This window comes from Streptomyces sp. NPDC050211 (assembly GCF_040656035.1).
GTDB lineage: Bacteria > Actinomycetota > Actinomycetes > Streptomycetales > Streptomycetaceae > Streptomyces.
In genome coordinates, this window is the sequence record NZ_JBFALC010000005.1 from 227955 (window position 1) to 269426 (window position 41472).

General features: G+C 70.8%; 37 protein-coding genes (1 of these 37 cut by a window edge). 21 read left to right on the forward strand and 16 right to left on the reverse strand.

Going from position 1 to position 41472, the window contains the following annotated elements; all coding sequences use genetic code 11:
- On the forward strand, positions 1-30 hold the end of the coding sequence (gene treZ, locus AB0I98_RS08200) for a malto-oligosyltrehalose trehalohydrolase (RefSeq protein WP_362937041.1). The gene continues 1716 nt to the left of window position 1, outside the view; the window shows 30 of its 1746 coding nt (coding positions 1717-1746); its start codon lies beyond the left edge, outside the window; the stop codon is at positions 28-30.
- A gap of 47 nt (positions 31-77) precedes the next feature.
- Here treZ and AB0I98_RS08205 read toward each other — a convergent pair whose 3' ends face one another.
- The 4 genes from AB0I98_RS08205 to cyc2 form a co-directional block, all read right to left on the reverse strand.
- Complete coding sequence (locus tag AB0I98_RS08205; protein WP_362937044.1) at positions 78-1019, reverse strand: aminoglycoside phosphotransferase family protein; 942 nt, start codon at positions 1017-1019, stop codon at positions 78-80.
- A gap of 46 nt (positions 1020-1065) precedes the next feature.
- Positions 1066-2193 (reverse strand): aminopeptidase P family protein, encoded by a 1128-nt coding sequence (locus tag AB0I98_RS08210; protein WP_362937047.1) that lies wholly within the window; start codon positions 2191-2193, stop codon positions 1066-1068.
- A 238-nt stretch (positions 2194-2431) separates the two neighbouring features.
- Positions 2432-3040 carry a PDZ domain-containing protein gene (locus AB0I98_RS08215; protein ID WP_362937050.1) on the reverse strand — a complete coding sequence of 203 codons (609 nt, stop codon included), beginning with the start codon at positions 3038-3040 and terminating at the stop codon, positions 2432-2434.
- A 232-nt stretch (positions 3041-3272) separates the two neighbouring features.
- Positions 3273-5429, reverse strand: a complete 2157-nt coding sequence (gene cyc2, locus AB0I98_RS08220) for a germacradienol/geosmin synthase Cyc2 (protein WP_362937053.1) — start codon at positions 5427-5429, stop codon at positions 3273-3275.
- 166 nt (positions 5430-5595) lie between these two features.
- Between cyc2 and AB0I98_RS08225 the strand changes: the two genes are divergently transcribed.
- On the forward strand, positions 5596-6834 hold the full coding sequence (locus AB0I98_RS08225; RefSeq protein WP_362937056.1) for an endonuclease/exonuclease/phosphatase family protein: 1239 nt from the start codon (positions 5596-5598) through the stop codon (positions 6832-6834).
- Between the two features lie 9 nt (positions 6835-6843).
- On the opposite strand, the gene AB0I98_RS08230 is transcribed toward AB0I98_RS08225, so the two are convergent.
- Genes AB0I98_RS08230 through AB0I98_RS08250 form a run of 5 tightly spaced genes read right to left on the reverse strand, consistent with a single transcriptional unit; the run spans position 6844 to position 11828 of the window.
- Positions 6844-7593 (reverse strand): ABC transporter ATP-binding protein, encoded by a 750-nt coding sequence (locus AB0I98_RS08230; protein ID WP_362937059.1) that lies wholly within the window; start codon positions 7591-7593, stop codon positions 6844-6846.
- Between the two features lie 9 nt (positions 7594-7602).
- Positions 7603-9207, reverse strand: a complete 1605-nt coding sequence (gene mdlC, locus AB0I98_RS08235) for a benzoylformate decarboxylase (RefSeq protein WP_362937062.1) — start codon at positions 9205-9207, stop codon at positions 7603-7605.
- 19 nt (positions 9208-9226) lie between these two features.
- Complete coding sequence (locus tag AB0I98_RS08240; RefSeq protein WP_362937065.1) at positions 9227-10063, reverse strand: ABC transporter permease; 837 nt, start codon at positions 10061-10063, stop codon at positions 9227-9229.
- Positions 10060-10860 (reverse strand): ABC transporter permease, encoded by an 801-nt coding sequence (locus AB0I98_RS08245; RefSeq protein WP_362937068.1) that lies wholly within the window; start codon positions 10858-10860, stop codon positions 10060-10062. The genes AB0I98_RS08240 and AB0I98_RS08245 overlap by 4 nt, the downstream gene beginning before the upstream one ends.
- Positions 10857-11828: an ABC transporter substrate-binding protein gene (locus AB0I98_RS08250; protein ID WP_362937070.1), complete on the reverse strand. Its 972-nt coding sequence runs from the start codon at positions 11826-11828 to the stop codon at positions 10857-10859. Before AB0I98_RS08250 ends, AB0I98_RS08245 begins: the two co-directional genes overlap by 4 nt.
- 155 nt (positions 11829-11983) lie before the next feature.
- Between AB0I98_RS08250 and AB0I98_RS08255 the strand changes: the two genes are divergently transcribed.
- The gene (locus AB0I98_RS08255; RefSeq protein ID WP_362937073.1) at positions 11984-13243 is read left to right on the forward strand and encodes a cytochrome P450; all 1260 of its coding nucleotides are present in this window, start codon (positions 11984-11986) and stop codon (positions 13241-13243) included.
- On the opposite strand, the gene AB0I98_RS08260 is transcribed toward AB0I98_RS08255, so the two are convergent.
- The 3 genes from AB0I98_RS08260 to AB0I98_RS08270 form a co-directional block, all read right to left on the reverse strand.
- Entirely contained in the window at positions 13244-14422 is a 1179-nt protein-coding gene (locus AB0I98_RS08260; protein WP_362937076.1) for a damage-control phosphatase ARMT1 family protein, read from the reverse strand. It abuts the gene before it with no gap.
- Positions 14423-14556: 134 nt separating this feature from the next.
- Positions 14557-15204, reverse strand: coding sequence for a ScbR family autoregulator-binding transcription factor (locus tag AB0I98_RS08265; protein WP_362937079.1), 648 nt, complete (start codon positions 15202-15204; stop codon positions 14557-14559).
- Between the two features lie 315 nt (positions 15205-15519).
- Positions 15520-17328: a S8 family serine peptidase gene (locus tag AB0I98_RS08270; protein WP_362937082.1), complete on the reverse strand. Its 1809-nt coding sequence runs from the start codon at positions 17326-17328 to the stop codon at positions 15520-15522.
- Positions 17329-17700: 372 nt separating this feature from the next.
- On the opposite strand from AB0I98_RS08270, the gene AB0I98_RS08275 reads away from it, so the two are divergent.
- Positions 17701-18633, forward strand: a complete 933-nt coding sequence (locus AB0I98_RS08275) for a lytic polysaccharide monooxygenase (protein ID WP_362937085.1) — start codon at positions 17701-17703, stop codon at positions 18631-18633.
- Positions 18634-18651: 18 nt separating this feature from the next.
- Here the strand turns inward: AB0I98_RS08275 and AB0I98_RS08280 are convergent, their stop codons facing one another.
- On the reverse strand, positions 18652-19305 hold the full coding sequence (locus tag AB0I98_RS08280; RefSeq protein ID WP_362937088.1) for a Tat pathway signal sequence domain protein: 654 nt from the start codon (positions 19303-19305) through the stop codon (positions 18652-18654).
- Between the two features lie 553 nt (positions 19306-19858).
- On the opposite strand from AB0I98_RS08280, the gene AB0I98_RS08285 reads away from it, so the two are divergent.
- The 8 genes from AB0I98_RS08285 to AB0I98_RS08320 all read left to right on the forward strand — a co-directional run bounded on the left by AB0I98_RS08285 (position 19859) and on the right by AB0I98_RS08320 (position 27042).
- On the forward strand, positions 19859-20536 hold the full coding sequence (locus AB0I98_RS08285; protein WP_362937091.1) for a DUF6230 family protein: 678 nt from the start codon (positions 19859-19861) through the stop codon (positions 20534-20536).
- On the forward strand, positions 20536-20940 hold the full coding sequence (locus AB0I98_RS08290) for a DUF6114 domain-containing protein (RefSeq protein ID WP_362937094.1): 405 nt from the start codon (positions 20536-20538) through the stop codon (positions 20938-20940). Before AB0I98_RS08285 ends, AB0I98_RS08290 begins: the two co-directional genes overlap by 1 nt.
- 102 nt (positions 20941-21042) lie before the next feature.
- Positions 21043-21846, forward strand: a complete 804-nt coding sequence (locus AB0I98_RS08295) for an SAM-dependent methyltransferase (protein ID WP_362937097.1) — start codon at positions 21043-21045, stop codon at positions 21844-21846.
- A 227-nt stretch (positions 21847-22073) separates the two neighbouring features.
- Complete coding sequence (locus tag AB0I98_RS08300) at positions 22074-23078, forward strand: substrate-binding domain-containing protein (RefSeq protein ID WP_362937100.1); 1005 nt, start codon at positions 22074-22076, stop codon at positions 23076-23078.
- Between the two features lie 129 nt (positions 23079-23207).
- Entirely contained in the window at positions 23208-25676 is a 2469-nt protein-coding gene (locus AB0I98_RS08305; protein WP_362937103.1) for a nitrate- and nitrite sensing domain-containing protein, read from the forward strand.
- A gap of 11 nt (positions 25677-25687) precedes the next feature.
- Positions 25688-26107: a roadblock/LC7 domain-containing protein gene (locus AB0I98_RS08310; protein ID WP_210579565.1), complete on the forward strand. Its 420-nt coding sequence runs from the start codon at positions 25688-25690 to the stop codon at positions 26105-26107.
- Between the two features lies 1 nt (position 26108).
- Positions 26109-26468, forward strand: a complete 360-nt coding sequence (locus AB0I98_RS08315; protein ID WP_362937106.1) for a DUF742 domain-containing protein — start codon at positions 26109-26111, stop codon at positions 26466-26468.
- Positions 26455-27042 carry an ATP/GTP-binding protein gene (locus AB0I98_RS08320; protein ID WP_362937108.1) on the forward strand — a complete coding sequence of 196 codons (588 nt, stop codon included), beginning with the start codon at positions 26455-26457 and terminating at the stop codon, positions 27040-27042. Before AB0I98_RS08315 ends, AB0I98_RS08320 begins: the two co-directional genes overlap by 14 nt.
- Positions 27043-27052: 10 nt before the next feature.
- Here AB0I98_RS08320 and AB0I98_RS08325 read toward each other — a convergent pair whose 3' ends face one another.
- Together AB0I98_RS08325 and AB0I98_RS08330 are read right to left on the reverse strand one after the other, a co-directional pair.
- The gene (locus AB0I98_RS08325; protein WP_362937111.1) at positions 27053-28576 is read right to left on the reverse strand and encodes a M81 family metallopeptidase; all 1524 of its coding nucleotides are present in this window, start codon (positions 28574-28576) and stop codon (positions 27053-27055) included.
- 85 nt (positions 28577-28661) lie between these two features.
- Positions 28662-29858 carry an ROK family transcriptional regulator gene (locus AB0I98_RS08330; RefSeq protein WP_362937114.1) on the reverse strand — a complete coding sequence of 399 codons (1197 nt, stop codon included), beginning with the start codon at positions 29856-29858 and terminating at the stop codon, positions 28662-28664.
- A 184-nt stretch (positions 29859-30042) separates the two neighbouring features.
- Between AB0I98_RS08330 and AB0I98_RS08335 the strand changes: the two genes are divergently transcribed.
- From AB0I98_RS08335 to AB0I98_RS08355, 5 genes are read left to right on the forward strand one after another with little or no spacing between them, the layout of a single operon-like run.
- The gene (locus AB0I98_RS08335) at positions 30043-31785 is read left to right on the forward strand and encodes a peptide ABC transporter substrate-binding protein (protein ID WP_362937117.1); all 1743 of its coding nucleotides are present in this window, start codon (positions 30043-30045) and stop codon (positions 31783-31785) included.
- 4 nt (positions 31786-31789) lie between these two features.
- Positions 31790-32749, forward strand: a complete 960-nt coding sequence (locus tag AB0I98_RS08340) for an ABC transporter permease (protein ID WP_362937120.1) — start codon at positions 31790-31792, stop codon at positions 32747-32749.
- Between the two features lie 35 nt (positions 32750-32784).
- Entirely contained in the window at positions 32785-33636 is an 852-nt protein-coding gene (locus tag AB0I98_RS08345; protein ID WP_362937172.1) for an ABC transporter permease, read from the forward strand.
- Positions 33633-35270 (forward strand): ABC transporter ATP-binding protein, encoded by a 1638-nt coding sequence (locus AB0I98_RS08350; protein WP_362937123.1) that lies wholly within the window; start codon positions 33633-33635, stop codon positions 35268-35270. Before AB0I98_RS08345 ends, AB0I98_RS08350 begins: the two co-directional genes overlap by 4 nt.
- Positions 35267-36172: an ROK family protein gene (locus AB0I98_RS08355; RefSeq protein ID WP_362937125.1), complete on the forward strand. Its 906-nt coding sequence runs from the start codon at positions 35267-35269 to the stop codon at positions 36170-36172. The genes AB0I98_RS08350 and AB0I98_RS08355 overlap by 4 nt, the downstream gene beginning before the upstream one ends.
- Before the next feature lie 58 nt (positions 36173-36230).
- Here AB0I98_RS08355 and AB0I98_RS08360 read toward each other — a convergent pair whose 3' ends face one another.
- Positions 36231-37157, reverse strand: a complete 927-nt coding sequence (locus AB0I98_RS08360) for an ABC transporter substrate-binding protein (RefSeq protein WP_362937127.1) — start codon at positions 37155-37157, stop codon at positions 36231-36233.
- A gap of 371 nt (positions 37158-37528) precedes the next feature.
- On the opposite strand from AB0I98_RS08360, the gene AB0I98_RS08365 reads away from it, so the two are divergent.
- From AB0I98_RS08365 to AB0I98_RS08380, 4 genes are read left to right on the forward strand one after another with little or no spacing between them, the layout of a single operon-like run.
- Positions 37529-39886 (forward strand): ATP-binding protein, encoded by a 2358-nt coding sequence (locus AB0I98_RS08365; protein ID WP_362937130.1) that lies wholly within the window; start codon positions 37529-37531, stop codon positions 39884-39886.
- A complete protein-coding gene (locus tag AB0I98_RS08370) occupies positions 39883-40359 on the forward strand; it encodes a roadblock/LC7 domain-containing protein (protein WP_362937133.1) in 477 nt (158 codons plus the stop codon). The genes AB0I98_RS08365 and AB0I98_RS08370 overlap by 4 nt, the downstream gene beginning before the upstream one ends.
- Positions 40360-40399: 40 nt before the next feature.
- Positions 40400-40834, forward strand: coding sequence for a DUF742 domain-containing protein (locus AB0I98_RS08375; protein WP_128376930.1), 435 nt, complete (start codon positions 40400-40402; stop codon positions 40832-40834).
- Complete coding sequence (locus tag AB0I98_RS08380; RefSeq protein WP_362937136.1) at positions 40821-41420, forward strand: ATP/GTP-binding protein; 600 nt, start codon at positions 40821-40823, stop codon at positions 41418-41420. Before AB0I98_RS08375 ends, AB0I98_RS08380 begins: the two co-directional genes overlap by 14 nt.
- The last annotated feature ends 52 nt before the right edge of the window (positions 41421-41472 follow it).

A 41472-nucleotide genomic window follows, 5' to 3' on the forward strand; every position in this document is an offset into this window, starting at 1 on the left:
GAGTCGTGCGTGGTGCTGTTGCAGGACTGAGCGGTGGTCCCGTGAACCCTTGAGCGTCGGCCAGGACCGGCCCCGCTCTATGACTCCTCGTCCCGCAACTCCGTCACCCGTTCCAGCAGGATCGCCTCCCAGGCCCGCTCCAGTTGCTCCCGCAGCAGGTGCAGGGGGCTGCCGCCCCGGCCTTCGAGGCGTTCGGCGAGGCGGATCAGGGTGTCGCAGCGGGCGAGCCAGAGGCCGCGCAGGCAGGGGCGGGCGCCGTAGCCGGCGAGGGTGGCGGCGCGGACGGCGGCGGGGGATCCGACGGCGAGCGCGAGGCCGGCGATGTCCTCGGCGGGGTCGCCGAGGACCGCGTCGGCCCAGCCGAGGACGCCGCGTACCCGGCCGTCGGCGCTGACCACGAGGTGCTCGCCGGTGAGTGCGTGGTGGACGAGGACCGCGGTGCCGGGCTGGGCGGCGAGCTGGACCGCTGCGGGTGCGGTGAGCTGGTGGAGGCGTACGGCGTCGAACTCGTCGGCGGCGGCGAGGCGCCCTGCGGCGTGTTCGGCGGACCGTCGCAGGGCCTCAAGGGAACGGGGTGCGGCGCGCGGGACGCCGAGGGTCTCGGCCTGCCGTACGGGCACCTCGCGCAGCCCGGTGAGCACCCCGGCCAGGTCGGCCTCCCCGACGGCGGACACGTCGTGCTCCTCGGCCGAGCCGCCGGGCACCTTGGTGTCCAGCGTGTAGGTCAGCCCGGGAGCCCACTCGCCGTGCGCCACGCTCGTCGGCACGGCGACCGGGAGGTGCGGGCGGACGAGGTCGCGCAGGCGCAGTTCGCGGCGCTGGCGGACGGTGGCGTCGCGGTCGGGGGCGAGACGCAGGACATGGCGGGTGCCGACCCACCAGGTGGCCTGCCCGCCGCCCTCCGCGACCGGCCGGACGTCCGGTCCTGCGGCGCTCTTCCCTGCGTAGGCGCCGTCCTTGAGCAGGGAACGGACCAGTCGGCGGACGGTGTCCGCGGTGGGTGTCGGTGCCTGGGTCATGGTCGCGCCGTCGCTCGAAGTCGTCGTGGGAGGCTCCTGATCTCGGTCAGTTCACTATGACCAGCTCTCGGGTGGTGTCGTTGAGGCGGCGGGCGCCGTCCTCGGTGACCGTGACGATGTCCTCGATGCGGACGCCGAAGCGGCCGGGCAGATAGACGCCGGGCTCGACGGAGAAGCACATGCCGGGTACGAGGGGCTGCTGCTCGCCCTCGATCATGTACGGCGGCTCGTGCGTGGTGACGCCGATGCCGTGTCCGGTGCGGTGGATGAAGTACTCGCCGTATCCGGCGTCGGCGATGACCGCGCGGGCGGCCCGGTCCACCTCCTGGCAGGCCACCCCGGGCCGTACGGCTCTGAAGCCCGCCTCCTGGGCCTCGCGGACGAGGTCGTGGACCCGGCGCTCCTCGTCGGTCGGTTCGCCGACGTGGACCGTGCGGGAGGTGTCGGAGCCGTAGCCGTCCTTCAGGCCGCCGAAGTCGAGGACGACCATGTCGCCGTGCTCGATGACCCTGTCGCCGACTTCGTGGTGCGGATTGGCCCCGTTCGGGCCGGAGGCGACGATGGTGAAGTCGACCTGGGAGTGCCCGAAGCGGCGCAGCAGATGGGCGAGGTCGGCGGCGACGTCGGACTCCTTGCGGTCGGCGAAGGGAACCTTCCGGATCTCCTCGAACGTTGCGTCTGCGGCCGCGCCGGCGGCCGCCAAGAGTCTCAGTTCCGCGGCGTCCTTGACGGCACGGAGCATCGGCAGGGCGTCGGTGAGGGAGGCGTAGGAGGTGCTGGGCAGCGCCTTCTGCAGGCCCAGCAGATGCATGGCCCAGGCGTTGTCGCTGATGCCGAACCGCCCGGTGGAGTCGAGGAGCGCGGCGGTGGCGGCGTAGGGGTCCTTGCCGTCGGTCCAGTCGCGCAGCGTCAGCGCGGGCGCGCCGGCCGCCTTGGCCGCGTCCGGGGCCTCCAGGGTGGGCACGACGAGTACGGGGTCGTGTCCGGGGGTGAGCACCAGCAGGGTGAGCCGTTCGGTGACCGCGGGGGGTGCGTAACCGGTCAGCCACACGAGGTCCGGCCCCGGAGCCACGAGCAGTCCGGCGAGCCCCGCGTCGGCGGCCGCCCGTGCCGCGCGCTCCATCCGGGCCCGGTAGTCGTCGGCGCCGAAGGGCGCGGGCGCGGTGCCGGTCATCCTGGCCTCCTGTGCGGCTGAAAGGACTACGGGCAGCATCCTGCCCGTATGCCGGGGGCCGCGCGAGCCGATTTGCCTGACTTTTCGACGCGCCGCCGACCTCCACCACCCCTAATGGGCGAGCGGGCCGCGCGTGTGCGTGACCGGTCGGCCGCGCTGCCGCAGCGGCGGACGGAGATCGCCGGGCTGGTCACCGGGCACGCGCACACGCCCGCCGCAGGGTGAGCAGGTGGCGGAGTCATGTGACGACGCCCGGAACCACCGTCAACTGCTGGTAGCCACCGCTCTCATGACGCACCGTCAAGGTGACCGCCGCTCCAGGTCGGGTATCGGCGACGGCTCGCGCGAGGTCGGCGGCCGAGTCGATCCGGGTCGTGTCGAAGGCGAGGAGTACGTCGCCCCTGACCAGGCCCGCCGTGTAGCCCGGGCCGGGGACATGGACGCCGACGACCAGCGCTCCGGACTTCTCGGCGTCCACGGCCTCCACGCCGAGCGTCGCACCCGCGGGCGCCGGTGACGGGGTGGGCGTGGCGGGCGGTGGGGTGGGTCCGGGGAGCGCCGAGGCGGACGGGTTCGCGGGGGCCGCGCCCTGGCCCGGTCGGCCCGAACTCCCGGCCTGGCCTTGCAGATCGGCCAGCTTGCTCATGCCGATCACGGTGGCGCCCACCGTCCCGAGGCCGACGCCGGACAGGACCAGGACCGTCCCGACGCACAGGCCGAACAGCAGGGTGGTGAGCCGTCGGCGACGCCGGCGGGCGGCGTGCGGGCGCCGGACAGGGCCGGGCGTGGGGTTGCCGCCGGGCTCCTGACCGGGCATCGGCTTGGGTCGCAACGCTGTCTGTTCCATGTCTCGCCTCCGGCTGAGAACTACCCGGAGCGCCGGCGCGCGACGAGCCACGAACGAGTGAGACTGACCCATGGTCAAGAACGGGAAGCCATAGAGACTCACGCCCATTGGGTCAGCGCGCCCGGCACCGCCGACGCGACACTCGGCGAGCTCCCGGAGTACGAACGGTGTCCGGGAGCTCGCCGAGGTGACCGCGGAGCGGGTGCGGGGCGTCGGCCGGTGGCCGCTGACGTCAGCCGACGGGCAGGGCCGGTGGGCGGTCCGGGAGGAAGCCGTGGGCGCGGCGGGCCAGCCAGTCGGCCTTGTAGCGGTCGACCTTCCGGTGCCAGTTCAGGATGCCCGCCATCCAGTTCTGCAGGTCGGTGACATAGCCCTGCATGATCGCGCGGGCCTCGTCGGAGAGATCGAAGTCCTCGTAGACGACGGGCAGTTCATGGGCGGCGACGTGCTGGAACTGCTGCATGCGCTGGGTCATCAGGTCATGGACGACGCCGACCGCAGCCGGGTAGTCGCAGCCGAAGAAGTTCTGGACGACAAGGACGGCGTTGTGGATCTCACCCTCGTACTCGATCTCCTTCTGGTAGGAGAACACGTCGTTCACCAGGCAGGCGTAGTCGACGGCCGCGTTCTCCAGGGAGCGGACGGGGCCGCTGCGGTACACCTCCGCGGGGACGGCGGGACCGTGACCCATCCGGCACAGGCTCATCGTGAGGTCGGCGCCGAAGGTGGCACGCCGCATCTCCAGGTAGTCGACCGGGTCCGGGACGCGGTTCTGGAGCTGGTTGGACAGCTCCCACACCCAGCTCTCGGTCATGACGTCCACCGTGGCCTTCACGGTGCGCCGTTGCTCGGCGGTCATCTCCGCCGTCGTGCGGGCCCACAGATCGATCAGTCCGCGTTCCATCGCGTTCGCGGGGGCGGGGACCTCCTCGCCGTCGACGGGCATGCAGGCGGACAGGCGTGCCGTGGTCAGGCGGGCGGCGGCCAGGTCGCGGCGGTGGCCGTAGACGAGCGGGTAGTAGTCGTCGCCGTAGGTCCCCCAGGCGAGCCACTGGGCGCTGAGGTCGAGGGCCTCGGGGGTGGCGTCGGGGTCGAGGCCCGCCGAGCACAGCGCGAGGTCGTAGGCGCGGAGTTTGTCCTCGTCCCAGACACCCTCCTGGAGGATGCCCATGCGCTGCGCCCAGCCGGTGAGGTGGTGGCGGGCGTCGTCGAGGTGCGGGCTGAGTTCCACCTGGAAGGGCATGTGGAAGTCGGGCAGCAGGGACGGGCCGACCTTCTGGAACGGCACATGGGTGTAGGCGCGCAGGCGCTCGGCGCCGGCCGTGGCGAGGAGCGCGCCGACGTCGGCGGCGGAGGTGCCGGGGCCGGTGAGTCCGTGCCAGGGCGAGGTGGTACGGGCGCGCTCGTTCATGTACCGGCTGGAGCGCATGTGCCATTCGTGGCCGCCGGACTGCCAGTCCTGAAGTCCCTTGGTGTACGCGGCGATCGCGGCGAGTTCCCCGGGTGCGAGCCCCTTCTCCAGGGCCAGTGCGGGCACTTCGGTGAGGGCGGTGTGCTCGAACTGGTGCAGCCGGGAGGTCAGGATGTCGTTGACCGTGTCGGCGGCCTCCTGGGTGGTGCAGCCGAAGAAGGTCTCCAGGACGAGTACGCCGTTGCTGAGTTCGCCCTCGTCCTCGACCTCCCGCTGATAGGAGAAGAGGTCGTTGCGCAGGTGCACCGCGTCGGAGAACGTCTCCATCAGGACCCTGAGCGGCCTCGACCCGGCGACGGCCGCGGGCACTTCGGCGGTCGCGTACTCCACGAGCCCCGACGACCAGGGGGCGCCGCCCACCTTGCGGCGCATCTCGATGTATTCGACGGGGTTGGCGATCCGCCCCTCGTTGATGTTGGACAGCTCCCACAGGGACTCGTTGAGCAGATGCTCGGTGGCGACCGAGAAGCGTTGGCGCCAGTCGGCGGACATGGCGGGCACCGTGCGTGCCCACAGGTCGGCGAGGCCGGCCTCGACCGGGTTCTGCGGCTCGGGCACCTCGGCGGACAGGTCCATCGGCATGAACAGCGGCAGCCGGTCCAGGTAGGCCTTGCCGCCGGCGCGGTCCTGGGTGCGCTTGAAGATCTCCAGGAAGTGGTCGTCGAAGAAGAAGACCCACACGTACCAGTCGGTGATGAGGGAGAGGGCGGGTCCGTCGCAGTCGGGATGGGTGTAGGCGCAGAGCAGGCCGTAGTCATGCGCGTCGAGGTCGGACTGTTCCCAGATCCCGGACCCCTCCAGCATGCCCATCTCGCGCGCCCACGCGGTCGAGTGGGCACGGGCCTCGTCGACGTGCGGGTTCAGCCGCGCGGGATACGGCATGTAGAAGTGCGGGAGTTCGAAGGGCTGCTGCGTCATGGCCGGGCCCTACCCACGCGTTTCGGGCGGCATCCGCGGCCCCGGACATGATCACACCATCGCGTGAATCGGCGGTGAATCCGGGAGTTCTCGACGGGACTTGTGGCGTTCATCTCTACGCGCGCAGACTACGGAAATTCATGTGCCTCTCCGTAAGGGAGTTCCGATGAACCAGCCCAGATCCCTCTCCCGCCGCACGACGCTCGCCGCACTCGCCGGGGCGGCGCTGGCCGGCACCTCGGCCGTGCCCGCGGCGGCATCGGACCGCCATGGTCGTACGGTGCGCTTCGCCACGTTCAACGCCTCCCTGAACCGCGGCACTCAGGGCGCGCTCGTGGCCGATCTGTCCACGCCGGACAACACCCAGGCGAAGAACGTCGCCGAGACGATCCAGCGGGTCGACCCGGATGTGCTGCTGATCAACGAGTTCGACTACGTCGAGTCCGGTGCGGCGGTCCGCCTCTTCCTGCGCAACTACCTCGCCATAGGCCAGAACGGCGCGAAGCCGGTCCGCTACGGGTACCACTTCACCGCCCCGGTGAACACGGGCGTGGCCTCGGGTCTGGACCTCGACGGGCGCAACGGCGCGGTGACGACGCCCGGTTCGGATGCGTACGGCCAGGACGCGTACGGATACGGCTGGTTCCCCGGGCAGTACGGCATGGCCGTGCTCTCCAAGTACCCGATCGACACCCGCGCGGTGCGCACCTTCCAGCGTTTCCTGTGGCGGGACATGCCCGGCAACATCATGCCGACCGACTACTACAGCGCCGAGGCGCAGGCGGTGCTGCGGCTCTCCTCCAAGAGCCACTGGGACGTGCCGGTGTGCGTCGGTCACGACACCGTGCACTTCCTGGTGTCGCACCCCACGCCGCCCACCTTCGACGGCCCCGAGGACCGCAACGGCCGGCGCAACCACGACGAGATCCGCCTGTGGGCCGACTACATCGGCGGGCGCCGGCGCGGCTCGTATCTGTACGACGACAAGGGCAGGCGTGGCGGTCTGCGGCCGGGGGCGCGCTTCGTGCTGGCCGGCGATCAGAACGCCGATCCGTACGACGGCGACAGCTACGACCACGCCATCCGCCTGCTCCTCGACCACCCGGCGGTCAATCTGCCCAAGGTGCCGCCCACGAGCAAGGGCGCGGTCGAGGCGGCGCGGCTGCAGGGGGGTGCCAACACCTCGCACACCGGCGATCCCGCGTACGACACGGCGGACTTCGGCGACACCGCTCCGGGCAATCTGCGCGTCGACTACGTCCTGCCGTCCAGGGGGCTGATACCCGCGTCGAACGGCGTGTTCTGGCCGACGTCCGACGACCCGCTGTACCGGCTGGTGGGCGGCGGGGCGAACGTGCCGACCTCCGATCACCGGCTGGTGTGGCAGGACGTGCGCGTCGTCTGACCGTCCCCGTCAGGCCCCCCGCACCGCCCGGCCCACCTCGGTCCGCAGCGCCACGAACTCGGGCAGTCCCCGGGTGGTGATCTGGTCCCGCTTGCCGGGGAGTTCGACCGGCAGGTCACGTACGACGCGGGAGCCGGGGCCCGGCGAGAGGACGACGACGCGATCGCCGACGTAGACGCTCTCGTCGATGTCGTGGGTGACGAAGACGATGGTGGTGCCGTCGGTGCGGTGGACCTCGAGGAGGAGGTCTTCGAGGTCCTCGCGGGTCTGGGCGTCGAGGGAGCCGAAGGGCTCGTCCATGAGGAGGAGCGAGGGGCGGCAGACCAGGGCGCGGGCGATGGCGACGCGCTGCTGCATTCCGCCGGAGAGCTGCCAGGGGTGGCGGCGGGCGGCGCCGTCGAGGCCGACGCGTTCCAGGATCCGCTCGGCCTCACCGCGCCGCTCGGCCCGGCCGAGGCCGCGGCGGCGCAGCGGGAGGGCGACGTTGTCGCGGACGGTGAGCCAGGGGAAGAGGGAGCGGCCGTAGTCCTGGAAGACGACGGCGAGTTGGTCTGGCACTCCGGTGACCGGTGTGCCGTCGATCGTGACCGTGCCCTCGCGGGCGGGGAGCAGGCCCGCGATGGTGCGCAGCAGGGTGGACTTGCCGCAGCCGGACGGGCCGACGACGCACAGGAGCTGGCCGTCGGGGACGGTGAGGGTGATGTCGTGCAGGACGGGGTGGTCGCCGTAGTGCTGGGCGACTTCGTCTAGGCGGAGCATCCGGAAGCGTCACCTGGCCCAGGGTTCGTAGAGCGCGCCCTCGGTGTCGGCGACGCGGAGGTGGAGGAGGTGCGGGCCCGCGTCGTCGCCCGCGTTCAGGGCGCGGTCGAGGGCGGCGGGGAGGTCGTCGGGGTGGGCGGCGTACGAGGCGGGGCAGCCGAAGGATGCAGCGAGGGCGGCGAAGTCGATGCCCTCGATGTTTGTGCCGGGGACGGGAGAGATGCCGATCCGGCGGCCGAGGGCGCGGACGGCGCCGTAGCCGCGGTTGTCGAGGACGAGGTAAGTGACCGGTGCGCCGAGGCTCGCGGCGGTCCACAGCGCCTGCACCGAGTACAGCGCGGAGCCGTCGCCGATCACGCACACCACCCGGCGCCGGTCGGCGAGGGCCCGGCCGACCGCGAGGGGCAGCCCCCAGCCGAGGGCCCCGCTGCCGGTGGTCAGGAAGCCGCCGGGGAGGTCGACGGGCACGCGCGCGTGGAGCGCGTCGCGGTGGCTGGGGGCCTCCTCCACGAGGACGCGGTCGCGGGGCACGCGCTCGCGCAGAAGGTCGAAGACCAGCTCCGGGGTGATGTCGGGCGTGGCCGGCACGGGTTCGGGTGCCGGGCGGGGCGGGGGCGGTGCGCGGTCGGGGTCCTTCAGGAGCGCGGTGAGGTGGGCGAGGGCCGGTTTGAGGGTGGTGACGAGGCTGGTGCCCAGCGGCAGCCAGGCCGCCTGCGCCGGGTCGCAGTCCAGGTGGAACAGCTCGGTGCCGGGCGGCAGGAGCGGGCCGTCGTCGGCGACGTGGTACGTGAACAGGGGTGCGCCGAGGGCCACGACCACGTCGTACGGTGCCAGGCGCGCGGCGAGTGCGCCCGCGACCGGGGGCAGGAAGCCCTGGAAGAGCGGGTGGGTCTCGGGGAAGCCCGAGCGGCCGGACAGCGGGCTGATCCACACCGCCGCCCTGGTGCGCTCGGCCAGCGCACGCGCCTCGGACGACGCCTCCTCGTCGTCCACGCCGGGGCCGATCACCAGCGCGGGCCGGGCGCACGCGTCGAGCCGGGCGGCCAGGTCGGCGAGCGCCGAGGGGGAGGCCATGAAACCGCCGTCCACGGTCCGCGGCGCCACGGGCTCGGCGGGCCGGTCCCAGTCGTCCTCCGGTACGGAGACGAAGACCGGCCCGCGCGGATGGGTCATCGCGATCCGGTGGGCCTCGGCGAGGACGGCGGGCACGTCGGCGGCGCGTTCCGGCTGGCGGGCGAACTTCACGTACGGGCGCGGGAACTCGGCTGGCTGGTCCGCGCCGAGAAACGGGCGCAGCTGGATCAGCGAGCGTGCCTGCTGGCCCGCGACGATCACCAGGGGGACGCGGTCGCGGTAGGCGTTGAAGACGGCGCCGAGGCCGTGGCCGACGCCGCCGGCGGAGTGGAGGGAGACGAAGGCGGCGTGCCGGGTGCCGAGAGCGTGTCCGGCGGCCATGGCGACGGCCGTGGACTCCTGGAGGCCGAGGACGTAGGTGAAGTCGTCGGGCCAGTCGCGGAGCATGCGCAGTTCCGTGGAGCCGGGGTTGCCGAAGACGGTGGTCATGCCGGTGTCGCGCAGCAGCCGCACGACGGCGTCGAGGACGGTTCCGCTCATACGGGCCTCCCCTGTGCGCTCATACGGGCCTCCCCTTGCCGATCAGCCGTTTCTCGACCGCCAGCAGGCCGGTGTTGAGCAGGTATCCGAGGGCGCCGAGCAGGACCAGCGCCGCCCATACGGTGAGCAGGTCGGAACGGGACTGGGCGTCGGTGAGCGTGAAGCCGATGCCGTTCGCGGTGCCCGGCAGCAGTTCCGAGAACACCATGAGGATGAGGGAGAGCGAAAGGCTCAGGCGCAGGCCCGCGAAGATACGCGGCAGCGCGGAGGGAAGGAGGAGGAAGCGGAGCCTTTCAACGGCGTTCAGCCGCAGGACCGCGGCGACGTCGAGGCGCAGCGGATCGGTGTTGCGGGCCCCCTCCGCGGTGTTGATCAGCACCGGCCAGACCGCGCTGAAGGCGATCGACGCGACCTGCATCTGCGTACCGAAGTCGAGGACGACGACGAAGACGGGAACGAGGGCGGGGGGCGGTATGGCCCGCGCGAACTGGAGCACCGGGTTGCACAGCGCGTACGTCCGGCGCGAGCGGCCCACCGCCACGCCGAGCGCGATGCCGGCGACGGCGGCGATCACGAACCCGGCGGCCATCCGGCCGAGGCTGGGGCCGATGTTGTCGACGGCCGCGTCGGTGAGGAACACCTGCCGGACCGGGCCGGAGAACCACAACTCGTAGGCGTGGTCGGCGATACGGCCCGGTGGCGGGAAGTACACGCTGTCATGCGCCCGGGCGGCCACCTCCCAGCAACCGACGGCGACGGCGAGCACGACCCACCGCAGCAGCACCCCGCCCACCGCGACCCGGCCGACCTGCCGTACGCCACCGCCCCGCACCGCCACCGCACCGTCCCGACTCACACGCCCCTCCCCCGATAGGCCGCCGCCCGCTCCCGCTGCTCCGGCGTCCAAGGGAACAACCGCCGCTCGCCCCAGACGAGGACGCCGTTGATGACGAGACCCAGCGCGCCCGCCCACACCACCCCCGCGAGCACGTCCCGGGTGCCCTCCGTCGACAGGCTCGCCTGGGCGATGAAGATGCCGAGGCCCTCGCCGAAGCCCGCGAGGATCTCCGTGGCGACGGCGAGGATGAGCGCGACGGCGGCCGAGATGCGGATGCCGGCGGCGATGAAGGGGGCCGTGCCGGGGAGTTCGACGCGCAGCAGGACGGCGAGCCGCCCGAAGCCGAAGGCGCGCAGGGTGTCCTTGGCGAGGGGGTCGGTCTCGCCGAGGCCGTAGATGGTGTTGAAGAGGATCGGCCACACGCACGCGTAGGTGATCAGCGCGACCTTGGTCTCGGTGCCGGAGCCAAGCAGCAGGGAGACCAGCGGGATCAGCGCGACGGACGGCAGCGGCCGGAGAAACTCCACGATCGCGCGTACGGCGGCGTCGACGAGGGGCACGCTGCCCAGCAGCAGACCCAGCGGGACCGCGATCGCGCACGCGAGGCCGAGCCCGAGCACCCAGGCGCGCAGGGTGGCCCCGATGCCGTCCAGGAAAACGCTGTCACCCGCCAACTCCAGGGCCCGCGAGAGGACTTCGGAGGCGGGTGGCAGATAGCTGCGGCGCACGATCCCGGCCCGGCTCACCGCCTCGCACACCCCGAAGGCGAGGAGCACGCCGAGGAGACCGAGCCCCAGTTCCTGACGCCGTTTCACTTCACCACGAGGGTGGCCGGGTCGATCGGCTTCTTCAGCATCTCCTGTTTCTTCATCAGGTCGGTGAGCCGGGAGATCTGCTCGGCGTCCACGGTGGGCGGAAAGGTGGGCAGGTCGATCTGCTCCGCCTGTCCCTCGGTCACCTTCGTGTACGTCGGCACGATCTCCCGTACCGCCGACGAGTCCTTCCCGGCGATCTCCGCGGCGGCCTTGAGGGCCCGTTGGAAGGCGGCGAGGGTCTCCTCGTTCTCGCCCGCGAACTGGCTCGAGGTGAGGTAACCGCTGAGCGGAATGTCCTCGACGGGCGCGGCCGCCCCGTCCACCACGACCCTGGCCTGCAACTCGTCCTGGATCACGCTGTCGAAGGGCTCGACCACGTGGACCGCGTCGACCTGCCCCTTCTCCAGAGCGGCGCCCATCTGCGGGAAGGCGACCTGCCGGTAGACGGGCTTGCCGACGCCCTCCTTCTCCAGGATCTCGTTCAGGGTCAGCGACTGAACGTTGTTGAGAACGTTTACGGCGAGTTTCCGCCCCTCGAGGTCGGCGACAGTCTTGATGTCCGAGTCCTTCGGCACCAGTACGTCCATCATGTGCGGCGCGGCACGGATCGACTCGGCGACGATCCGGATGTCGAGGGTGCCCTGCTCATGGGCCTGGAAGTAGGTGACGTAGTTGGCGCTCGCCACCATGTCGACCTGCCCCTTCGACAGCGCGGGCAGCGCCTGGAGGCTCTGCTGGATCTGCTGGATCCGCACGTCCAGGCCCTCCTTTTCGAAGAGCCCGCGGTCCCGCGCGATGTAGAGCGCGGCGCAGTCGATCAGCGGCAGTGCGGCCACCGTGACGGTTTTCTTACCGCCGGACGAGGAGTCGGAGCCCCCCTCGTCGCCGCATGCCGTGAGGGCGAGGGTCAGGGCGGCCAGGGTCGCCGCGAGCTTCCGCGGTCCCGCAGGTAAGTGACATGACGTCATGCGCGATGAGTATCAGGGATTTGTCATGATCACCACAGTTTCACAGGTCATTCCGCGCTGCCGTGAACAGGTTGCGCACCCCTTGCCGAGCCCCCTCCGCCGGTTCACGGTAGTCGCATGACCTCCTTCACGCTCGGCGTCCACCAGGTGTTCGCGTGACGGTGTACGAGGCGCCGCCCGTCCCCGACGTCTTCGATCCGCGCCGGTACGCCTCCGGGGTGCCGTACGCCGCCTACCGTGTCCTGCGCGACCATCACCCCGTGGCCCGGCAGGAGGAGCCCGAGGTGCTGGGGTGGCCGGCGGGGCCCGGGTTCTGGGCGGTGACCCGGCACGCGGATGTCGTACGGGTGCTGCGCGACTCGACGACGTACTCCTCCTGCCTGGGCGCGACGCAGATCCGGGATCCCGACCCGGACGACCTGCCGTTCATCCGGCGCATGATGCTCAATCAGGATCCGCCGCAGCACGGCCGGTTGAGGCGTCTGGTCTCGCGCGCCTTCACTCCCGGGCGCATCGAACGCTTCACGGCCGTCGCCCGTGAGCGGGCCCGGTCGTTGTTCGCGCAGGCCCTTCGGGCGGCCCGCGCGGCGGACGGCACCGTCGACCTCGTCACCGCCGTCACCGACGACTACGCCCTGCTCAACCTGGCCGACCTGCTCGGCGTCCCCGAGCGGGACCGCGGGCTGCTGCTGCACTGGACCCGCCGGGTCATCGGCTACCAGGACCCGGACGAGGCCGGGCCGCCGGTGCTGGACGCGGCGGGCAAGCCGGTCAATCCGCGGTCGCCCGCGATGCTGAAGGACATGTTCGCGTACGCCCGGCAACTCGCCGCCTACAAACGGCGGTACCCGGACGACGACATCATGACCACCCTGGCGCACGACGCCGAACTCGCCGACGCCGAGCTGGAGATGTTCTTCTTCCTGCTCACGATCGCGGGCAACGACACCGTCCGCAGCGCCGCACCCGGCGGACTGCTGACGCTGGCCGAGCACCCGGCGGCGTACGAGCTGCTGCGCACGGAGAGAGTCGAACTCGCCTCCGCTGTCGACGAGTTGCTGCGCTGGCATCCGCCCGTGCTGACCTTCCGCCGTACCGCCGCGCAGGACACCGAGCTGGCGGGTCGGCGCATTCGCAGGGGCGAGAAGGTGGTCGTCTTCCACGCCGCCGCCAACCGCGACGAGCGGGTCTTCGCCGATCCGGACCGGCTGGATCTGTCCCGTACGCCGAACCCGCACGTGTCGTTCGGGGACGGGCCGCATGTCTGCCTGGGCGCGCACTTCGCCCGGCTGCAGCTGCGGGTGCTGTACCGGGAGGCGCTGGCGCTGCCCGGGTTGCGGCTCGCGGGGCGGCCGGAGCGACTGGTGTCGAACTTCATCAACGGGCTCAAGTCGCTGCCCGTGCAGGTGACTTGATCAGGCGCGGACCTGGATCAGCGCGTGCGTGCCGCCGGTCCGCCAGCGCTGTCCCTCCGCGGCGACCAGTGCGGCCTCCGTGGCGGTGTCGAGGCCGGTGATCACATCGGACTTCAGGGTGCGCAGCGCGGCGACCGGACCCGGGAAGTACGCGGTGACCTCGTCGAACGGCGTGGTCGGCGGCCACATCCGGTCGCCCACCAGGCGGCGGTAGTTGAGGTCGCCCTTCACCACGGTCAGCGTCGCCGAGGCGAACTCCGCCCGCAGGTCGTCGGGCATCTCGGCGTACGGCAGCGGGGCGCAGGAGAAGGGGTGGGCCCGTACCGTCAGGCGGCCGTCGGTCATCGCCGCCCACAGCTCACGCCCGTGCCCGGCGGCCACGCCCGGTACGGACGTGATGCGGCGCAGCGCGTCGAGGACGTCGGCGGTCGTGGCGTCGGAGACGTAGTACGGGTACGGCTTGATGTGCAGCACCGCCCGCCCGATGTGCCCGTGCGCGAGGAGGTGGGCGATCAGGAGCAGGTCGGGGATGAGTTCGCGGCCCGCGTTGTCGGCGACGAGACAGAGGGTGCCGGTGCCGGAGGGGGGCAGCAGCGACCAGAGGGTGTCGCTGTCGTCGGCGACCAGGGCGGGCGTGGCGGCGGGTGTTCCCGCGCCCTTGGCGGAGAGGCGGAAGCCGAGGTCCGCGCGGTTGCCCCACAGGGAGCCGTGCAGCAGGGCACGCGCCTGCTCGTCGGCCGGTTTCGCCTCCAGGTCGTCGAGCGCGGCGAGTTCCTCGTCCGTCTCCGGGGCGTCGAGTTCGGCGAGCTTGGAGGGGCGGAAGGGGTCGATGCCCTGCCAGGCGCCGGGGCCGAAGTAGCCGACCGCGTCGAGGAGCCGGCGGTAGAAGTAGCTCTCGGACCACAGCCAGGGGATGTCGAACCAGGACCGGCCGGCGTGGTCGCCCGCGCCCCAGGCCTGCCAGCGCTCCCGGTCGGGCGCGTCGGCGGGGAGCGGTTCGGCCACGCCCTTGGTGCAGCTGTCGAGGAGCGCGTCGAGTGCGTACTGCTGCTCGGGGCCGTACGGGAAGGACTCCCGGATCTGCCGCACGATCGCGGGGTGCCGCTCGGCGAGGACGCTGTGCGGGAACGAGCCGGGTTCATTGCCGAGGATGACGGGCGCGGACGGGGCGAAGGGCATGCGCGTCACCGTATCGCCCCAGCTGTGCGGTGCGCTCCGCTGGAAGGGTGCGCGATATGCCGTCGGCTTTCTGCGGCGCCGTCGTGGCTGGTCGCGCAGTTCCCCGCGCCCCTTCGGGGCGTGCCCGAACCGGCTCAGCCGGCCGTGATCTCCCGCTCCAGTCGGGTGGCGAGGCTGAGATAGCGGGCGCGGCGGGGGACGGGGACCAGGCCGCGGATCAGGACGTGCCACATCTCGGCCATGCGGCGGGGCTGCCGGGCGAGCGGGTCGAGGGAGCGGCCCACGACCCGGGTGCCGACGAAGAAGGAGACCAGGGCGTGGGCGACGGCTTCGATATCGATGTCGTGATGGACGTCGGCTTCCCTGACCGCGCCGCCGAGCTTGCGCGAGAAGAACTCCAGCCACTCGGTGAAGGGGTGCCGCAGTGGCGGCCGTACGGCGACCCCGGCGGTGGCGAGCCGGAGTCCGGCCCGGTGTATCGGGCCGTCCACGGACAGGCGGGCGATGCCGAACGTGGTGCGGATCAGCGCCTCGAGGGAAGTGCAGCCCCGGCTGTCCATTTCCTCCACCAGTTTTCGAGCCGCCGTGGACTGGATCTCCAGAATGGCGTGGGCCAGGTCCTCCTTGGCCGCGAAGTGGAAATACAGGGCGCCCTTGGTGACGCGGGCGTGCTCGACGATGTCGCTCAGACTGGTCGACTCGTAACCCTGGTGGTCGAACAGGTCGGCGGCCGCGGTGATGATGGTCGCGCGGGTCTGCTCGGCGCGTAACTGCCTCGCCATCGTGGGGACTCCTGAACAAAAAAGACGGCTCGCGCCGTTTGTTTCTGACTCCCCGTATAAGATAACTCACCGTACAGCGTGATCGACGAGCCGAAGTCGTCCCGCCGACTTTCACTCCATTCCCGCGACTAGCGGATTCACACCCTTCGCATCGTGTGGCGTCCGTGAAGGGTTGGCCGAAAAACAGGGTGGACGGTATCGAACGACGGCAAAAAAACGACGGGCCGACCGGTGCCCATCCGCACCGGTCGGCCCGTCCGCTTGTGGCCGTTCGTCAGTTCGTGACCGTCCGCTCGGCCGTTCGCTCGCGTTCGCTCAGAAGGTCAGCTTCCAGCTGTTGAGCCTTCCCGTGTCCTGCGCCGCCGTGTCCTGGACGCGCAGCTTCCAGGTGCCGTTCGCGGTCTCGCTCGACGCGTTCACCGTGTAGGTGGTGTTGACGTTGTCCGCGGAGTCCGACGAACTGGCCGACTTCAGGCGGTAGGTCGAACCGTCCGGCGCGACCAGGTCGATGACCAGGTCACCGCGGTAGGTGTGGGTGATGTCCACGCCGACCTGGAGGGCCGAGGGGGCGTTGCCGCTGCGGCCGCTGACCGCGATGGAGGACTCGACGGCCGCGCCGTTGTCCGGGACGGAGACGGCCGTGCCGCTGGTGAAGGTGGTGCCCCCCGTGGAGCCGCCGGAGCCGCTCACCGCCTGCACCGTCTTGGCCGCGTCCGCCAGGCCCGCGCCGCAGCCGCCCGAGCAAGCCCCGGGCAGGGCACGGGCGTTGGTCTTGATGGCCGACTCGATCTGGGCCGGGGTCAGCGCGGAGTTGACCGACTCCATCAGCGCGGCGAGGCCCGCGATGTGCGGGGTGGCCATGCTGGTGCCCTGGTAGTACTCGTAGTTCTCGGTCGACGGGGTCTTCGCGCCGGAGTTCAGCGTGGACAGGATGCCGTTCGCGGTGCCGGTGCTGGTCTGGCCGCCGGGCGCCGAGATGTCCACGAGGGAGCCGTAGTTGGAGTAGGACGCCTTGGCGCCAGTGCGGTTGGTGGCCGCGACCGAGATGACGTTGTTGCAGTTGCCCGGGTTGTGGTTGGCGACGTTGTCGCTCTCGTTGCCCGCGGCCACGACGACCGTCGTACCCCGGTTCACGGCCCCGTTGATCGCGCTCTGGGTGGCCGAGGAGCAGGCGCCGCTGCCGCCGAGGCTCATGTTGATGACCTTGGCGACGTTGGTGTTCGCCGGGACACCGGAGACCGTGCCGCCGGACGCCCAGGTGATGGCGTCGATGATGTCGGAGTCGTAGCCACCGCACTTGCCGAGGACGCGCACCGGGGAGATCTTCGCGCCGTACGCGATGCCCGCGATGCCCTTGCCGTTGTTGGTGGCCGCGGCGATGGTGCCCGCGACGTGCGTGCCGTGCCAGGAGGAGTCGCTGGCCGGGATGCCGGCGCCGCACTCGTTCGCGTTGTACCAGTCGCCCGGGTCGGCCGGGTTGCTGTCACGGCCGTTGCCGTCGACGGAGACGGCGGTGTCGGAGATGAAGTCGTAACCGCTTACGACGTTGGCCGCGAGATCGGAGTGCGTGACGTAACCGGTGTCGATGACGGCGACGGTGACACCGCTGCCGGTGGTGGTCGCCCAGGCACCCGGCACGTTCATGCCCGCGGTGGCCTCGAACAGGTCCCACTGCTTGGCGTACTCGGTGTCGTTCGGGTCGGCCTTGGCGGTGTTGAGGCGGTCCGGTACGACATAGGCGACCTGCGGGTCGGCCTCGTACTCGGCGACGACGTCGGCGACCTCGGTCCGCGTGAGGTTCTCACCGAGGTCGACCAGGGCGGCACCGGTGCCGAGGCGGCGCTGGAAGTCCAGGTCTTCGCCGGCCTCCTTGCCCTTGGCCACGGCGTCGGCGTCCGCGGCCCGGTTCGACTTGGCCTCGGTGGCACCGGACTTGTAGCCGACGATGAGGCGCTCGGCGACGGCGCCGGGGGCGGCCTCGGTCTGCGCGGCCGGGACGGCGGCGGCTTCCGGGGCGCCCGTTTCCTGGGCGACGGCGGCCGAGGCGGTGGCGGCGGTGATGAGTGCGGCGGAGACCGCCGCGACGGATATCAGCTTCCGTCTGAGCGAGGGGGAGGTACGCAAGGGCTTTGCCTTTCGTTGCCGGACTCCGGGCAGCGCGGAGCGGCGGTCGATTCGCTTCGTCCTCGAAGCGGCGGGGGGTGAGCCGAAAAGCGGTCGGGAGGAACCCGAAGTGCGTTGCGTGGCCGGCCGGGCGCGGATGCCGACCCGTCGAGGGGTTACCTGTGGGTCAGCTGAGGTCGAACGATAGGCAAAGGAATCACCATCCGGATACAGGGGAAACCCTCGATCCGGCCGGAAACCCACCCTAGGCCGCGGGCAGTTGACCGGTTACGACACCTTTCACCCCGGACGTCACGCGATGAACGCACCGGACGCGTAGTCCGTACTGCACACAACAGACCGTTCGCATGCCCGGCCGAGGAGACGTTCCGGATGCCCCGGATGACCGCATACCGCAGAGCCCTGGGGGCCGTAGCCGTGGGCCCGTTCCTACTTCCTCTCTGGGCGGCGGGACCGGCACAGGCGCACGGTGCGCCCACGGATCCGGTGAGCCGGGTGTACGCCTGCTCTCCCGAGGGCGGCGACGCGACTGGTTCGGCGGCCTGCGAGGCGGCCGTCGGTGCGAACGGCACTCCCTTCACCGCCTGGGACAACCTACGGATCGCGAACGTGAACGGCCGGGACCGGCAGACCATCCCCGACGGACAGCTGTGCAGCGGCGGCCTGCCCGCGTACCGGGGTCTCGACCTCGCCCGCTCCGACTGGCCGTCGACGAACCTGAAGCCGGGCGCGGCGCTGACGATGCGGTACGTCTCGACGATCCCGCACACCGGCACGTTCCGGCTCTATCTGACGAAGCAGGGATACGACCCGTCGAAGCCCCTCACCTGGTCCGACCTGCCGTCGCAACCCTTTGCCAAGGTGACGGACCCGGCCCTGACGGACGGCGCGTACCGGATCACCGGGACGCTGCCGTCCGACCGGACGGGACGGCATGTGCTGTACACGATCTGGCAGAACACCAGCACGGCGGACACGTACTACTCGTGCTCGGACGTGGTGTTCCCGGCGTCCGAGCGGGGTGGGAGCGCGGCGACGCCGAAAGCGCCGGGTTCGGCGTCGCCGGCTGACAAGTCGGCATCGGCCGGCGAGAAGAGCAAGGCCCCGTCGCCGAAGCCCACCCGAAGCAGCGCACCGCCGAGCCCGACGGCCCCCGCCACCCCGCAGACCCCGGACAGCACCCCGCTCGCCTCCACCCCCGACGCCGACTCGGACCCCTCGGCCCCGATGGTGGCGGGCGGCGCCGCGGCGGTGCTGATTCTCACCGGCGGCGCCGCCCTGGCCCTGCGTCAGCGCCGGCGCTGAACGCCGGGCTTACGAGGGTCAGTTGACGTAGACGAGTGCGCCCCCGTCGGTCACGGGGGCGTACTTGGCGGTGAAGTAGCCGTTGGCGAAGCAGAGCGAGGAGCCGGACGTCTTGGTGAACTGCTGGGAGGTGAAGGCGATGCTGTTGTCGGTGTTGTCCGCCTTGCCGGTCAGGCTGGGGGCCTGGTAGACGCAGGTGATGCTGCCCAGAAGGGTGCGCAGCACGACCGTGGTCTGGATGGCGGAGCCGCTCGCCGGGGTCACGGTGAGGGTGCCGTCGGAGGACACGGACGTCGTGTAGGGCAGGTTGTCGACGGAGATGCTGGTGACGCCGAGCACGCCGACGACGTTGGTGGTGCAGCTGCTGCTGTTGAAGGTGTGGCCCGTGACGGACTCCGTGGCCGTGCCGGGTGCGGTGGGGTTGTCGGTGACGGTCGCGGTGAACTGCGACGACGTGCACGAGATGCCGCTGGTGCCGGTCGCGCTGGAGTAGAGGGTGGCGGTGGTGCCACTGGCCAGCGGTGCGGTGAGGACATCGCCGACGGCGACGGGGGTGCCGGCGAGGCCGCCGGTGGTGAGGACCGGGGTGTCGGCCGCGGAGGCGGGGACGGCGGCCGGGAGGGTGAGGGCGGCGACGGCGGTGGCCAGGGTGAGCAGGGTTCGCGTACGCATGCGGGTGCCTCGATCCTGAGGTGAAGGGGTGAAGGGGTGAAGGTGGGGGGTGGGGGCGCGCGTGAGTGCCTGCCGTTGCCGGTCCGTGACGCCTTCTCCGTACGTGACGGACCGGCAACGACAGCCGGCCTGTGAGCGGCCGGGGAGGGGGCGGGAAAGGCCCGCCGGGGAGGACAAGAGGTCCGGGAGAACGCGGGCAGTGCCGCGGGGCGGATCCGGCGCCACGGATCCGGGGAGAGCAGTGCAAGTTGTAAACCTGAGGGTTGTTCAACGTCAAGGGTCCGCAAGGGAGTTGGGACACGAGCCGCGGTCTTTGCGGAAGCCCGGGAAGCCCTTGACTCACAGGCAGCACACAATCGGCACGCTTTTTCCACAACTCTCTTGACCCTCAAATGTAACCCCCGGTAACTTCCTCGGCGGCTACTGCCGCGTAACGAGAAAGCCCTTGCGACCGCCGGGAGTTGTGAGGAGGCGTGCGCGGCAGCCGCTGTCCGCGCCAGGACACCGTGCCGTGCACGATCCGACCGCATTCACCAGTCCCCTGGGAGCCGCCATGACCCCGCCCACGGACGTCTCGTCGTCCGCCGACCACACCCCCGAGAACCCCGAAAGCGGTTCCACCACCGCCGCCGAGCCGCACAGACGCGGCCGGGTCCGGCTGCGCCGGGCCGCGGTGATGGCGGTACCCGCCACGCTGGTCACGGCCGCGCTCGCGGTGCTCACCGCCGAAGGGGCGCTGGGCGTGCAGTTCGCGATCTCCGGCATGCCCTTCACCGTCACGGCGACCGAGCTCAACGGCACCGGTTTCGAGCAGTTCGGCGGCCTCGACAACATGGCGCCGGGCAGCCCGAACGCGGGCGACACCGGCGGACAGGTGCTGGTCGTCACGTCCGCGATCAAGGACGCGACGCTCACCAAGCTGTGTCAGAGCGTCGATCTCGGCGGTACGAATCTGCTGATCACGGCGGGCAGTGGCGCGGAGAAGGTGCGGGCGAAGGACCTGACCACCGACTCGACCGAGCTGTCCGGTGACGCCGCCTTCAAGAACATCGAGATCGGCAACGACGCGAGTACGTTGACCAAGGCGGGGGTGAAGGGGCCGATCGGGGTGTTCAGCCAGCAGGCCGACACCGTGCGCATCGCGAACCTGCGGCAGACCAACTACGCCACCACCGCAGGGGTGTTCAAGCTTCCCGGCCTGAAACTCGGCTTCAGCAGCAAGGGTTGCTGATGTCGGAGCGTCGAGGACTGCGGCCCGCCTTCCGGGGGTGGCGGGCCGGCCGGCCGTTCTGGGGCGGGTTGCTGCTCGTGCTGGGCGGGGTGTGGGTCCTGCTCACCATGAAGGCGTCGATGAAGGTCATGCTGCATGTGGGGATGCAGGGGGTGGCCGGGTATCTGCTGCCTGCGCTGATGGTGCTGCTGGGGTTGCTGGTGCTGTTCAATCCGGCGCAGCGGTTGTTCTATTCGATCACCGGGGTGCTGGTGTCGCTGGGCACGTGGATGACGTCGAACCTGGGTGGCTTCTTTATGGGGCTGCTGTTGGGTGTGGTGGGGAGTTGTCTTGTGTTCGGGTGGCTGCCGGATCAGGAACCTCGGCGGTTTCGGCGGAAGGTTGTGAAAGCGGTCTCGCCGTAGGGGTTTCGTTGGGTTTGGCGGGTGCGGGTCTGTGGGGGCTGGTCGCGCAGTTCCCCGCGCCCCTAGGGTCGCTGCCGTCAACTTCTTTATCAGGGAGGCCACTTGACCACCGACGGCATCGACACCGAGCATGCTCACTCCGCTCGGATCTACGACTACATCATCGGCGGGAACGACCACTATCCGGCCGACCGGGAAGCCGGTGATGCCATGGTTCGGGAGTGGCCTGCGTTGCCTGTTCATATGCGGGCCAACCGGGACTTCATGAACCGGGCGGTGCGGTATCTGGCTCAGGAGGCGGGGATACGGCAGTTCCTGGACATCGGGACGGGCATACCGACCTCGCCGAACATCCATGAGATCGCCCAGGCGGCGGCTCCCGGGGCGCGGGTGGTGTACGTCGACAACGATCCGCTCGTGCTCGCGCTGTCGGAGGGGATGGTGTCGGGTACGGCGGAGGGCAAGGTGTCGTACATCGAGGCGGACATGCGGGACCCGGCGGCCGTGCTCGACGCCCCGGCGTTCCGGGACACGCTCGATCTCGGTGAGCCGGTCGCGCTGACGGTGATCGCGATCGTGCACTTCCTGCTGGACGAGGACGACGCCGTCGGGATCGTACGGCGGCTGCTGGAACCGCTTCCCGCGGGCAGTTTTCTCGCGATGTCCATCGGTACCGCCGAGTTCGCACCGGATGAGGTCGGACGGGTGGCGCGGGAGTACGCGGCTCGCGGTATGCCGATGCGGCTGCGGACGCACGCCGAGGCCGAGGAGTTCTTCGCGGGCCTCGAACTCGTCGAGCCGGGCATCGTCCAGGTCCACAAGTGGCGTCCGGACGGCACGGGCACCGAGGTGGTCCGGGACGAGGACATCGCGATGTACGGGGCGGTGGCGCGCAAGCCGAGCTGACGGTTCGCCGGCGCGACCGGCACGGCGGCGCCGCGTGCTTCCGGCCAGCGCACATCACGATGTGGGAGCGACAACTCACGCCACGTGGTGGCGCACTTGACGACCGGTGGCCGTACACGATGTGATCCGCCCCAGCGAGAGTCACCCGTTCGGCGCACGCCTCGTGCGGCCCGGCAAGCGCTCTCCCGATCCTCCGGCTCGGCCGCACAGCGAGGTGCACGCACCCCATGAAGACTCCGCCTCCTTCCTCCCGTTCCCCACGTCCCGCTCGTGCCGCCGCCGTCCTGGCCGCCGCCTGTCTGCTGCTGGCCGGCTGCTCCGGGGTCGATGACGCCGACAGCCGGGCGGACACGGCAGCGGCGGGCGGGACCGGGATGAAGGTCGCTCTGATCACCCACGGCGCGGAGGGCGACGTCTTCTGGGAGCGGGTGCGGAAGGGGGCCGAGGCGGCGGCCGCCAAGGACGACGTCGACCTCACGTACGTCAGCGACCCCGACCCGGCGGGCCAGGCCGAGCTGATGCGGAACGCGATCCGGGACAAGGTCGACGGCATCGCGGTGACCCTGGCCAAGCCCGCGGCGATGACGGGGGCGGTCGGCGAGGCCAAGGCGGCCGGCATACCCGTGGTCGGACTCAACTCCGGTATCGACGCCTGGCAGTCGGCGGGGCTGCTGGAGTACTTCGGCCAGGACGAGAGCGTCGCGGGCCGGGCCGTCGGCGACAAACTGGACGACCTCAAGGCCAAGCACGCCCTGTGTGTCATCCACGAACGCGGCAATGTCGCCCTGGAGGCGCGCTGCGCCGGGGTGAAGAAGACGTTCGGCGGCGCGACGCAGATGCTCTATGTGGAGGGCACCGACATGGCCGCGACCTCCGCCGCGATCACGGCCGAGCTGCGCCAGGACCGGAGCATCGACGAAGTGGTCACCAATGGCGCGCGGTTCGCGCTCGCCGCGGTCGGTTCGGTGAAGGAGGCGGGCAGCGGCGCGAAGGTGGCGACGTTCGACCTCGACAACGACCTGGTCAAGGCCGTGGAGAACGGTTCCGTGCAGTTCGCCGTGGACCAGCAGCCGTATCTGCAGGGGTATCTCGCCGTGGACTCCCTGTGGCTGTACCGGACGAACGGCAACATCAGCGGCGGTGGTGTGGCCCCGGTGCTCACCGGCCCGGCGATCGTCTCCAGGGCGAACGTCGGCGCAGTGGCCGGGTTCGCCGCCAAGGGCACGCGCTGACCGGACAGTTCATGCGCCGCTGTCGCCACGGATTCGGCCCCTTACGACACGTGCGGTCACTTGTGCGGATAGCATCCTGCGCACCCCCGCCCACTCCCCCGCCGCCCCACTGATCGCCCTAGGACGACGATGTCTCCACGGACGCGTTCCCGGCGCCGCCTCGGCTCCATACGTCTCTCCCTGATCCTTCTGGCCCTGGTGCCCAGCGTCACCCTGGCCGCGATGTGGGGTGTGACGACGACGCAGATGTTCACGGAGGGGCTGCGGCTGCGCGGGCAGACCGAGTTGAGCCGGTCGACCGGCGCCATGGGCACCGAGGCCACCCTCGCCCTGCAGACGGAGCGCCGGTTGTCGGCGGCGTGGCTGGCCGCACCGAACGGCTCGCGTGCCGCCCTGGACGAGCAGCGGGCCAAGACTGACGAGTCGGTCGCGAAACTGGTCGGCCGGAACGACGAGATCGAGCGCGCCCCCGCCCGTATCTCGGACCGGCTGACCTCCGTCGTCGGATCGTTGAGCAGCCTCGAGTACTACCGCGGGCAGGTCGACAACCCGACCGACATCACCGCCCAGCAGGCGCTGGACCAGTACAGCGCGATCATCGACGAGCAGATCCACGCCTTCCAGGCGCTCTCCCAGGTCGACGACGGCGACCTCACCGCCCAGGCGGGCCCGCTCGTCGCGCTGGAGCACGCGGCCGAGCTGGCCTCCCAGGAGGACGCCCGGCTCACCCTGGCCTGGCCGTCCGGGTACCTGGACGAGGAGGCCTGGTCCCGGTTCGCGGAGTCGGTCAACACCCGCCGCTGGCTGGTCGAGGACCAGATCGTCCCCCAGATGAGCGGCAGCGCGAAGACGCAGACCGAGCGGATCCTGCAGAGCCGGGAGTGGCGGACGCTGGAGTCCCTCGAGGACCAGGTGCTGGCGGCCCGGGCGGACAGCGCGGGTGCCCGCAGGATCCCCCTGCCCGATGTGCGGAAGCAGTGGGAGACCGCGTTCGCGAAACTCGCCGACGAGTACGGGCTGCTGATCACCCGGCAGACGGCCGGACTGCTCGACCGGAGCGCCGACACGTCCGACAACCTGCTGATCACGGCCGGTTCGCTCAGCGCCGGTGGACTGCTCGCCCTGCTGGTGTGCGTGTGGATGTCCTGGCGCATCACCCGCTCCCTGTCCCGGCGGCTGCGCGGTCTGCGCGTGGCCACGCTCGGCCTGGCCCAGGAGCGGCTGCCCGATGTGGTCGCCCGACTGAACCGGGGCGAGAAGATCGACGTGGAGCAGGCGACCCCGCCGCTGGACTACGGCCACGACGAACTCGGCCAGGTGGCCACGGCGTTCAACACCGCGCAGCGCACGGCCGTGCACACCGCGGTCGAACTCGCGGACACCCGGCGCGGCTTCCAGAAGGTGATCCTGGGCATCGCCCGACAGAGCCAGAACCTGGTCAATCTGCAGCTGACCAAGCTGGACGCGCTGGAGCGCACGCACCAGGACCCCGAGATCCTCAAGGGCCTGTACGAACTGGACTCCACGGCCAGCCAGTTGCGCCGCTACGAGGAGAACCTCGTCATCATCAGCGGCGAGCGGCCCGGCCGCACCTGGACGCAGCCGGTCGCGCTGACCGACATCCTGCGCAGCGCGGTCGGCGAGGTCGCCGAGTACCAGCGGGTGGAGGTGCACACCGAGGAGGAGGTGGCGCTCGCGCCGCCCGCGGTCGCGGACGTGATCCATCTGCTGGCCGAGCTGATCGACAACGCGACCGTGTACTCCCCCGCGCCCAGCCCGGTCGGGGTGCGGGCCGCGCTGGTCGCCAAGGGCCTGGCCGTGGAGGTCGAGGACCGGGGCCTGGGCATGTCCGAGGAGGACTACGCCTCCCTCAACGCCCAGTTGGCCGAGCCACCGCAGTTCGACGTGGTGGCACTCGCCGACGACCTCCGGCTCGGCATGTTCGTGATCTCCCGGCTCGCACACCGCCACGGCATCGCCGTCACCCTGCGCTCCTCGCCGTACGGCGGGACCACGGCGATCGTGCTCATCCCGCACGAGGTCGTGGTGCGGGATGTGCCGGCCCCGGATACCGCGGCCCCGGATACCGACGCGGATGCGGTCACGGAAGCGGGTACGGACGCGGGCACGGACGCGGGCACGGACGCAGGCGCGGATACGGTTACGGCCGCGGACTCGGATGCAGACTCGGTCACGGACCCGGACGACATCGAGCACGCCGAAGCCGCCGAGCCCGAGGAGCCCGTACGGGAGCCCCGTCCCGTCGTCGCGGCCCGCACCGCCTCCGCCCGTACCGCCTCCGCCCCGGCCGCGGACGGCCGACCCACCCCCGCCGAGCGCACCGGCGGTCTCACCCCGCTGCCCCGCCGGGTTCCGCAGACCAGCCTCGCCGCCGAGCTGCGCGAGGAGGCCCCGGCCGCCGAAGGGAACGGTCACGCGGACGACTTCACCGCGGAGCAGGCCGCCTCCTCGCTCGCCGGCTTCCAGCGCGGCACGCTCCGGGCGCGTGAGGACGGCGCCGACGAGGAGCCGACCGCGGCCGACGCCCCCCAGTCTTCGACTCCACCCGTTGAGACTCCGCCCGCCGACCGCTCATGAAGGACACCGCCATGACACGCCCCACACCCGCCACCCACACCCAGCTCGACCAGCTGCTCACCGGACTCGTGGAGCGGGTCGCCGAGGTGAACCACGCCGTCGTGCTCTCCGAGGACGGGCTGGTCGTCAGCAAGTCCACCGGGTTTCTGCGCGACGACGCCGAACGGCTGGCGGCGACGGCGTCGGGCCTGATGAGCCTCAGCAAGGGCGTCAGCATGGACTTCCGCGGCGGCCCGGTGCGTCAGGCGCTGATCGAGATGGCGCACAGCTATCTGATCCTCACCTCCGCGGGCCCGGGCGCCCATCTCGTCGTCCTCACCAGCCAGGGCGCGGACGTCGGTGTGGTGGCGTACCAGATGAACATGCTGGTGAAGAAGATCGGCGAGCACCTGAGCGCGGCGCCGCGGGCCAATGTCGGTCCTGGCGCGTGAGGTGGCCGGAGAAGACTCGACGGGCCGGCTGGTACGGCTCTTCGCCCTGACCGGCGGACGGACGCGGCCCAGCCGCGGCGACTTCACGCTGATCACGACGGTCACCGCGGTGGATCCGCCGCCGGCGCGGGCGCCCCGCCCGCAGCCGGAGCAGGCCCGGATCCTGCGCCGGTGCGGGAAGCCGATCGCCGTGGCGGAGCTGGCGGCCCATCTCGACCTGCCGGTGAGCGTCGTCGTCATCATGCTGTGCGATCTGCTGGAGGCGGGCCTGATCACCGCCCACCCGCCGCACCCCGTCTCCCCCCGTTCCCCGGACCTGGACCTGCTGAAGAAAGTGAGGAACGGCCTTGGCCGGCTCTGAGCCCGCCGCCACGGCGACAGCGCCACCCGACACGGTCAAGATCCTGATCGCCGGGGGCTTCGGCGTCGGCAAGACCACCATGGTGGGGTCGGTCAGCGAGATCGTCCCGCTGCGCACCGAGGAACCGCTGACCGTGACGGGCCTGGGCATCGACGACCTCGACGGCATCGAGGAGAAGCGGGCCACCACCGTGGCCCTGGACTTCGGCCGGATCACCATCAGCCGGGAGCTGGTGCTGTATCTGTTCGGTACGCCCGGCCAGCAGCGGTTCTGGTTCATGTGGAACGACCTCGCCATCGGCGCCCTGGGCGCGGTGGTCCTGATCGACGTCCGCCGTCCCGAGTCCAGCTTCGCCGCGATCGACTTCTTCGAGCGCCGCGGCATCCCCTTCGTCGTGGGAGTGAACGGCTTCTACGGCGCACACCCCTACCCGCCCGAGGACATCCGGGACGCCCTGGCACTGCCGGAGCACGTCCGCGTGCTGCTGTGCGACGCGCGGGAGCGGGAGTCGTGCCGGGACGTACTGATCGCGCTGATCGACCAGTTGATCGCCGACGCCGTCGAGGCCGACTAGGGCAGCGGTCTCACTCGTCGGGACCCGTGAGCGGCTGGTCGGAGGGGACGACGATCCGGGCCGTGAGGTCCGGGTCGGGCATGTCCGCGTCGAAGGGGAACAGCGGGCGGCGTACGCGGTGGTGACCGAGGCGCGGGAGGTCCTGGTCGACGCCGCCCGGGGTGAGGGCCATCTTCCAGTCCGCCGACATCGCGAACAGCTCCGGTTCCAGATAGCCGATCTTGACGATGACCACGTCCGCGGCCCGGGGGTTCAAGTCCAGGTCGGTGAAGTCGTGTTCATGGTGGTACGGCTTGCGCAGCCGGGTCAGGATCACATGCACGCTCCCCACCCGCAGGACGACCTCCACCTCCGCGTCCCGGTCGCCGTGCCGGATCGCGTGGACCACGCCGGTCAGGGTGAGCGGGCCCGCATGGCGGTCGTCGACCTCGGCGCCCGCGGTGACGGTGACCGTGGCGCCGACGCCCGCCTCGATCGCCGTGTCCACCGCTGCCGGGCCCGGCAGTGAGGCGTAGAGGACCGTCGGGCCGCCCGGGTCCTCGAACTCCGGGCGGGCCAGGACCCGTTCGAGCCCCCAGGTGACGTCGCCGGCGCCGCCCGCCGTCGGATTGTCGCCGGTGTCGCTGATGAAGTACGGGCGTGCGGCCGACGCCAGCGCCTCGTCGAGGCACTCGTCGAGCGTTCCCGTCGGCGCGACGAACGCGAACTCCCGTCGCGCCGCCCAGAATCCGCGGGCCAGCCGCTGAGCGCCCGCGGTCACCGCGGGCCCGGACGGTCCGGTGACGACGACCGCGGCCCGGTTGCGCGGCTCGTCCGCCCACGCGTAGCCGACCCAGATCGCCGCGTCCGTCACGCCCTCGGTCGCCTCGACCTCCGCCACCGCCGCGTACACGCTCTTCGCGGGTTCGATACGGGTCGAGGTCTGCTCTCCGGCGAGCAGCACCGGCACCGGGATCCACGCCTTGACCGGGCGGGGCGCACCGCTGCGCAGCAGGTCGACGAGGTTGCGGGCGGCGCGTTCCTTCGTCTCCATGGCGTCCTCGTGCGGGGCCATGCGGTAGCAGGTGATCAGGTCGGAGCGGTGGACCAGGTCGCGGGAGACGTTGCCGTGCAGGTCCATGGAGGTCGAGACGAGGACGTCGGAACCGATCACGTCACGGATGCGCGCCAGTAGCACGGCCTCGGCGTCGTCCAGTCCCTCGACCGTCATCGCGCCGTGGATGTCGTACCAGAGGCCCTCCACCGGACCCAACTCCCTTAGCCGTTCGATGAGTTCACCGGACAACTCGTCGAACGCGGCAGCCGTCACCGTACCGCCCGGCAGCGCCTTGCCGACCAGTGCGCCACGCCAGTCGGCGGCTGAGCGCAGGGGCTCTCCCGGTGCGAGGAACGGGTAGCGCGTCAAGACGTCGGCGCCGCGCTGCGGGTGGAAGGCGGGGGCCTCGGTGCGGGCGGGCGAGAACGTCGAGGACTCGATGCCGAGTCCGGCGACGGCGATGACGGGACGCGGGGTGGGGTGACGGGGGTCGGACATGGATCGGTTCCTCCGGGGTGTCGGTCGGTGGTTCGTGTCCCGATGTCAGGGGCGGGCTCCGGATGTCACAGCCGGGCTCCTGACGTCACGCATGGACTCCCGTGGCGGCGTGCAGCGCATGGGCGAGCGCCCGCTGGAGTGCGAACTGCCCCGCGCCGACCAGGCCGGCGTCGGCGCCGAGGCTGGCGCGTTCGATGGCGAGGTGCTCGGTCACCAGCGGATGGCAGCCCTCGTAGAGCTGGCTACGGACGGCGGCGACGAACGGTTCCAGCGTGGAGAGGATGCCGCCGAGGTACACCGCGTCAGGGTTGAAGAAGTTGACGTTGGCGGCGAGCACCATGCCGAGGTAACGGCCCGCCTGCCGGACCGCGCGCGTCGCCTCGGGATCGGCGTCGGTGGCGAGCCGTACGACGTCCTCGGTGGAGTCGACGTCGAGGCCGCGTTCCCGCAGGATGCGCACCAGCGCGGCGCCCGAGGCCACCGTCTCCAGGCAGCCGGTGTTGCCGCAGGAGCAGGGGATGTCGTGGGCGGCCTCGACCCGGACATGGGTGATCTCGCCCGCGGCGCCGGACCCGCCGCGGTAGAGCCGGCCGTCGGCGATGACGCCCGCGCCGATCGCGGTGCCGGTCTTGACCATGATCGACTGGCGGCGTTCCGGGGGCTGGACCGTGTGCTCGCCGACGGCCATGCAGTTGGCGTCGTTCTCGATGGCGCCCGGGACGCCGAAGTGGTCCTCCAGCCAAGAGCGGACGGGAAAACGGTTCCAGCCGGGCATCCGGGACGGGAGCGTGACCACGCCGGAGACGACGTCGACCGGGCCGGGGAGGGAGAGGCCGACGCCGCGCAGCAGGTGCCGTCCGTGCCGGTCGGCGAGGGACTCAAGGGTCTCGGCCAGTCCGGGCAGCGCCGACTCGGGGCCGTCGGCCGTGGGGAAGGGCACGGTGGAGACGTCGGTGAGGCCGCCGCCGGGCAGGACCACGCCGACATGGGCGTGCCGGCCGCCGAGTTCGGCGGCGACCGCGAATCCGTCGCTGCCGCCGAGGCGCAGCACCTTCTGCGGGCGGCCGCCGTTCGAGGAGCGGGTGCCCTCCTCGGCGACCAGTCCGTGGGCGACGAGCTGGCCGACGGTGAGCGAGATCGTCGAGGGGGCGGCGCCGAGCAGTCCGGCCAGCTCGGTGCGGGTGGACGCCTGCCCGGAGGCGAGCAGTTCGAGGACGCGTTCGGCGAGTGCGGAGACGCCGCCCGTGGCGGTCCGACGGTGCGGCACGCTTTTTTCAGGCATGGAGTGAGTTACTTCCGTCCCGGGGGTGCGAGGCGACGAGCGTAAGGCCGTACGACCGCTTCGTGACTTTTTTCAGAACAGCAGAAACAGGCTTTTTACAGCAGCGCGTCTGTTTCTTCGCCACTGGCGGTCGTTGACTGGCTCCCGCCACCCAGCCTTCGCTTTTTTCACGCCGAGGAGAGCCATGTCCCCCGCTCGCACGAGGCTTGTCGCCGGTGCCGTCGTCTCCGCGAGCACGCTGCTGCTCGCGGGCTGCTCCGGGGCGAGCGACAGCCCGTCCGCGTCACGCGACGCCATCAACTACGCGCTGCCCGCGAACTTCACGCCGAACTGGATCCTGCCGATCGGCACGGCCGCGCATCTGAACACCAACAACCGCTCCATCGCGGACAGTCTGTGGGAGCGGCTCGTCGCCTACGACGGTTCCACCGGCAAGATCGCCTGGAACAAGAAGGCGTCCATCGCCACCGCAGCCGACTTCGCCGCCGACGGAAAGAGCGTCACCATCACGCTCGGCGACCGGCATTGGAGCGACGGCAAGCCCATCACCTCGCGCGATGTCCAGTTCTGGTTCGACCTCATCAAGGCGAACAAGGCGGAGTGGGCGGGCTATACGCCGGGCCAGGCGCCGGACACCTGGACGTCCTTCAAGACCGTCGACGACCGCCACTTCACGATCACGTTCGACCGGGCCTACAACTCCCAGTGGATGCTGGCCAACGAGCTGAGCGAGATCACACCGCTGCCGCAGCACGCCTGGGACAAGGGCGGCGACGCCAAGCAGGTGTGGAAGAACCTCAACGACGCCGCGAAGAACATCTCCGGCTACGCGAGCGACCCGCTCTGGAAGGTCATCAGCGGCCCGTACTCGGTGAAGTCCTTCTCGACCTCCGGCAAGGTCGTCCTCACCGCGAACAAGAAGTACGACGGCGGCGAGAAGCCCGGCATCTCCACGGTCAACCTGCTGCCCTTCACCACCGCGGACGCCGAGAAGAACGCACTGCGCTCGGGCAGTGTCGACTACGGCTACATCGAGGCGACCGACCTCGACCAGAAGGAGAGCTTCACCGCGCAGGGCTACGAGGTGAACCCGTGGTCGGGCTGGGCGATCACCTATATGCCGTACAACTTCAACAACCCGGCGATGGGCGCGGTGTTCAAGCAGCTGTACGCCCGGCAGGCCGTGCAGCACTCGATCGACCAGGCGAGTCTGGCGAAGGTCGTCTTCAACGGCACGGCGGTCGCCGGATACGGCCCCATCCCGCAGGGACAGGCCTCCGACTTCGTCGCACCGGAGCAGAAGAACAACCCGTATCCGTTTTCCACGGACACGGCGCGCACCCTCCTCACCGAACACGGCTGGACCGAGCAGGGCGGCGTCATGACCTGCACCGATCCGGCGAAGTGCGGCGAAGGCATCGCCAAGGGAACGAAGTTCGAGATGCAGGTGCTGTCGCAGTCCGGCTCGACGGTGACGGACAACATGATGAGCGCGATCCAGTCCTCGCTCGCGAAGACCGGCATCAAGTTCTCCATCAAGACCGCCCCCGTCAACTCGGTGCTGTCGCAGACCCCGCAGTGCACGTCGGACCAGCCGATCTGCAAGTGGCAGCTGTCCTTCTTCGGTACGGCGGGCAGCTGGTACTTCAACGCCTTCCCGACCGGCGACTCGCTCTTCCAGACCAAGGGCGGCTCGAACTTCGGCAACTACTCCAACCCCGACGTCGACAAGCTCATCTCCGCCTCCACGACGTCGAGTTCGAACCAGGCGATCCAGGACTACAGCGCGGCCCTGGCCAAGGACCTGCCGGTGATCTGGCTGCCGGAGCCGGTCTACCAGGTCTCGGTCGTCAAGAACGGTCTCGGCGGCTTCTCCCAGGACTCGCTCGCCAACTTCCACCCGGCGCAGTGGAAGTGGACCAGCTGACCCCATGGACACCGTTCTCTTCCTGACCCGTCGGCTTCTCCAGGCCCTGGCCGTCATCCTGATCGTCACGATCGTCGTCTTCTGTCTGCTGCACGCACTGCCCGGGGGTCCCGCACGCGGGATCCTCGGCCCGCAGGCGACGGCCGAGCAGATCGCCGCGTTCAACCACGAACAGGGCCTGGACCGCTCGCTGCCCGTCCAGTACGCCTACTACCTGGGCAATCTGCTCCAGGGCGACCTCGGCACCTCGTTCACCCTCAATGAAGCGGTCTCCCGGCTGATCGAGCAACGCCTGCCGAAGACCCTGGTGCTGACCGTGCTGTCCGCACTGGTCGGGCTGCTGCTCGCGGTCCCGCTCGGGATGTGGCAGGCGGTGCGGCGCAACAAGCCGACGGACTACGTCATCACCACGCTGAGCTTCGTCGCGTACTCGACGCCTGTCTACTTCCTCGGTCTCGTGCTGATCCTGCTCTTCACCCAGACCCTGCGCTGGTTCCCCTCCCAGGCGCCCCAAGGGGACACGCTGGCCCAGGTGTTCGCGGATCCGGCCGCGCTGGTGCTTCCGGTGGTCACGGGTGCGGCCTCGATGGTGGCCGTGTTCAGCCGGTACATGCGGGGGGCGACGCTGGAGAACCTCTCCGAGGACTACGTCCGCACCGCGCGGGCGGGTGGTGCGCGGCAGCGGGCGATTCTCTTCCGGCATGTGTTGCGGAACTCTCTGACTCCGGTGGTGGCGATGCTCGGGTACTACGTGCCGGTGCTGTTCGGCGGTGCGCTGGTTGTCGAGCAGCTGTTCAACTACCCCGGGATGGGGCTGCTGTTCTGGAGTGCGGCGCAGTCCTCGGACTATCCGGTGTTGCTGGGGTGCGTTCTTGTCATTTCTGTGGCGACGGTTGTGGGGTCGTTGCTTGCGGATGTCGTTCAGCGGGTTGTGGATCCGCGGGTGAAGGTGGGTGGGGTGTGACGACGGGTGGTACTCAGGCCGCGGGTCGGTGGGGGCTGGTCGCGCAGTTCCCCGCGCCCCTGGGGGGTCGACGCTTCGTTCGCAACAAGCTTGCCGTCGGAGGGCTCATCGTCGTCGTCCTCTTCCTGCTCTTCTGTTTCGTCGGTCCGTTGGTGTACTCCACCGACCAGACCCACACCGACCTCACCCAGGTCAATCTCCCGCCCGGCGCCGATCATTGGCTCGGTACCGATGCCGTTGGGCACGACGAGCTCGGGCGGCTGATGTACGGCGGGCAGGTGTCGCTGCTTGTCGGACTGGCGGCCGGGGTCCTCGCTACCGTGATCGGCACGCTGTGGGGGGCGGTCGCGGGGTATGCGGGCGGCTGGGTGGACGCGGTGATGATGCGGGTCGTGGACGCGGGGATCGCCATCCCGGCGCTGTTCATCCTGCTGGTGGTCTCGGCGATCACGACGCCGGACACGGTCGGTCTGATCGTCGTGCTCGGTCTGGTGTCCTGGCTGGTTCCGTCCCGGCTGGTGCGGGCGGAAACGCTGACGCTCAAGAACCGTGACTACGTCCTGACGCTGCGCGCGACCGGCGGTACGCACGGCCGGGCCATCGTCCGGCACATCCTGCCGGGCTCCGTGTCGACGATCGTCGTCGCGGCCACGTTCCAGGTCGCCGACGCGATCCTGCTCGTCGCGTATGTGTCGTATCTCGGCCTGGGCGTCCAGCCGCCCGCGACGGACTGGGGCGGCATGCTGTCGGCCGGTCTGACGGCGGCGTACTCGGACCGCTGGTGGCTGATCGTGCCGCCCGGCGTCGCGATCATCCTCGTCGTCTGCGCGTTCAACGCGATCGGCGACGGGCTGCGCGACGCCTTCGACGTGAAGGGACGCGGATGAGCGGCATTCTCGACATCGAGCATCTGGACGTGACGTTCTCCACCGACACCGGTGACGTGCCCGCGGTATGTGACATATCACTGTGCGTACGGCCGGGTGAGACCCTCGCCCTCGTCGGGGAGTCCGGTTCCGGCAAGTCGACGGTGGCGCTGGCGGCGATGGGGCTGCTGCCGAGCACCGCCCGGACATCGGGCCGGGTGACCATCAACGGCACGGACGTCGTCAGCGCTTCCGAAACCGAACTCGCCCGGCTGCGCGGCCGTACCGCGTCCATGGTCTTCCAGGAGCCCGCGACCGCCCTCGATCCGCTGACCCGCGTCGGTAGGCAGATAGCGGAAGTCGTACGCAACCACCGTCCCGTCTCCGCCAAGGAGGCGGCCCGCGAGGCGGTCGAGCTGCTGCGTCGGGTCGGCATTCCCGAGCCGGAGCGGCGGGCGTCGGCGTTTCCGTTCCAGTTGTCGGGCGGGCAGCGGCAGCGGGTGGTCATCGCCATGGCGATCGCCAACTCACCGGACCTGCTGATCGCGGACGAGCCGACCACCGCGCTGGACGTCACCGTGCAGGCCGAGATCCTCGATCTGCTACGGGAGTTGGCGGCCGACTCGGGTACCGGCGTGCTGCTGGTCACGCACAACATGGGCGTGGTCGCCGACTTCGCCGACCGGGTCGCCGTGATGCTGCGGGGCGAGATCGTGGAGACGGGGCCGGTGGAGGACGTACTGCTGCGGCCGGCGCACGAGTACACACGGCGGCTGCTGGCGGCGGTGCCGAGGCTCGCGGTGACCGAGCCCGATGAGGTGAAGGCTCCGGTGGAGGCAGGCGCGGCGGTGGTCGAACTCCGGGACGTGACCGTCGACTTCGGTCGCGGACGTCGTGGCGTACGGGCTCTTGAGGATGTGTCGGTCACGGTCGGGGCGGGCGAGACGGTGGGGCTGGTCGGCGAGTCGGGGTCCGGGAAGTCGACGGCCGCCCGGGTGGCGCTCGGCCTGGTCCCGCCCGCCTCCGGTTCGGTCGCCCTGTTCGGCACCGACCTGGGCCGGACGAAGGGGCGGGCGCGCCGGGCCCTGCTGTCCGGGATCGGCCTGGTGCTCCAGGATCCCGTGGCCTCGCTGGACGCCCGGATGAGCGTCGCGGAGTGCGTGGCCGAGCCGCTGCGGGTGCATCGCCGGGGCATGACGGCCGCCGAACGGCGGGCCCGGGTCGCGGACGTACTCGAACTCGTCCGGCTGCCCAGCAAGTTGATGCAGCGGGGTCCGCGTGAGCTGTCCGGCGGGCAGCGGCAGCGGGTGAGTCTCGCCCGGGCCCTGGTGCTGGAGCCTCGGCTGCTGGTGGCGGACGAGCCGACCAGCGCGCTCGATGTGAGTGTGCAGCGGACGGTTCTCGAGGTGATCGCCGAGTTGCAGGCCGAGTTGGGCTTCGCCTGTCTGTTCGTGTCGCACGATCTGGCGGTGGTGCAGGAGTTCGCGGGGCGGGTCGTCGTGATGCGGGCGGGGCGGGTGGAGGAGCAGGGGCCGACCATGTCGACGCTGCTGCGTCCGGAGACCGAGTACACGCGCCGGCTCATCGCGGCGGTCCCCGTGCCGGATCCGGTGCTGCAACGGCAGCGCAGGGCCGCACTCGGAGCCGGCGCGTGACGGCGGTCGCCGGTATCGACATCGGCGGGACGACCACCCAGGTGGTGCTGTGCGCACCGGATCTCGGCGTCCTCGACCGTCTCGGGGTGCCGACGCCCGCGGCCGAGGGCGGTACGGCGATGATCGGCGCCGCGCTCGACGCGCTACGGCTGCTGCTCGACCGTACGCCCGCGAAGTTGCTCGGCGTCGGGGTCGGCGCCGCGGGTGTCGTGGACGCGCGGGCCGGGCGGATCCTGGTCGCGAGCGATTCCTTCCGGGGCTGGGCGGGATTCGCGGTGACGGCGGCGGTCGAACGGGCACTGGATGTCCCGGCGTTCCTCGACAACGACGTCAACGCCTTCCTGCGCGGGGAGGTCGCCAAGGGCGCGGCCGTGGGCGGGACCCATGTCCTCGGGATGACCCTCGGCACCGGGGTCGGCGGGGCGCTGTGGCTGGACGGTGCGCTGTACGACGGCCCGCGCGGCGCGGCCGGCGAGATCGGCCACGTTCCCGGCTTCGGCGACCTGCCGTGCACCTGCGGTGGCCGGGGTCACCTGGAGACCGTGGCCTCGGGCCGGGCGATCGCCGCGCGGTACGGCGCCCGCACGGCCCGCGAGGTGGCCCAGGCCGCCCACCGGGGCGACCCCGACGCGCTCGCCGCGTACGAGGCGGCGGGTACGGCGGTGGCCCGGGCGCTGCTGATCGCCGCGGGCCTGCTGGACATCACCACCTGCGTGATCGGCGGCGGAGTCGCCCGCACCTGGCCCCTCCTCGACCCGTCGATCCGCACCGCCCTCGCCGCCGAACCCCCCGTCAGCGGCCACCCCCTCCACGTCCTGCCCGCCCGCCTGGGCGAGGACGCGGCGGCAATTGGCGCGGCGGCCCGGGCGGGAGCGGAACTCGGGGTGGGCACGCCGGTGTAGGCCAACCACAACGCGGGTGCCCCTCGGACAGGGACACCCGCGCTATGAGTCAACCGGGTCAGCTCAGGCCGGCCGTCTTCAGCCAGGTCTTGGCGACGTCCAGCGGGTCCTTGTTCTCGAGCTGGACCTGGGAGTCCAGCTCGAGGAGGGTCTTGGTGTCCAGCTTGGCGGAGACCGCGTTGAGGGCGGCGACGCCCTCCTCGGAGAGGCCGGACTTGTAGACGAGCGGCGTCACGTTGGCGAAGCCGAAGAGGTTCTTCGGGTCCTGGAGGACGACGAACTTCTCCTTGGTGATGTTCGGGTCGGTGGTGAAGATGTCCGCGGCCTGCACGGTGTTCTTCTTCAGCGCCGCCGTGGTCAGCGGGCCGCCCGCGTCGAGCGCCTTGAAGGACTTGAACTCCAGACCGTATACGTCCTTCAGGCCGAGCAGGCCCTGCTGACGGGTCTGGAACTCGGGCGAACCGCCGATCACCATCTCGGGCGCGACGTCCTTGATGTCCTCGAGGGTGGACGACGCGGTGAGGTTGTACTTCTTGGCGGTCTCCGCGTTCACCGACACGGAGTCCTTGTCCTCGGCGGGCGAGGGCTCGAGGAGCGTCAGCTTGGAGTCGAGCTTGGCCTTCACCGCGGAGCCGACGGCCTCGATGGACTTCTGCTCCGCCTTCGGGTCCAGGTACGCCAGCAGGGAGCCGTTGTACTCGGGCAGGACGGTGATGGAACCGTTCTTGAGCAGGCCGTAGGTCGTCTCACGGCTGCCGATGTTCGGCTTGTACTCGACCTTGATGCCCTTGGCCTTGAGCGCCTCGCCGTAGATGTCGGCGAGCAGGATGCTCTCGGCGAAGTTGTTCGAGCCGACGACGACCGTGTTGCCGTCCGCCTTGTCTTCCGTCAGCGGGTTGGATTCGTCGGCGGAGTCGGAGCCGCATCCGGCAACGAGCGCCGCCACTGCTGCGAGGGCGACCGCGGCCGCGCGGGGGTGTCGCATGCTGGACCAGCTGCTCTTCACGGTAGAAGTCACGATTCCCGTTCCGGGGCTCAGAGAGTGGATGACCTTCATCTGATCCAATCCAGCCACTTCTTGGTCAGTCAAGTGCAGCCGGGTCACCAATTGGCTTCGATGCGTACCCGATCGTGAAGATAACGGGGAGGATCCGGCAGGGAGCCGCACTCAGGTTGTAACGGATTCTTGACTCAGGGTGCGGAGCAACCGCTTCCGAAGAGCCTGTAGTCTCGCCGCAGTTGGCGAAGCACAGCGATGTGCAGGCGCCGCTCCGCTCACATCCCAAACCAGCCAGAGTCGATCAGAGACGGTCACGTGCGTTCCCGCGCCGTGCGACACCCCACGAAGGAGGCCTGGTGTCCACGAACGAGGTGGGCCTAAGGCGCTTCGCCGACCGCTGGCCGTTCAGGCGCAAGCTCAACGTACTGGTCGGCGTGCCGCTCGCCGTGGTCGCCGTACTGCTGGCGTATCTCTTCACCGACCAGGTCGGCCAGGCCCGGGACGCGGCCGACGCTGCCCGGCTGGTGCGGGACAGCGCCCAGGTCGCGGAGCTGGCCGACCGGGTGAACGCCGAGCACCAGCAGGCGATCCTGCTGTCCGTGCGGTTCGAGGCCACCGAGTCCGGCGCCCGGCCCGGTATCACCGCCTACCGCAAGGCGCAGTCCGCGGTGGACCAGCAGGTCGAGACGGTACGCGACACCTTCGGCGACCGGCTGCCGGACACCGAGGCGCAGGCCCTGAAGGAGATCAACGGCCTGTCCAGCCTGCGGGCGACGATCGAGCAGGGCTATCTGCCCGCCGACAACATCGACCCCGCCTACACCAACGCCGCCAAGGCCGTCATCGACGGCCTCGGACTCGACCGCAACCCGTCCCTCGCCGCCACCTTCACCGGCAATCTGCTGGACTCCCTGCTGCGCGCCGACGCCGCCCACAGCGCCTTCGAGACCAGCGTGTTCTCGGCGCGGACCGGTGACTCCAACGCGCTCATCGAGTTCATCGCGGCGGTCGGCAACTACGAGCTGTACACGCACCAGGCCGAGCGCTTCGCCCGGTTCGCCACCGAGGCGCAGGCCGACGAGCTGAGCGGCATCGAGCACAACACCGCCCAGGCCGAGATCATCCGGCACTACGCCGAGCTGCAGATCGACCCCAGCGGACTGCAGGCCAGTTCACCGGCGGAGATCCGCGCCGCGTTCACCGAGGCCCTCGACGGCTACCCCGACTACCGCGCGCAGTCCCAGACCCGGCTGAAGATCACCTCCTCGCTCATCGACCAGATCGCCGACCGCGCCGACAACGCCTCCAACGACGCCTGGTGGAACGCCGCCTGGCTGCTGGGCCTGGCGCTGCTCGGCTTCGCGCTCTGGCTGGCCCTGTCCGTTGCGGTGCGCCGCTCGGTGGTCCGCCCGGTGCAGGCCCTCACCGGCGCCGCGCAGGAGGTCGCCGAGGTCGCCGGTCGCGAACTCGCCCGGGTCGCCGACGACGACACCGAGGACGACGGCCCGCCCCTGTTGCGGGACATCCCGGTCACCGCACGCGACGAGATCGGCGACCTCGCCGAGGCCTTCAACCACGTACAGACCACCGCCGCCGCGCTGCTGGAGCGCCAGGTGCTCAGCCGCCGCAACACCGCCGAGATGTTCGGCAACGTCGGCCGCCGGGTCAGCAACCTCACCACCCGCCAGCTGGCGCTCATCGACGCCGTCGAGCGCGGCGAGACCGACCCGGCGCTGCTCGAACGCCTCTACTCCATCGACCACATCGCGGTCCGGCTGCGCCGCAACGCGGACAGCCTGATGCTGCTGGCCGGCATCCGCGAGACCGTCCTCGACGCGGGCCCCACCACGCTCACCACCGTCGTACGGGCCGCGCTCGGCCAGATCGAGGGCTTCCAGCGGGTACGGCTCGACGCGCACACCGATGTGATGGTGGAGCCCGACATCATCGGCGACCTCACGCTGATGGTGGCCGAACTCCTGGAGAACGCCGTGTCGTTCTCGCCGGCGGGCAGCCCGGTCGAGGTGACCCTGCACACCGGTGACGACGGCGGCGCGTCGATCGTGATCGCCGACCACGGCCTGGGCATGAGCGCCGAGCGGCTGGCCGAGGAGAACGCCCGGCTGATCCGCCGTGAGCGGCTCGACCTCGTCCCGACGAAGGTGCTCGGCCTGTTCGTGGTGGGTACGCTGGCGCGCCGCTGGTCGGTCGGCATCACGCTGACCCGGACGCCGGGCGGCGGAGTGACCGCCGAGGTGGCCATCCCGTCGTCGCTGCTGCTCTCGATGAGCGCGCTGGCCCCGGCGCCCGCGACTCCCGCCGTGGCGGCGGCGTCCGGCCCGCGCCCGTCCGCCGCGGCGGCACCGGGCGACGCCGCCCCGCTCCCCCGCCGGGTACCCAAGCGGGAGGCGGCCGGCACCGAGGACGACAAGCCCGTGATCCCGAAGCCACGGGGCGAGGACGCGGCCGACGACGCCCAGGCCTCCCGCCCGCTCCGCCGCCGCGTCCGCGGAGCGACGCTCCGTACGACCGTCGGCGACACCACCGCCGAGACCGCTCGCCCTGCCGCACCCCCCGCCGACGCGGACGCCGTCCGCAGCGCGCTGGAGGAGTTCGAGGCGGCCGTGGAGCAGGCGCACCGGGACAGCGCGAGCGGTCCGGACCCGAAGACTTCGCAGGACCAGAACCACCTCCCGGAAGGAGCGGAGCAGTGAGCACGTCGACAGGTGACACTCCCACGGGAGGGGCCACGCCCGACGAACTGCGGGCCGCAGCAGCCGACTTCACCTGGCTGCTCAACCGTTTCGCCACCGAGACCGCGGGTGTCGTCGACGCCATCGCGGTCTCCTCCGACGGTCTGCTGATCGCGGTGGCGCAACTACGGGAGCGGGCGCACTCCGAGCGGCTGGCCGCGATCGTCTCCGGCCTCACCAGCCTGGCCGCCGGCGCCTCCGGCAACTACGGCCTGGGCGCCCTGAACAAGGTCATCATCGACCTGGAGGGCGGCCATGTCCTGGTCTCCGCGATCGGCAGCGGCGCCGTGCTCGGCGTGGTCGCCGACAAGGAGGCCAAGCTGGGCAACATCGCGTACGAGATGACGCTGTTCGCCAACCGGGCCGGTGGCGCGCTCAGCCCCCAGCTCGTGCTGGAACTGAAGAACACCGTCGGCGTTCCGTCGTCGGGTTGACCGGGCACCGCCCGGCCGAGGAACAAGAGGACACAGACCCATGGCGGACGGCCGTACGCCGAACGGTGCCGACGAGGGCGGCTCCCCGGACCGGGTGGGCCCCGCCCCCGCGGTACGGCCGTTCCTGGTCACCGCCGGCCGGGTGGCGCCGACCTCGTCCGGGCGGACGATGCCCGTCGAGACCCAGGTGGTGGCCACCGCCGAAGGCCTCGACGCGCTCGACCGGCTCTCCTTCGAACAGCACGACATCATCGCCGCCTGCCGGCAGCCGCAGTCCATCGCGGAGATCGCGGCCCGGCTGCGGCTGCACCTCAACGTGGTCCGTATCCTCTCCGAGGACCTGCGGGCCGCAGGGCAGTTGACGGTGTACGTGCCCAACACCGACGCAACCCACGACTCATCCGTCCTGCGCAGGGTTATCGATGGCCTCCGTGCCATCCCCGACTCCCGGGGGGTTCTCCGTGACACCGACTGAACCGGTCGCCGGCGGCGCAGCTGCGCAGACCGCCGTCCGACCGCCGCTGCCGGTGAAGATGGTGATCGCGGGCGGATTCGGCGTGGGCAAGACCACCGCGGTCGGCTCGATCTCCGAGATCGAGCCGCTGACCACCGAGGCCGCGATCACCGAGGTCGCCGCGGGCGTGGACGACCTCTCCCACACGCCCCGCAAGACCACGACCACGGTCGCCATGGACTTCGGGTGCATCACCATCGACCCGACCCTGAAGCTGTATCTGTTCGGCACGCCCGGGCAGGACCGGTTCGGGTTCATGTGGGACGACATCGTCGAGGGCGCGATCGGTGGGCTGGTCATCGTCGACACCCGTCGCCTCGACGACTGTTACGCCGCCGTCGACTACTTCGAGCACAAGCAGATTCCGTTCGCGGTCGCCGTCAACGCGTTCGACGGCAAGGTCGAGCACGAACTGGACGAGGTCCGCTGGGCGCTCGATGTCTCCGACCGTGTTCCTGTCGTCGTCTTCGACGCGCGGGAGCGGGGCTCTGTGCGGGACGCTCTGCTGGTTGTGCTGGAACTGGCGCTGGCCCGTAGCGAGGGGTGAGCAGGGTTTCGTGGGTGGCTGCGGGCCGGTGGGGGCTGGTCGCGCAGTTCCC

Coding starts and splice junctions, on each gene's coding strand:
- AB0I98_RS08205 (WP_362937044.1), bottom strand. CDS start 1,019: ATGACCCAGGCACCGACACCCACCGCGGACACCGTCCGCCGACTGGTC.
- AB0I98_RS08210 (WP_362937047.1), bottom strand. CDS start 2,193: ATGACCGGCACCGCGCCCGCGCCCTTCGGCGCCGACGACTACCGGGCC.
- AB0I98_RS08215 (WP_362937050.1), bottom strand. CDS start 3,040: ATGGAACAGACAGCGTTGCGACCCAAGCCGATGCCCGGTCAGGAGCCC.
- cyc2 (WP_362937053.1), bottom strand. CDS start 5,429: ATGACGCAGCAGCCCTTCGAACTCCCGCACTTCTACATGCCGTATCCC.
- AB0I98_RS08225 (WP_362937056.1), top strand. CDS start 5,596: ATGAACCAGCCCAGATCCCTCTCCCGCCGCACGACGCTCGCCGCACTC.
- AB0I98_RS08230 (WP_362937059.1), bottom strand. CDS start 7,593: ATGCTCCGCCTAGACGAAGTCGCCCAGCACTACGGCGACCACCCCGTC.
- mdlC (WP_362937062.1), bottom strand. CDS start 9,207: ATGAGCGGAACCGTCCTCGACGCCGTCGTGCGGCTGCTGCGCGACACC.
- AB0I98_RS08250 (WP_362937070.1), bottom strand. CDS start 11,828: ATGACGTCATGTCACTTACCTGCGGGACCGCGGAAGCTCGCGGCGACC.
- AB0I98_RS08260 (WP_362937076.1), bottom strand. CDS start 14,422: ATGCCCTTCGCCCCGTCCGCGCCCGTCATCCTCGGCAATGAACCCGGC.
- AB0I98_RS08265 (WP_362937079.1), bottom strand. CDS start 15,204: ATGGCGAGGCAGTTACGCGCCGAGCAGACCCGCGCGACCATCATCACC.
- AB0I98_RS08275 (WP_362937085.1), top strand. CDS start 17,701: ATGCCCCGGATGACCGCATACCGCAGAGCCCTGGGGGCCGTAGCCGTG.
- AB0I98_RS08280 (WP_362937088.1), bottom strand. CDS start 19,305: ATGCGTACGCGAACCCTGCTCACCCTGGCCACCGCCGTCGCCGCCCTC.
- AB0I98_RS08285 (WP_362937091.1), top strand. CDS start 19,859: ATGACCCCGCCCACGGACGTCTCGTCGTCCGCCGACCACACCCCCGAG.
- AB0I98_RS08290 (WP_362937094.1), top strand. CDS start 20,536: ATGTCGGAGCGTCGAGGACTGCGGCCCGCCTTCCGGGGGTGGCGGGCC.
- AB0I98_RS08300 (WP_362937100.1), top strand. CDS start 22,074: ATGAAGACTCCGCCTCCTTCCTCCCGTTCCCCACGTCCCGCTCGTGCC.
- AB0I98_RS08305 (WP_362937103.1), top strand. CDS start 23,208: ATGTCTCCACGGACGCGTTCCCGGCGCCGCCTCGGCTCCATACGTCTC.
- AB0I98_RS08310 (WP_210579565.1), top strand. CDS start 25,688: ATGACACGCCCCACACCCGCCACCCACACCCAGCTCGACCAGCTGCTC.
- AB0I98_RS08325 (WP_362937111.1), bottom strand. CDS start 28,576: ATGTCCGACCCCCGTCACCCCACCCCGCGTCCCGTCATCGCCGTCGCC.
- AB0I98_RS08330 (WP_362937114.1), bottom strand. CDS start 29,858: ATGCCTGAAAAAAGCGTGCCGCACCGTCGGACCGCCACGGGCGGCGTC.
- AB0I98_RS08335 (WP_362937117.1), top strand. CDS start 30,043: ATGTCCCCCGCTCGCACGAGGCTTGTCGCCGGTGCCGTCGTCTCCGCG.
- AB0I98_RS08340 (WP_362937120.1), top strand. CDS start 31,790: ATGGACACCGTTCTCTTCCTGACCCGTCGGCTTCTCCAGGCCCTGGCC.
- AB0I98_RS08350 (WP_362937123.1), top strand. CDS start 33,633: ATGAGCGGCATTCTCGACATCGAGCATCTGGACGTGACGTTCTCCACC.
- AB0I98_RS08360 (WP_362937127.1), bottom strand. CDS start 37,157: ATGCGACACCCCCGCGCGGCCGCGGTCGCCCTCGCAGCAGTGGCGGCG.
- AB0I98_RS08375 (WP_128376930.1), top strand. CDS start 40,400: ATGGCGGACGGCCGTACGCCGAACGGTGCCGACGAGGGCGGCTCCCCG.